The organism is Finegoldia sp. P2-F-LR, from assembly GCF_052932265.1.
Map to the genome: position 1 here is coordinate 1 of NZ_JBRFJF010000006.1, position 57,671 is coordinate 57,671.

A 57,671-nucleotide genomic window follows, 5' to 3' on the forward strand; every position below is an offset into this window, starting at 1 on the left:
TATTATTACAATAACGAAAGAATTCAGAAGAAAACAAAATGGATGCCACCTACAAAGTATAGGTTAGCATCCACTACAACTAATTAATTAAATATTGTGTCCAGTTTTATGGGTACACATCATTTAATTCATACCTTGTTTTTTTATGTTGTAATAAATTAAGAAATGGAGATTTAATTGAAAATGAAAAAGTTTTCAATATTTAAATATATTTTACCATCTCGATATAACGAATGCAAGTTTTTTTGTTACATTTTTTAAAATTTAATAAATTTGTAAATAGGCTCATGATTATCGTTACTTTATCACAATAAAGGAAATAAGTCAAGTGATTTTTATGCAAAAATTCATTTTATTTTCTTCTGAGAACGAATTTTGAAAATGAATAAAAATAATTTAAATTTATTTTCATAAAAAGCCTAAAATGTTTAATTTACAATATTAAATAGAAATCACAAATTTTATTTTTGTGAGCAAAAAGTGTAAATTAATCCGAAAAAGCATAGAAAAACTGTATTTTATACTGAAATTTTAAATTATAAAATAAATAATAATTGACAAATCCATTTTATGTCACTATAATGAGATAAAGTATTATTTATTAATCATACATAAATCATACTAAAAATAAACTGAAAGGAGAATAAGATGTCTGCTAATAAGAAAATATTGGAAGTTAATAATATGCATACAGCTTTTAGAATAAAAGACGATTATTATGACGCCGTAGACGATGTTTCATTTGAATTGTATGAAAATGAAGTATTAGCTATGGTTGGCGAATCTGGTTGTGGCAAATCTACACTTGCTACTACAATTATGGGTTTACATAATATGAATTACACTCAAATTAGCGGTGAAGTTATATATAACGGCGAAAATATTTTGAATTATACAGAAGCTCAATTCAATGAGTTGAGAGGTGGAGAAATTGGTATGATATTCCAAGATCCATTGGCATCTCTTAATCCATTAATGAGAATTGGCGAACAAATTGAAGAAGCTTTGTTGTATCACACTGATTTGGACAAAAAACAACGTCAAGCAAAAGCTATTGATCTTCTAAAAAAAGTAGGGATTGAAAATGCTGAAGTTATAGCAAGACAATTTCCTCATCAATTATCAGGAGGTATGAGACAAAGAGTAATCATTGCGATTGCTTTGAGTTGTAAACCTAGAGTTTTGATAGCTGATGAGCCAACTACTGCACTTGATGTTACAATTCAAGCACAAATTCTAGATTTACTAAAAGAATTACAAAATCAAATGAATTCAGGAATTATATTGATAACCCATGATTTAGGAGTTGTAGCACAAACCGCTGACAGAGTTTGCGTAATGTATGCAGGTCAAATCGTTGAGATTGCACCTGTGGATGAGTTGTTCAATAACCCACTTCATCCATATACGAGAAGTTTATTAAATTCCATTCCACAAGCAGATAATGAATCTGATCAGTTACATGTTATAGAAGGTATGGTTCCTTCGTTGAAAAATTTACCAAGACAAGGATGCAGATTTGCACCTCGTATTCCTTGGATAGACGATCATGAACACGAAGAAAATCCAGTACTACACGATGTTGGCAATGGACACATGGTTCGTTGTACTTGCTGGAAGAATTTCCATTTTAAAGACGAATAGGAGGAAGATATGGGATTTTTAGAAGTTAAAAATTTGAAAGTTCATTATCCAATTCGTGGTGGATTTTTTAATACAATTCAAGACTATATCAAAGCCGTAGACGGCGTAGATATGGATATTGAACAAGGAAAAACTTATGGTTTGATTGGAGAGTCAGGATCTGGGAAATCCACTATAGGAAAAGCTATAGTTGGACTTGAAAAGATTACAGATGGACAAATTTTGTACGAAGGAAAAGATGTTACAAGTAGATCTTACAGAAAAAAGATCAACTACAATCAAGACGTTCAAATGATATTCCAAGACTCAATGAGTTCACTTGATCCTAAAAAAAGAATTTTGGATATAATTGCTGAACCAATCAGAAATTTTGAAAAACTAACACCAAAAGAAGAAAAAGAAAAGGTATTTAAATTGTTGGATATAGTTGGACTTAATGAAAGTGCAATCTACAAATATCCATTTGAATTCTCAGGTGGTCAAAGACAAAGAATTGGTGTTGCAAGAGCTGTTGCATGTAACCCAAGATTGATTGTTGCAGACGAACCTGTTAGTGCACTTGACTTATCAGTTCAAGCGCAAGTATTAAACTACATGAAGTTGATTCAACAAGAGTTTAATCTAAGCTACATTTTCATCTCTCACGATTTGGGAGTTGTAAGACACATGTGTGATTACATCTACATCATGCACAACGGCAAATTCGTAGAAACTGGAAATCGTGATGATTTGTACTCTGATCCACAACACATTTACACAAAGAGACTTATCGCAGCGATTCCTCAAATAGAACCAAACAGAAGAAAAGAACTTAGAGATGCTAGACAAGCTATTGAAAAGAAATTTGATGAACAAAAAAATGTCTACTACGATGAAAATGGATCAGTGTACGATTTGACAAAATACAAAGATTCTCATTATGTAGCAGCTAGAAAGGGGGAAATATAAAATGACTAAAACAATAATCAGAAGATTTTTAATAATGATTCCTCAATTGATAGTGTTAAGTTTATTTATATTCTTTGTAGCTCAAAAGATGCCAGGTGACCCATTCACAGGGAAAATCACACCAAGTACTGGTAACTCAAAGGTTGAAGAAGAACTTAAAATAAAATCTGGATTTTACGATCCATGGTATGTGAAATATAAGAGATGGGTTGGCAATGCACTTCAAGGAGACTTTGGTGATTCTTATACTCAAAAGCTACCTGTAAAAGACGTTATAGGTCAAAGAGCTAAGAATACTTTCTCCTTATCATTGTTCTCATTAATAATAATGTATGCAATCGCAATTCCTCTAGGAATAAACGCAGGTAGGTACAGTGGGTCGGCATTCGATCAGGGGGTTAACTTGTACAACTTCCTGGCACTAGCTACCCCAGGGTTCGTATTTTATTTGATAATGCTTTTAATATTTGGATACAAACTAGGATGGTTCCCAACAAGTGGTATCATAAGCCTTGAAGCATCAGCAAAAGGCGGAATGGCAGCAATATTAAGTAGATTTTATCACATGCTACTTCCTGCAATATCCTATGCACTACTTACAACTATTGGTACTATTCAATATTTGAGAAATGAAGTTGTAGATGCAAAAAGTCAAGACTACGTAAGAACTGCAAGAGCAAAAGGGGTTCCTATTAAAAAAGTTTACAGTAAACACATTTTTAGAAACTCACTTTTACCAATAGCTGCATTCTTCGGATTCCAAATCACAGGTTTGTTAGCTGGTTCTATCATGATTGAAACAATTTTCGGATATCAAGGAATGGGTTCATTATTCGTTGACTGTATTAACCAAAGGGACTACTCAGTTATGACAGCTCTTGTAATGATTTATGGTTTCTTGACACTTTGCGGTTCATTATTAAGTGATATTATCATGAGTATAGTGGATCCTAGAATAAGGATAGATTAGGAGGTTTTTATGAAAGAAGTAAAAGCAACGGAAGAAAAGCTTGAAGAATATAAAGACCTTGCAAAAGATAATCCTACTGGATTTAAAGTAATTGTTAATGAATTCAAAAAAGACAAACTAGCAATTTTTTCTTTGGTAATATTGGCAGTTTTGTGGATAGGAATTTTCGTAGGAGCGATGTTACTTGATAAAGAACAAGTAATGAAAGTTGACATACTTAATTCATACGTAAGACCTGGAGAAGCTGGACACATACTAGGAACTGACCAAGGTGGTAGGGATTTATTTGGACAATTAATTATTGGTGCGAGAAACTCAATTGTAATAGGAATCGCCGTGACAATACTTACATCTGTAATAGGAATAGTTGTAGGTTTATTGATAGGATATTACGGAGGATGGTTGGACAATATTATAATGAGAATTATAGACTTCATCCAAATTCTTCCAACAATGATGATTATTATAGTTTTCGTAACAATTGTTCCAAAATATTCGATGTTTACATTCGTATTGATATTTACGGTGTTCTATTGGACAGGAATGGCAAGACTTGTCAGATCAAAGGCCCTTGCTGAAAGTAAAAAAGACTACGTAAATGCATCCAAAACAATGGGTACTAGCGATTTGAAGACTATGTTTACAGGAATTTTGCCTAACATTTCTTCAATATTAATTGTAGATATGACATTGAGTTTCGCAGGAAATATTGGTATTGAAACTGGACTTAGCTTTCTAGGTTTCGGGCTTCCACCATCAGATCCATCACTAGGAACGTTGGTATCATTAGCCAGAAAACCAGAAGTTATATCAGATAAGTTATATGTATGGCTACCTGCATCATTATTGATATTAGTAATGATGTTGTGTATAAATTATATCGGTCAAGCATTAAGAAGGGCTTCCGATGCAAAACAAAGGAAAGGATAAGGGGGAAAAATAATGAAAAAGAAATTTAAATCATTATTGGCAATCTTTTTAGTATTAGCATTTGTACTTACAGGATGTGGAAAATCTAATAAAGATAGCGGAAAATCATCAGATTCTGGTTCTAAACAAGAATCTAGCACTGGTAAAAAGGCAAACGAAGAAAATAAAGGTAACATAGTCGGAGAACAAATGGGCGGCGGTGTGATTATTGAAAATGAAGGCGAACCAATTAAAGGTGGTACATTTAGAGTAGGTATCCCTACAGATTCACCATTTAAAGGTATATTTAATGTTGCATTACAAGACGATAACTTCGACTGGACAATTATCGGACCTACAATGTACGGTTCAGCAAACGCTGGAGAAAGCATGGAATTGAGAGATTCTGGAGCTGAAAAATTCGAATGGGATGAAAAGGCAAAGACAGCTACAATCAAACTTTCAGATGCATTCAAATGGAATGACGGAAAGCCTGTAACAGCAAAAGACATTATAATAAACTACCTAATCATCGGTCACAAGGATTATCCTGGTGTACGTTATGATGATGATATGATGAACATCGTAGGTATGGAAGATTATCACGCTGGAAAAACAAAAGACATCGCAGGTGTTAAAGAAATCGATGAAAAAACAGTTCAAATTTCATTTAAAGAATGGAAACCTGCAATCAAATGGGGTGCTGGTATTTGGCACGAACCAACAAACTACGAACAAGTTAAAGACATAGCTATAAAAGATATTATATCTTCTGACCCAATCAGAAAAAATCCTAAATCAGCAGGACCTTTCTATATTTCTAATGTAGTACCAGGACAATCAGTTGAATTTAGTGCTAACGAACACTTCTGGGGCGGAAAACCTAAAATCGATAAAGTTGTAATGGAAGTAGTTCCTACTTCACAAATTTTAGCATCATTAAAATCTGGTAAATACGATTATATCGCAGGTGGAGCACCATCAGATACATTCAAAGAAATATCAGAATTAAAAGGATACAAAGTTGCAAGACAACAAGACATGGCTTACACTTACTTAGGATTCAAACTAGGTAAATGGGACAAAGAAAAAGGCGAAGTTGTTGTAGATCCTAACGCTAAGATGGCTGATCCTAACTTACGTAAAGCAATGGGTTATGCAATTGATAACAACGCAGTTGGTGAAAAATTCTATCAAGGATACAGATCACAAGCGACATCAGTTGTTCTTCCTATATTTAAAGATTACTTTAACACTGAATTAAAAGGATACAATTTTGACCAAGAAAAAGCTAAAAAATTGTTAGATGAAGCTGGATACAAAGACGTAGACAATGATGGAATAAGAGAAGACAAAAACGGTAAACCATTTGTAATTAAATTCGCATCAATGTCAGGTGGAGAAATCGCAGAACCATTGTCAGCATACTATATCCAATGCTGGAAAGAAATTGGATTGAATGTTGAGTTGACAGGCGGAAGATTGATAGAATTCAACGCATTCTACGACAAGCTTAAAAATGATGACCCTGAAGTTGACGTATTCCAAGGAGCTTGGGCTGTAGGTACTAACCCTGACCCATCAGGATTATTCAGTAAGAATGCATCATTTAACTACTACAGATATACTAATCCAGAAATGCAACAAGCATTGGATAAGATAGCTGATGGTAAATCATCTGATGAAGAAAGAGCACAAGCTTACAAAGATTTTGCAAAAGTTATGGAAGAAAATGTACCATTGATTCCAACACTTTACAGAGAATCATTGACTCCAATCAACAAGAGAGTTAAAAAGTTTGATACAAGATATGTTCAAGATCTTAACAAAGATGACTTCAGATGGAATCAACTTGAACTTACATCTGAACAACCAATTAAAGAATAATAGTTTTTAAATTAAGTGGGGTGTAATTTTACACTCCACTTTTTTATGTAAAATATGTAAAAATACGTAAAATATAACGTTTTCGTTTATTGACTTATTCTAGCTTATTCATTAGAATATTAGAGAGGTGTAATGAATGAAGCAGAAGAATATTATTGCTGTAGTTTTGATAACTGTAGTAATATTTGTTGGAACTTTTGTAGGATTAAATATTTTTAATTCATCAAAGACAGAAAAATTAGATAAATTGGCTCACCAATGTATAGTAGATGGTAATTACCAAAAAGCTGTAGATTATTATAGTGAATTATACGATAGAACAAACGATGGATCTTATATAGATAAAAAACGTGAAGCTGTGGAACTTTTATCTTCTAAAAATAATTACGATTATGGCGTAAATTATTTAAAGGAAATGAAGTATATCGATGCGGCGAAAAGTTTCTTGAAAGTAAGCAACAAAGATAGCGTCAATTATCAAAAAGCGCAACAAAGATTGCAAGAAAGCACACAAGCTGTGATAATTGCAAGTGATTCATTTGCAGAAGATGACAACTTTGATGCAAGTTTGAATATGTTAAACTCATACGCACGTGTAATGCCACACGAAACTATTGTCATCGACAAGATAAAAGAAGTTGAAAAAGCAAAAAATCAATACAATGAGAAAAAACAAGACGAAGAAAAACAACGTGCATTGTCTGAGAAAAAGGAAAAAGAAGCCAGAGAAAAAGCTGAAAAACTTGCCAATGAATCAGCAGAAGAATTAAAGAAAGAAAAAGAAAGCACAAAAAAACCAGATAAAAAAGATGAAAGTTATGAAACTGATGATAACAAAAGACTTATTGATTTGTGCATTCGTTTAGTTGGAAAAACTTACTTGGTAACTGCAGATAATGCCAAAATATACGAAGAACCAAGCAATAAATCAGAAGTGATTTCCTCAATTCCTATGGGAAGTGAAGTGTACATTTATGAAGCAAAACCAGATTCAGGTCAAAGAGTATGGTGCCATGCGATAATAAAAAGTGCAGATTCACTAAAATCATATGACGCATGGATATCATCAAACAACTTAGAAATTAACGATTAAGCTCTCAATAATGAGGGCTTTTTGCACATTGCAAACCTTCATGCACGAACATCGGACTCAAAAAATTTGTGATTTCTAAAATTCAATCTTCTAAAATTCGTAACTCGCATTCGCTCAAACAGACGGATTTTTCAACGAAGATTTTCAATTCGAAATCAATTAAATTTTTATCGTATGATGTTCTTAGCATTACGGTTTGCAAGTTATAATTGAAACTGCTCTCAATAATGAGGGCTTTTTTAGTAGAAAGGGGTGTGTTATGGATTTAAATTTTTTGCATTTTGATTTGGATGCTTTCTTTGCGTCTTGTGAAATTTTGGATAATCCAAAATTGAAACACGTCCCAATGGTTGTCGGTGGAAGAAGTCAGAGGGGAATAATTACTACTGCGAACTACGAAGCTAGAAAGTACGGATTGCATTCTGCAATGCCAATATTTCAAGCAAAAAAGATAGTTCCAAATCTTGTTATAGTACCTCCAGATTTTGAAAAATACAGAAGAAATAGCGAGAAAGTTTTCAAGGTTTTGTCGGCATTTTCGACTAAAATTCAAAAGATGAGTATAGATGAAGGTTGCATGGATATTTCTCATATCGATATGGATAGGTTGGAACTGGCAAATCTAGTCCAAGAAAATGTCAGGATAAAAACGGGATTGTCTATCTCTATAGGAATTAGCTACAATATGAGCCTTGCAAAGCTTGCATCAGATTGGAACAAGCCTCATGGAATCAAAATTATCACACAAGATGATATTCCAGATATATTGATGGATTTAAATGTTGGTAAGATTCAAGGAATTGGTAGAAAATCTGAGGAAAAACTAAATAATATTGGGATAAAAAAAGTATGCGATTTGTATGATTTATCCAGAAATAATTTGAGAGAATTATTTGGTAAATTCGGCGAAGTGATTTACGATAGAATTCGTGGTATTGACGATAGACAGTTGGATTTGTCAAGAATTAGAAAATCTATTGGAGTTGAGTACACTTTTGAACGAGATTTGAGAAATTACAATGAGTTACTAAAAAAAGCTGGTGAATTCAGCGAAGAATTGGCGGAAGATCTTCATAAGAAAAATATTAAAGCAAAAACAATTAGGATTAAAATAAAGCTTAGCGATTTTTCGGTGATTACAAAATCAATGACTCTTGATGAATACATTAGTGATGTCAAGGATATTTACAGGATTGTGAAGTATCTTGTGGTTAACACTAAAATTGAAAAGCCTGTCAGACTTTTTGGGATTACTGCTGCAAACCTTAGCGACACGACTTTTGAGCAGTTAAAATTTTTATAGTAAAAAACTTTGCATAATACCTTGCAATATTTACTACTGTGTATTATAATGTAATCAGGAGGTAAGGTATGAACACACAATTAAAAAAAGGGATTTTAGAATTATGTGTCTTATCGGTTATATCTAAACAAGACAGCTACGGATACGAAATTATAGATCAGATAAAAGATAAGATACCAATGAGCGAAGGAACAATTTATCCTATGCTTAGAAGATTGAAAAACGACAAATACTTGGAAGATTACACTGAACAATCAGAGTCAGGTCCATCTAGAAAATACTATAAGATAACAGACGAAGGAAAAACTTATTTGCACTCACAACTTGAAGATTATAAAAAATTGGTTGAAAGTGTTAAGACCTTGTTAGAGGAGGGTTTTTAAATGAATAAAGAACAATTTATGGAACTTTTAGATTATTATTTCAGAAATGTCGACGAAACAACTTACAGAGAAATAAAGAATGATTACGAAGAACATTTTAGAATCGGCGTTGAAAACGGAAAAACTGAAGAAGAGATTTCAACTGAATTAGGTAATCCAAGAGAGATATTCAACGAATGTAAAGAAGCTGGAATCATCAGAGAAAACAACTTATTTGGTATGTTTAACTTGGATAGCATTGGTGATTTCTTTAATTCTAAAATTTTTGACCAATCTAAAGACAAAGACTATGATTTGTCACAACAAACATTGGAATTTGACAATGATTTCCACAGAATTGAAGTTAAATCGAATGCGGACATAGATGTGTCAACTCACGAATTGGATAAAATAATCGTAACTTACACTACAACTGATGAAACACAAAAGTTAGATGTAGATTATATGAATCACGTGTTGAAGCTTGGTAAAGTTAAAATGGAAAAATTCTTCCAAAAAAGTTTTATAAAATCAATTTCTATCAAAATTCCACAAGACAGTGATTTGGGATTAAACATCGCCACAGCAAGTGGAGATGTAAATGTAGATGTTATTAGTAATGATGTTACTTGCAACACTTCAAGTGGTGATGTAAATATTACTACACAATCGAACAATGTAAATGTCAATACTGCAAGTGGAGATGTTCAAGTTTCCAAATGCAAAAAAGAAATTTACGTTAATACTGTAAGCGGTGATGTGAAGGTGAATTCTGAAAATCCAGAAATCACAGTGAACACTGTAAGTGGCGATATCGAAATCGATGTGAACGAAAACAAAGATTTGAATGTGAGAGGTGTATCTAGCGATATTAATATCCATATCAAAGAAAAGAAAGGTTCTATAGAACTTAGAACTGTTAGCGGTGAAATTCAAATTGATAGTTACTACAAAGATAGTTCGAAAAAAATCAGTAAATCTCACGACCAATCATTCTCAAATGATGAAATCGAAATAAGTGCTGCAACAGTTAGTGGAGATATTACTGTAGATTAGAATCTAAATAGACTGCAATGATTTTTCGTTGCAGTTTTTTTATTGTAAATTTACAGTTAAATATTATTATAACGTAAAAAAAACATTGAAAATATGATAAAATAGAAGGTAATATGGAGGAATAATAATTTTGAAAATAATAGTAACTTGCGCATTCGGTTTGGAGAGCTTGGTCAAAAGACAACTTTTGGATATGGGCTATGAGAATTTGAATGTAAACGACGGAAGAATAATGCTTGAAGGCGATGAAAAAGATATCGCAAAATTAAATATAAATTTGAGATGTGCAGACAGAGTTCTAATCGAATTGGGTAATTTTAAGGCTGTATCATTCGAACAACTTTTTAAGGGCGTTGAAAAAATAAATTGGTTAGATATTTTAGAAGCGGATTCCAATTTTATTGTAGAAGGCAGAAGTTACAAATCAAAATTATTTTCTATTAAAGACTGTCAATCGATTACAGAAAAGGCGATTATCAAATCTCTTCAGAAAAAATACAAGGTGGATTGGTTCTCAAAATCCAAGGGGAGATTTAGGATTGAAGTTAGTCTGGTAAAAGATATTTGTTCGATAACTTTGGATACCTCGGGAGATGGACTTCACAAAAGAGGCTACAGACAGGACTCAGTTCTTGCACCTATAAGAGAGAACTTAGCAGCAGGAATTATCGATTTGTCATTTGCAAACAGCAACAGACCTCTTGTGGATTTGTTCTATGGCAGTGGAACTTTTGCGATAGAAGCTGCGAGAAAATTCAGAAATATTGCACCTGGAATTGACAGAAAATTCGATTTTATTAACTTTAATGATAAATTCAACAATGCATACAAACAAGAGCGTACTAAAGCCTTGGAGAGCATTGATTACGATAAGAAAATAGATATTTTCGCTAGTGATGTGGACGGCTCAGCGATTGAAAAAGCGATAGCTAATGCCGAAAATGCTGGGGTCAGGGAGGATATTAGATTCGTGACGAGGGATTTCAGAAATGTTGTGTTAAAAGATAATTACTTCGTTCTAATATCTAACCCACCTTATGGAAAAAGGCTTGGCGAAAGACAAGAAGCCGAGAAGATTTATAAGGATTTGGGAATTAAAATGGCGAAATTCAAGACTGCATCACAATATATAATCACAGATTGCGAAGAGTTTGAGAAATTTTACGGGAAAAAAGCATCTAAAAATAGAAAGATGTACAACGGAAATATGAAGTGTTATTTGTATCAATATTTTGGTCCGAGACCTAAATAGGAGGAGATATCCTTGGAGAAGAAATCAAGTGAAGATGTTAGTGATTTCAAAGGATCTGATTACGAAGTTCTAAATTCTATGAAGGATTTGGTTAGAGTAATAGATAAGGATGGAGTTATAATATTTGCGAATACGAGCATGATAAAATCTATGCCTATCAATCCAATAGGAGTGAATTGCTATTTGGATTATAGTGAAGATTTCCCAAAATGTTTGGCAGATAGGAAATACCGTTTGAACAGCACAATTAAAGAAAAAAGAAAAATAAATGGTGTGGATTATTCCATAACTTCTTCTCCAGTTATGGATAAGGATGGAGAAGTTATCAGCACGGTCGAGGTTTTCAGGGATATTTCCAAAGAAGTGAAAACTCAGATTGATTTGATTAATGCGAACAAGGACATCAAGGATGAAATCAAATTCGCCAAGCACATTCAAAGCAAAACTTTGCCTAGTAAGGGTGAGCATGTCGGTTTGGATTTGGATTACAGCTATATTTCATCTAGGGATTTGTCAGGAGATATCATCGATTGCATAGATATTGACGAAAGATTTGTAGGAATTTACATCGCAGATGTTGTGGGACATGGGATTGCGGCATCTATTCTGACGATGTTTATTAGACAGACAATGAGGTATTTGGTAAGTAGAATTACAGATTCTAGACCGAAAAGAGTGCTGAAGGATTTGAATACCACATTTACTGAACTTAATTTATCGGTAGACAAATATTTTACGATTTTTTATGGGTTATACGATAGAAAACTCAAAATATTTTCATATGCAAATGCTGGGCACAATGGTATTCCATTTTTGATTTCCAATGATAAATTAGAAGAATTAAAGGTTACAGGTCATCCTATCTCTCCAATGTTTGAAGGAGTTGGGTTTGATCAGAGAGATATATTGGTTTCCAGTGGTGATGAATTAATTATGTACACTGATGGGATAACTGAAACTAGAGGATTTGACAACGAATTTTACGGCGAAGAAAGACTAAAAAGAGATTTAATGAAAGTTCCAGACAAAAGAATTGAATACGTGTTAAACGAGGTGAATTCTTTTAGGTTTTTGGAACAGGATGACGATATTGTTCTAGTGAATTTGAAGGTTCTATAGGAGGAAATATGTTCAAGCTAGATTTTTCAAATACGACAAGTCATAATTCTGTGGATACTTTAAGAACAGAATCCGTAAATGCTTTAGAAAAGCTTTTAAACAAATCCTGTGAAGGCAAGGAATTCACAGGATGGATTGATTTGCCCAAAAATTACGACAGAGAGGAATTCGAGAGAATTAAAAAATGTGCTAAGAAGATAAGAGAAACGTCTGATTGTTTAGTTGTCATTGGAATCGGTGGAAGTTATATGGGAGCTAAGGCGATTGATTATGCGATGAGCGATTATTTTGAGAAATCGGGCATAGAAATCATCTACGCTGGTTTCCAATTGTCTTCTACATATTTGGCTGAACTTTTGGAATATTTGAAGGACAAGGATTTTTGTGTAAATGTAATAAGCAAATCGGGAACTACTACAGAACCTGCAATCGCTTTTAGATTTATAAAGGAATTAATGGATGAAAAATACACAAAAGAAGAACAAAAGAGCAGAATTTTCGCCACTACTGATAAACAAAAAGGTGCATTGAAAGAATTGTCTGATATCAATGGTTATGAAACTTTTGTAGTGCCAGATGACATCGGTGGAAGATTTTCCGTTCTAACTTCTGTTGGCTTGTTGCCACTTTGCGTAAAAGGATTGGACATCGACAAATTGATGATTGGCGCAGCAAATGCAATGGAAGATTTTACAAAACTTGACTATGAGTCAAATTTTGCTTTGCAATACGCTTCATTCAGAAATAACATGTATCGCAATGGAAAAGACATCGAAATACTTATTAATTACGAAATGAGATTGAAATATTTTTCTGAATGGTTCAAGCAATTATTCGCAGAATCGGAAGGGAAAAACAACAAAGGAATATTCCCGATGATGTGTAATTTCACGACTGATTTGCATTCAGTAGGTCAAATGATTCAAGATGGACAAAAAAATGTATTTGAAACTGTGATTTCAGTAGAAAATCCACGCAAAGATTTGTATATAAAATCCGATGCTGATAATTTGGATAATCTGAATTATTTGAGCGGTAAATCAGTGGATTACGTGAATAAGATGGCTATGCAAGGAACGCTTAATGCGCACTTGTCGTCAAATGTTGAAAGTGTTGTCGTGAAAATTGATGAGATTAATGAAGAAAATCTAGGATATATGATTTATTTCTTTGAAATGAGTGTAGCAATTTCAGCACTTGTTTTAGGAGTGAATCCTTTTAATCAACCAGGAGTTGAAGAATACAAGAAGCAAATGTTTAAACTATTAGAAAAGCCAGGTTATTAATATGAAAGAGAATTTAAAAAAAATAGTTTTGTACGAGAAAAGTTATGAGGTTTCGAAAATAATGTTAGTTTTATTGACGTCTGTACTATTTTTGAAATGTGCGAAGGTTGACCATGTTTTTGTCAAATCGTTTTTTATAACGGTACTTTCATTTGTACCTATAATTGGAGCAGGAGTGTATTTTGTTCCAGCAATCATTCTTAATTTATTAGAATCAAATACACTCAATTTGGCGATTTATGTGTGGTTGTTATTGGCAGTAATATGTATTGACAGAATACTCTACAGTGTTTTTTATGATTTGCCGTTTGATTACAGCCCGATATCTTATGTGATTATGGGAATGATTTTATATTTGATATTTGGGAAATACATATTGTTGGTGTTCGCACTTTCAGTGTGTGCAGTTACAGTGTACAACAACTACAACAAGTATAAGAAAACAAAAGTTTTTTACAAAAAAGCAACGTTTAATTTTATTGATTTGAAACAAATTATACAAGAGAAATAGAAATACGGAGGAAATAGTGGAAAAATTATTGATTGCAAGAGGAAACGAAGATATCGAACTTCTTTCAAATAAAGTAAATCAACATGGGCTTATTGTAGGAGCGACTGGAAGCGGAAAGACAGTTACATTAAAAGTGTTGTGCGAATATTTCTCAGATTTGGGAGTGCCAACTATTTTGTCAGACGTTAAGGGAGATTTGTCAAACTTAGCATCGGTTGGTGAAATGAACGATAATCTTAAATCTAGACTAGATGAAATGAATATCACTGATTTTAATTTCAAAAACTATCCTGTAAATTTGTGGGATGTTTACGGAGAAGCTGGACTTCCATTGAGAGTTTCAGTTTCTGAAATGGGTCCGATTTTGTTATCGCAAATTTTGGATTTGAACGATACACAAGCTGGAATTTTGAATATTGCATTCAGGGTTTCAGATGAGGAAGGACTATTGTTGTTGGACATAAAAGATTTGCGTTCTATGCTTAATCATTTGTCAGACAACAGGGAAGTTTATTCAAAAAAATACGGAAATATCACAACTCAAAGTATCAGTGCAATCATGAGAAAATTATTGTACATCGAAGATATGGGTGCAGATAAATTCTTGGGAGAACCAAGTTTGGATATAAGAGATTTGATGAAGACAGATTCTGATGGACGCGGATTTGTGAATATAATTTCTGCGGCAAAACTTATCAACGATAAAAACTTGTATTCAATGTTTTTGTTGTGGCTATTATCAGAACTTTTCGAATCACTACCAGAAGTTGGCAATCCAGAAATCCCAAAACTTGTGTTCTTCTTTGACGAAGCACATTTGTTATTCGATAATGCAAACAAGATGATAATGGATAAAATCGAACAAGTTGTAAGACTCATTCGTTCAAAAGGTGTGGGAATATTCTTCATAACACAAAACCCACTAGACATTCCAGATTCGATTTCTTCGCAATTAGGAAATAGAATTGTGCATCAATTGAGAGCTTTCTCTCCAAAAGAATTGAAGGCTGTGCAAAAAGTTTCTGAAACTTTCAGAGCAAACTCAGATATGAATGTAAAAGATGAAATTGTAAACTTAAGAACAGGTGAAGCGTTGATTTCATTTTTGGATGAAAAAGGAGCACCAAGTATAACTAAAAAAGGACTTGTACTTCCACCACACTCATCGTTTACGCCACTTTCTCAATCAGACGTGGATTATATTGTGAAAAACTCTGATTTGCATCAAAAATATTCACAATCAATCGACAGAGAATCTGCTTATGAAATACTGCAAAAAAAATTGCAAAATCAAATCAAAGAAGAGCCGGAAAAACAAACTAAGAAATCCACAAAACAAGAAAAATCTCCGATAGAAGATTTCGCGTCTAAAAGCATCAACTCCATGCTTGGTAGTTTTACAAGACAAATCGGAAGAGACATCGCGCGTGGAATTTTCGGATCAATAAAAAAGAGCATAAAATTTTAATAAACCTCCCAGAAGGGAGGTTTTTAAATGTGCTAAATTATATTTTATAGTTTTTCAGCGGCTAATACTAACGGTCTAGAATTTTCCTTATCAAAGTCTGCTTTATTAAATCCTCCGTATATTTTTATATTCTCAAAACCATTTTGTTCTAAAAGTGTTACTAATTCATCGGATGTTATTGGAAATAAATTAACGTCGTTTTCAATGGATTTATCACCGGCTGTCATAACTGTGTTAAATCGTATAAAATCACCATTTCTGAAATATTTTCTTACAAATTCCACTTTTTCGTTTTTGATAGTAGGAAGATTTCCTAAGTAATCATCATCTACTTGTAAAAATGGATAAAAATTGATGACTTGAATTACAAGATTTCCTTTTGTGTCTAACTTGTCGTAGCATTTTTTCAAAAATTCATTTATTTTTTCTGTAGAATTCAAGTGTACCAAGGAATTTCCAATGCAATAAATCAAACCGAAATTATCTCTCAACTTGTCGATATCTAGCATATTCATACATTTAGCATCGATTTTATTTTCATTAATCGCCTTGTCGACAAATTTTTCTTCCAAATCAATCCCCATCACATCAAACCCATCATCTTGAAGTCTTTTCGCAACTTTTCCAGTGGCACATGCTAAATCCAAGATTTTACCGTGAGCAAGTTCTTCTAAGAAACTAATTTGCTTATCATTTGGCTGGAAAATATCTTCGTAATTATCTGAAATTGAATCGTAAAATTTACTCATATCATCACCTCTAATGTATTTATACCCAAAAGAATGTTACAATTTTATAAAGTTGTCATAATTTTGTAATAATTTCAAATCCTGTGATATAATTAGATAAATGAGGTGGAAACTTGATACGTAATAATCACGATAGATTTCTAGAAGAAAAAAGAAGACGCGCAGTAAAACGAAGGATTGTGTTTTCTGTATTTCTTCTAGTAATTCTATTTTCAATCATAAAAGTAAAAAACGATAGACAAGAGCATGCAGCTGAACAAAAACAAGCTGAGATAGCTCAGGAGAAAAAAACTTCCGTACAACAAGACTCCAAACCAGAAGAACCAGTGGAAAAAGAGAAAACTGATGAAGAAGTTTTTGAAGAAATCAAAAAAACTGAAAATATTTACCAAAACACATTTAAGAGAAATGAATTGTTGCACAATTTGGAAGTTTACGCTAAGTACAATCCTAATGCAAAATTAGTGATGAAAAACGCTGATGATATTCATCCATCCCTTTTAAAACTTGCTGGTAATAACTACACTGCGGTTAATTTTGTGGCGAAAACAATTGATTCTACAATAAAAAACGACTATTCATATCCAGAAAATGCAAATAATTCAAATGTGCCATTGTATTTGCAGTGGGACAAGAGATGGGGTTATGAAAAATACGGATACGGAATTATAGGTTTTACTGGATGTGGCCCTACAAGTTGCGCTATGGCGATGTCGTATTTGAAAAACGATCCTTCAATCACTCCTGCAAAAATAGCAGAAGAAAGTGATCGCAACGGATATTCGTCATCAGAAGGAACAAGCTGGGGATTTTATCCTTATATCGCAAGAAAATACGGATTGAAAGCTGTGCAAATGGATGCGAATTATAATGTTATAAAAGAGAATATAAAAAAAGGAAATCCGATCCTAATTTCTGTAAGACCTGGTGATTTCACACAAACAGGACATGTTATGGTGATTTCGGGAATAGATTCAAATGGCAATATTATAATTAACGATCCGAATAGTTTTACTAATTCGCAAAAATCATGGAAATATGACAGATTACAACCACAAATCAAAGCGATGTGGGTGTTTAGTAATGGAGTATAAATGAAAAAATACACAAAATACAAAAAAGATCTTGAATATTCTTATACAATGGGACCTTTTCCAACTTATGAACTTATTGAAAATAAGGCTGATATTGTTGAGGAGGTCTTAATTTCTGAGGATTTCAATGACACAGAAAAACTGATAAATATATTGAATGATAAGAAAATTCCTTATACGATTTCAAGTAAACAAATCAACAAAATTTCATTAAAAGATAAGGAATACGTGATTGGAGTTTTCAAAAAGCAAAAATCAAAATTACAAGAAAAAAACCACATAATTTTGGACGGAATAGACAACATGGGAAACTTAGGTACTATTATGAGAAGTATGCTTGCATTTGGATATAAGGATTTGGCTTTGATATCAAATACGTGTGATGTTTACAATCCTAAAGTTGTCCGTGCCAGTATGGGAGCTTTTTTTAAATTAAATATCCAAAGATTTGATAATCTACAAGATTACAAGAAAAATTTCCCAGAAAATAAGATTTATTCATTTTTGCTAGATGAAAGTTCAGATGAACTTGGCGATGTGAAGTTCGAACAACCATTTAGCTTGGCGTTTGGAAATGAAGGGGCAGGGCTTCCACAAGAATACTACAATGAAAATAAGATTTTCATCAATCAATCTAAGGATGTGGATTCCTTGAATTTACCGATAGCTTGTTCTATTGCAATGTATCAATCGAGGGTGATTTAATGAAGAGAGTATTTGTATTTGATTTGGACGGAACGTTGATAGATTCTATTGAGATGATAAATAATTGTTTCAATCATACTACTAAAAAATTTGGGCTTAAACCTGTAGAAAAGGAAAAATTTAATTATTTTCTTGGAGATGGACCTAAAATTTTGGTGGAAAAATCTCTGAATTATTTGATAGAACGAGATAATTTGGATGAAGCAAAAATTCATTCTCAATTTAATAAAATTTACGATAACTACATTGAATATTACAATGGATATGATGACAAGAAAACACAATTGTATCCACATATAAGAGAAAGTTTGGATAAATTAAAAGAAATTGGCGCACTTGTTTGCGTATGCACGAATAAAACTCTTCCAGCAGCGGAGAAAATTTTGAACAATTTATTTCCACAAGGCTATTTTGATTATGTGTCTGCATTGGAAGATGAAACCAAAAGAAAGCCTAATCCATACTTGCTAGAAAAAATCGTGGAAGATTTGAATATTAAAAAAGAAGAGATTGTATATTTTGGAGACACTGATACAGATATTGAGACGTGTAAAAATGCGAATGTAACAAGTGTCGGTGTTGAATGGGGATTTAGAGAAAGAGAAGAACTCGTAGAATCGGGAGCAGATTTTGTGATTTCTGATCAAAGAAGGATAGTTGATTTTTATGGAGAATTACCAAAAAATATTGGATAAAACAATTGAAAATCTAAATGGAGGAGAAACACTTCTTCTTCACAGTTGTTGTGGGCCTTGTTCTAGTTATGTTTTGGAATATTTGTCACAGTATTTTAAGATAACTATTTTGTTTTACAATCCGAATATAAGTCCACAATCTGAGTTTGATAAAAGAGTTGTGGAACAGAAAAAAGTAATCGCAAACACAAAAGCGAAGTATCCCATAGATATAATAGTCGACAAATACAATTCGGATGAATTCTACGAAAGAGTCGCTCCTTACAAGGATTTGGGCGAAAAATCAAGGCGCTGCTATGAGTGCTACGATTTGAGAATTTATAGAACTTTTGAGATTGCAGATGATATGGGTTTTGATTTTGTAACGACGACGTTATCGGTTAGTCCTCACAAAAACAGCCAATGGATTAATGAAATCGGAGAAAAATTAGAACAAACTCATAAAACTAAATTTTTGCATTCTGATTTCAAAAAGAAAAATGGTTACAAGAGATCAATCGAATTATCGAAGGAATTTGATTTGTATAGACAAGATTACTGCGGATGCGTTTACAGCAAAAAAGAAGCAGAACAACGACATAATAATGATTGATTGAATCGGTGATTTTTATCGCCGATTTTTTTTGTGAGAAATTCTCAAAACAAAATTGATAATGGTGTTAAGTATTTGTATCGGCTAAAGTTGTTTGATATAATAAAATAAAGGAGAGATTATGAAATTTGAAAAAAAAGTAATGCTTAAGAAATATAACGACGGAGTTATAGAAGAAGTTGAAGATGTTATTTTGAGAGAATTTTTGTTGGATATCAATATTAATTCCAAACCAATTGTTAAGCTTTTGTGTATTGAAAAGGATTTACAAGAACTTGTTACGGGATATCTTATAACAGAAAATATTGTAAGGCCAGAAGATATACAAAATGTAGATATTAAAATTGACGGGAATGTTTGTGATGTTACTTTAAAAGATATCGATAACACTCCAAGTCATGTGACTACTGAAAGTGGAGATTATAAAAACGTTCCGTACAATTTTACTAACAGAGATGAAAAAGTCACTCCGATTGATTGGGACGAAGAAACGTTGTTGAAGATTTCCAATTTTAACTTATCGGGATCGCAGTTATTCAAAGAAACTGGCAATGTGCATTCTGTTGTTTTGGCAAAAAATGGAGAAATAATCTGCCAATGTGATGATATTGGAAGATACAATGCTTTCGACAAGGCTGTGGGTACTGCAGTGTTAAATGGAGAAAAACTATCTGATTTAATTGCATTTACCTCTGGAAGAATTCCTTCATCAATTGTTCAAAAATGTGTCAATTCAGGTATTTCTGTTATAGTTTCTAGAAGTGCACCAACGGATATTTCTTTGGAATTAGCTAGCAAATATAACTTGTCCGTAATCGGCTTTTGCAAACAAAGTCGTTTAAATATTTATAAGGATTTTAGAAAGAAGGATTAATTATGAAAAAATTTGCGGATTTTTTGTATGCCATTATGGCAGGGGCATTTATTGCTATGGGTGGAGTTGCGTTTTTGAGCCTAAACAATAAAATAGTCGGGGCATTTATGTTCAGCTTGGGACTTTTTGCTGTGTGTACTTTAAAGTATAATTTATTTACAGGGAAAGTTGGATATCTGTTCTGTAATGATGTAAAAACTTATTTGCCATGGTGCTTAATGGTGTGGGTTGGAAATTTGGTCGGTAGTATTATCGTAGCGGAATTGGTTCGTCTTACGAGAGTCGCTCCTGGACTTATCGAAAAATCCACAAAATTGGTTCAAGTAAAAGCAGATGATACTTTGATTAGTTTGTTTGTTTTGGGAATTTTCTGTAATATTATGGTTGTTCACGCTGTGGATCAATACTTAAACAATCCTCACGAAATTGGAAAATATTTGGGAATTATAATGAGTATTATGGTATTTATTTTGGTCGGATTTGAACACAGTATTGCAGATATGTTTTACATTCAAATGGCGAGAATGTGGAATTCACAAACAATTATCGCTCTAATTGTCATTACTTTGGGTAATGTAGTGGGCGGAATTTTGATTCCAACAATGAGAAATATAAACACAAAATTAAAAAGCGAATAAGGTTGAATGAATGTTATTACAAGTAGAAAAAGCAAAGGAAATTCTTAGAAAAACACAAAAAAAAGCATCTGATATTGAAGAAATTGATATCGATGATGCTTATAACAGAGTTTTGGCGGAGGATGTGTTGGCGAAGTTCAACAATCCTCCTTATCCAAAAAGCGCAATGGATGGATATGCTGTAAGTAGCAAAGATTCTGACAAATTATCGAAAAAGAAAATTATTGGAACGAATTTTGCTGGAGATTGCAATGATTTTGATTACGAAGAAAATACTTGCGTGAGAATAATGACAGGCGCATTCGTACCACAAGGCTACGATGCAATTGTAAAACAAGAAGACTGCGAAGTGGTTGATGATTTTATTGAAATCAAAAAATCTTACAAGCCTTTTGATTATTACATCAAAGAAGGAGAAGATGTAAAAGAGAATGATTTGTTAATTCCTAAAAACACGAGGATTTCTTCAGTTGATTTGTCGATTTTGGCTTCAAATGGTTATGCAAAAGTTAAGGTTTACAGAAAATTAAAAGTAGCGCTATTGTCGACAGGATCTGAATTGTTGTATCCTGGAGATGATTATACTCCAGGTAAAATCTACAGTTCAACTACTTTTACATTAAAATCTATTTTAAAAAATTCAGGAGTAGAAGTTGTCGAACAAAAAAACTGCATGGATGATGAACAATCAATTATAAAAGAAATAAAAAATCTAACACAAAAATCAGATATCGTTATAACAACGGGCGGTGTTAGTGTTGGTGACAAAGATTTAATGGAAACCTGTATGAAACAAATTGGAGAAGTTTTGTTTCACGGAATCGCTATGAAGCCTGGAACTCCAGTGATGGCATCAAAAGTAGGTGACACAATTGTGTTGTCTTGTTCGGGAAGTCCATTTGCAGCTTTTTGTAATTTCGAAGTTTTATTTTGGGATTTGTACAATAAATATTATGGATTAAATGTAAAACAATTTGAAAAAGGAAAAGTTGTAAAAGGATCGATGAAACCATCGAAGCTTCAACGATATGTCAGATGTTTTGTAAAAGATTCTGAGATTACGATTTTTGATAAGCACAAGAATTCCATGCTACAAGATTTGACAAATTGCAATGCGCTTTTACTTCAAAAACAAAACGAAAGCTTGGATGTGGGTTCAAGCGTGGATTATATATATTTGGGTGAAATATGAGAGTTTCTGTAGGAATATTGGCTGGTGGAAAAAGTGTGAGAATGGGTCAAAATAAGTTTGATTTGAACTTTTACGGTCACACTTTTATAGAGGAATTAATAGATAGGTTCAAAGATTTTGATGTAATTGTTTCATCTAATACAGCCGATTATTCTCCGATTAAAACTGTGAAGGATACTTATATTGATGCGGGACCTTTGAGTGGAATATTGGAGATTTTGAAAAATTCTACAAATGAATATGTATTTATAACTTCTTGCGATATGATAAATGTAAAATCTGATTTGGTTGATTTTGCAGCATCTATCGCAAGTTTTTCAGATGAAGCTGTAATTTTTGAAACAGATGAGAGATGCTATCCTACTTGCGGGATTTTTTCGAAAGAAATAATTCCTATTTTGGAAGAAATGCTTGAAAGTAAAGATTATCGTGTGATGAATTTGGTTAAGAAAATCGATACGAAATTTGTTAATTTGAAATACACAATTTTTGAGGATGAATTTGTTAACATTAATTATCCAGAAGAACTGAAACAAAATACAACACCTTTGATTTGTATTTGTGGCAAAAAAAATAGCGGCAAGACTACTTTTATTAAAAAGCTTGTTTATGAATTGAAAAAAAGAGGTAAAACTTGCTCGGTAATTAAACACGATGGGCACGATTTTGAGCTTGATTTCAAAGATACTGACACTTTTTATTACAAAGAGTACGGCGCTTGTCAGACCTTGATTTTTAACGATAAATACTTTAAATTAGATGGTAGGAGTAAAAATATTTATGATTTGATAAAATTATTAGACGATGTTGATTTGATTATTATCGAAGGAATGAAGGATTCAGATTTCATTAAATACGAATGTACTCTTACAGATGATTTGGTATGTAGCGATGTAAATAAATACGGAATTATTAGCGACAGAAATTTTAGTGGGTTCGATAATTTCGATATCAATAATCCATCAGAGTTTGCAGACTACATTATCCAAAAATTTAAAATTTAGAAGGTATTTATGGAAAATATTTTGTGCAATATGATAAAAATCAATCGTGGAAATGATGTTTTGGTTTTAGATAAAGTAAAAAAATACGGTTGGGAAGGGTTAACTTTTCCAGGAGGTCATGTCGAAAAGGTAGAATCTATAACTGAATCTGTCATTAGAGAAGCGAAAGAAGAAACTAATTTGGATATAGAAAACATAAAATATGTTGGAATGATTAGCTGGTACGACATGGACAACAACGACAGAATTGTTGGATTTTTGTACGAAACTGATGATTTTTCTGGAGAATTGATAAAGGAAAATGTCGAAGGGACATTGGAATTTATCGATTACGAAGAATTAAAAAACATGGATGGACATAGCGATTCTATGGGTGAAATTTTCGCTATTTACGACGGTAAGTATTCTGAAATCGTGCTTTATTATGAAGATAATAAATGCGTAAAAAAGGAGTGTTATAGATAGTGAGAAAAGCTAAAGGAATGATGTTCGCCATAATCTCGGCGTTGATTTTTGGATTTACACCGATTATGGTCAGAGAAACTCTGAGCAATGGAAGTAACGTAATTATGACTTCTTTTTTGAGGGGATTTTTCGTAATTCCATTTTTGATTATTTCATTGAAAAGTAGAAATGTCAGCCTCAAAGTTACAAACCAAGAATTGAAAAAACTAATTTTGATGTGTAGCATTGGTGGTTGCATCACAATGACAATGCTTTATGCATCGTATCAATATATTTCCGTTGGGCTTGCAACTTCTATTCATTTTATTTTTCCGACGATTGTAACAGTGTATTCGGTTATGTTCTTAAATGAAAAGATGACAAAATACAAATTCATCTCACTAATCACATCTATAATCGGAGTTATTTTACTAGCAAATAATGTCGGTGGAAGCAGTAATTTTCCGTTGGGAATGTTCTTGGCAGTGGCATCTGGTTGTACTTATTCTTTTTATTTGATTTATATGGATGTATCAGGGCTAAAAAACATGGACAGTGTCAAAGTTACATTTTACAATTGCACAATTAACTCAACGATGCTTTTTGTATTTGGGCTTATTACTGGAGATTTTACATTGTCTTTATCAAGATATGCGTGGATTATCGCATTCGTTATTTCAATATTGGTTTCAGTATTTGGAACGCTATTCATTCAACTTTCCATTGTGAATGCTGGTGTTAGCACGTACACGATTTTTTCGACCTTGGAGCCAATTACATCTGTAATATTGGGGATTATTTTATTTAACGAAACTACAGATCCAAGAAGATTGCTTGGCTGTTTTATGATATTTTTGTCGGTGATGATACTAGCAGTTTCAACGAGATTTCAAGAAAGAAAAGCAAAGGGAAGTGTAAATAATGAATGATGTTGAAAAATTAAAACAAATTGTAGAACAAAGTGACAAAATCGTGTTTTTTGGTGGAGCAGGAGTGTCTACTGCATCTGGAATTCCAGATTTTAGATCAGCAACGGGACTTTACAACAAGAAAAACGACAGCGATTTTTCGCCAGAATATATGTTGAGCCACGAATTTTTCGTGACACGTCCCGATTTATTTCAGAATTATGTTTTGGAAAATTTAATTATCGATGGAGTAAAACCAAACAAAGCTCATTTGTCTTTGACAAAGTTAGAAAAAGCTAACAAATTACTGGGAGTAATCACACAAAATATCGACAGCTTAGACAAAATGGCTGGAACTAAAAATATCGCAGAAATTCACGGCAATTTGAGAGATTATTACTGTGTAAATTGTGGTGCAAAATACGATTTGGATTATTACAAACAACAAAGACCATGCAAATGTGAAAAATGTGGAGGTGTTGTTCGTCCAGATGTTACATTGTACGGAGAAGTTCCACCACAAAGTGAATTTGCAAAAGCTATCAGTTGGATTAACAAAGCAGACACGATGATTGTCGCGGGAAGTTCACTTGTCGTGTATCCTGCAAGTGGTCTTATCAATTATTTTAGAGGAAATAATTTGATACTAATTAATCTAGATCGTACAAGCTACGATAATATGGCAAATATCGTGATTCACGACGATATTGCAAAAACTTTAGAATATGTGACGAGGGATATTGATGAAAGATAAAATCAAAAATTATTTGCAAAAAGTGTACGGAGTTGATTTTTTGTCGAAGACTATGATAGTAGTCGCTCTGATACTTTCTTTGATTAATTTAAAATTTAAAAATAGAGTTATAGAGATCATTACGATGATTTTAATTGTGTATTTCGGAATTTTCAGAGTTTTTTCTGTTAACAAATATCAACGAATGATTGAGAATCAAAAATTCTCAAAGGCTGTAAAACCTATGACTGATTTTTTTGAAAAATACAAAATCAGAGCCGCAAATTCCAAGGACAAGAAGTACATTAAATGTCCTAACTGCAAAAAAGAAATGAAAATTCCAAGAAATAAAGGAAAAATCAAAGTAACTTGTCCTCATTGTGGGCATAAATTTGTGAAGAAAAGTTAATTATTTTGAAAAAATAAATATGATAATAATGCTACAAATCTACTACGGAAAAAGTAGTAGATTTTTTGTTGCTATAAATGAGGATTATAGTCTTATCAATTGCGACTTTATTTTAAAAAAACAATTTCACGAACGTTTCATAAAACTATCGTAATATAATATCAGATTACACGAATGCGTGTTATCTAAATATGAACTTAGATATTTTATGGAGGAAATTATGAGAAAAAATGTATTAAAAGGAACAACTTTGCTACTAGCATTGTGTTTTAGCGTTGGAGCGGTAGGTTGCCAAAAATCTAGTGGAAATACGGGAAAAGAAACTAAAGTGGTAAGCCCAAAAGAAGCGGGAATGAAAAACGATAAAAACCGTGAAAACGAAAAATTCAAACCTTCTGATTATTCATTACAACCAAAAGATGAATTTGTATATGAGTTTTTGGGATTGAAGTTCAAGCTTTCAGAACAAGTTAAAAAAGATATGAAAGACAAGAAGATTGCGATGTTGGATGAACAAAGTCCTATCGACAAGGAATTGAAATACGCTATGCTTACTTTCAGCAAATTAACTGAAGAACAAAAAAATGCAGTAGTGGATAAAATGGGTGATGGATACGAAAAATGGCAAAAAGAACTTGAAAGAGTGGGTTCTATTGGAATGTTTGACAAAAATATGCCTGAAGCTGAAATCGCCAAAATCACAAAATGCGACAATAACAAAAAAATCGGCGAATCAAAAGATGGTAAGTTCACTTACTTCATAAGTTCAAAAGGTAAAATGGATGAAGGTTTTGCAAAAGAATTTGCTAAAATTCAAATTGATATTATAGACAAAAAACCACGTCCTGAAAATGGATTTGTATTATCTGAAAAAACTGATTTGGAAAATACAGAAGCATTCGACAAAAAATCTGTTAAGGGTTTGAGCAATTTATCCACAAAAGATATCAATGGCAAAGATTTCTCAAGCAAAGATTTTTCAAAATACGACCTTACAATGGTAAATGTATTTGCCACTTGGTGTAGTGCTTGTGTGAATGAAATTCCTGATTTGAGTGAGGTTCAAAAAGAAATGAAGAACAAAGGTGTAAATATTGTAGGAGTTGTCACAGATACTGTGGACGATAATGGTACTAATAATGAAGCATTGCAAAAGGCAAAACTAATTCAAGAAAAAACAAAAGCTTCATATCCATTCTTAATGCCAGACAAATCAAACTTCAACGGCAGATTAAACGGAATTCAAGCAATGCCAGAAACTTTCTTTGTCGATAAAAATGGAAATATTATAGGAGAAACTTATTCTGGTGCAAAATCAAAAGAAGAATGGAAACAAGTTATCGAAAAAGAATTAGCTAATTTGAAAAATAAATAAAATTAGGTGATTTAAATGTACAAAAAATTTATTCATAGCCGTATATTTTCAGTTACGATTTTATTTCTGTCTGTTGGGATGATTTATTACGGTTACAACAACGGCGAAGTAAAAGTTGTGTTGGATAAGGCTATAAGAATTTGCATGGAGTGTATTGGAATTGGATAAGATTAAAGATTTACTAAGCTTTGGAACGAAGAAAAACAGATATAAAATAATGGATAATTTCAGACACGCTTTTCAATCGCTGTGGTTTTTGATTACAAATTCTTATGTAGAAGGTTTTAAAACCGGAAAGATTTACGGTGGAAACCTCAAGAAAATTTGCGTTCCGGGGATGAATTGTTATTCTTGCCCCGGAGCCAAAGGCTCTTGCCCGATTGGCTCATTACAAGCTGTAATTGGAAACTCTAATTTTAAGTTTAGCTATTACATAGTAGGATTTTTGTTTTTCATTGGAGCTTTGATGGGAAGATTTGTGTGTGGATGGTTGTGTCCGTTTGGATTGATTCAAGATTTGTTATATAAAATCCCTTTCTTCAAAAAGATAAAAACTTTTAAATACGATAAACATTTGAGAAAATTAAAATATTTTATTTTGGTAATTTTCGTAATAATTTTGCCGATGTTTGTGGTGGATATTTTGGGACAAGGCTCTCCGTATTTTTGCAAATTGATTTGCCCGATAGGAATGCTTGAAGGAGGAATTCCTCTCGTATTACTCAACAAAAGTATGAGAGGAGCGATTGGATTTTTGTATTATTGGAAGGGAACTATTCTGATACTTACGATTTTACTTTCAATAATGATTTACAGACCTTTCTGCAAATATATTTGTCCTTTGGGTGCGATTTATTCATTTTTCAATCCGATTTCTATTTTCAAATATAGATTGGACAAAAATAAATGTATTAGTTGTGGAAGATGCAAGAAAGTTTGCCAAATGAACGTGGATCCTACGAAAAACTGCAATCATAAGGAATGTATTAGATGTGCAAGATGCAAAAATGCCTGCCCTGTTGATGCGATAAGCTGTGGAATAAAAGAAAAGAAATAATACTCAAAATCATTTATAGAAAATTTCAATAAATGAATCTTGGAATTTGTTGTGTCTGTATGATACAATGTTATCGAAAAGATTTTTAGGAGGAATTTATAGTGAAAAAACTTTTATTAACATTAGCTTTAGTATCAGCTTTAACTGTTACTGGATGTTCAAATAATTCAGATAAACCAGCTGACAATAATACTAAAACAGAACAAAATGCTGAAAAACCAGCAGAAAAGACTGAAGAAAAAGCAGCCATAAAAGAAATGAAAGGCGCTGATCTTGAAGCAATCGAACAAGACAAGAAGAAAAAAGAAACTGTATTGGTTGTTGACGTTAGAAGCAAAGAAGAATACGACCAAGGTCATGTTAAATGGGCTATCAATATGCCAATCGACACTTTTGAACAAGAAGTTTCTAAGTTAGATGCTTACAAAGATAAAGCTGTAATCACAGTTTGCAACACAGGAAAGAAAAGCCAAAAAGCTGCTGAAATTTTAGTAAATAACGGATTCAAAGATGTTACAAACGCAGAAGGCGTTAAGAAATTTGAATACAAATTAGTTAAATTCGCTAACATTTTACCAGAAGATTTAGTAAAAGCATCTGAAGATACTAACAATGTTATAGTTGATGTTAGAGATAAAAAAGATTATGATGCAGGTCATATCAAAAATGCAATTAACATTCCATTAGATGAAGCAGATGCAAGATTATCAGAAATTCCTACAGATAAACCGGTTTACACTTATTGCTATTCTGGAAATAAATCTGGTCAATTAGCACAAAAACTAATCGACAGAGGAAACAAAGACGTATTCAACTCTTTGGATGGAACTAAAGAACACGACTACGAATTAGTAAAATAGTTTTTAAAATTAATGCGGCTCAGAATTTGGGCCGCTTTTTTTACAGGAGATTGAATGAACGCAGTAATTTTAATGACTAAAATTCCAAATAAAAATTCTAAAACAAGATTATCTACAATTTTATCTGAAAAACAAAGGATAACGATGAGTAATAATTTGATAGAAAAAAATATAAATGCTATCAAAAACTACAAAGTTTTTTTGTCTCTAACGCCAGATGAATTATTTGACGATTACACAAAAAATTCTCCTTATGATTGCATCAGACAAACGGGAGATGATATCGGTCAAAGGATGAATAATTCGATAAAAGAAGTTTTGTCATGTGGATATTCTAAGGTTATTTTAATTGGATCAGATATTATTGATTTTGATAGTGAGATTTTTAATGAAGCTTTTTACAAATTAGACACCAATGATGTAGTATTTAGTCCTACTGAAGACGGCGGTTATAGTCTCATTGGAATGAAAAAAGCGTACGACATGTTGTTTGAGAATAAAAAATATTCCAATCCAGATGTAGAAAATGATTTGGAAAATTGTCTGATTGAAAATGGCTTGTCCTATTTTAAATTGAGACAAACTCACGATGTAGACACTGATATTGATTTTATCAAATACATATCGCAATCAAAAAACGTCAAATTACTTGGCAAAGGTGAGTATAATTCTAATTATTTAATAGATGGGGATTATTTGATAAGAATTGCAAGAGGCTCACAAATGCATTTGAATAATCAGATAGAATACGAAAACAATGCTCTAAAATTCTTGGAACAATCAAAAGTTACACCGAAAGTATACGATTTGAAAAAAGATGAAATGTCCGGTATTTCTTATTTAACAGAAGAATACTTGATTGGTAGAGAACTTAATTATCACACAGATTTAAAAATTGCAGCGTATCTTTTATCAAAAATTCATTCTCTTGATGTAACTGGCAAAGATTTTATAAAAGCAGACAGTCCTTTTAATATGATGTTTGAAGAATTTACACAGATGTTTTCTCATTATCAAAACTGGGACAAAAAAATAAAATCTACAGAAGATAAAATTTCGGATATGCTACAATACATTAAAAATTTGGGGCTTGATTCTACTCTTGAAAATCCGTGTCTTATCAACACTGAATTAAATAACCAAAACTTCATAATAGGAGAAAAGTCTTATGTTATAGATTGGGAAAAACCAATAATTGGAGAGCGTGAGCAAGATTTGGCGCATTTTTTGGCACCAACGACGACTTTTTGGAAAACAGATGTAATATTTGATATGGACACAATAGATGATTTCTTAAATGAATACAACAAATTATCAAAAATAAAAGTCGATAGGAAAAAGTTCGTAAAATATTTGTTGTTCACATTTCTAAGAGGAATAACTTGGTGTTCAATGGCATATACTCAATACGTGGATGAGAATAGAGATAGTGGATTTACTTTTGAAAAGATAAAAGCATATTTGTCTGTTGAATTTTTGGATAATATATGGGAGTTTATAAAAGCGAATGATTTCAGTAATAGTGCCAGTGTATAATGAATCTGACAAAATCGATAGATTCATCGACCACCTGGATGTTTTTGATGATGAATTTGAAGTGATTTTCAGCGTGAGCGGCGATGACGACACGTTTGAAAAAATCAGAGACAGAGGATATAAACCAATTAGAAGCATCAAGGGTCGTGGCAATCAAATTATAAATGGAATTGCAAATTCAACAGGAGAAATAATTCTGATTCTTCACGCGGATACTTTCTTCAAAGAAAATCCAAAAGAAGAAATCAAATCAATTTTACAAAATTATAAAATGGGTTGTTTCAGCATTTCATTTGTACCAAAACAGTTCATAATGCAAATTGTCGCATTTAATTCCAATAATCGTGTCAAACACAGAAACATCGCATTTGGTGATCAGGGAATGTTTTTTACAAGAAAATTTTATTATGAGATGGGTGGATTCAAAAATATTGATTTAATGGAAGATTATGATTTTTCGATTAGGGTAAAGGAAAAAGGCCACATTATCTTCCAATCAAAGATGAGGATATATTCTTCATCGCGTAGATTTCAAAAAAATGGTCCTTTTAGGACTATGTGGACGATGCAGAAATGTCAACATATGTATCGCAAGGGGGAAAAAGTAGATGATATCAAACAAAAGTACAAATGATTACTTACAAGAAGTTAAGGACAAGTGTATTGAATGTGGTAAATGCACAAAATGTTGTCCTTTTTTGACGAAATACAAGATTAATTTAAAAGATTTTGCAGACAGACAAGACTTGGCATTTTCTTGTTTCTTGTGTCAAAAATGTAAAGCGGTGTGTCCGGTTGACTTGGATGGAAAAAAGATTTCTCTTATTTTAAGAAAACAAAATCCTAAATTCGAATCAGTAAAAAAACAAAAAGAAAATTATTTCTTCAAAAACAAATCTAAAAGAAAAACAAAAGATTTGCTGTATTTGGGCTGTAATTTTCCAGCATTTTATCCAGATACTACAAAATATTTAATGGAATTGTTCAACAAAGAAGGATTTGATTATTCAATTGATTGTTGCAATCTACCAAGTGATTATACTGGATTTGAAAATAATTATATGGAAAGATTTGAAAAAGAACTCAAAGACAAGGAAGTCGAAAGAATTGTGTGCGTGTGTCCAAACTGTTTCCACAAATTTTACAAAAATTTGTCGGTTGAAGTTATTACGATTTTCAAATGGCTTGAAGAAAGAGATATGATACAAGATATTGATGAGGAAGTAAATGTGTTCTTCCCATGCTCTGACAGATATAATCACATAATTTTTGAAGAAATCAAAAGACATATCAAAGGATTTAACAATAAATACATAAGTACAAACTGCTGTGGAGCAGGTGGAATTGCAGGAAAAAGCGAAAAAGACATCGCAACTCAAATGCAAAACTCCATTAAAAACGAAAAAATGTATACTTATTGTGCGACTTGTTCGTCCAAGTTTGTGGCAAATAATGAAGTGCACCACTTTGTAAGTACAATGGTTGGTATAGATGAAAAATGCGATCCAAGCTTTTTCAAAAATGCATTAAAAGGAAAATTTAGGGGGAGAAAATGAGATTCGAAGATAGAATTTCTGAAAAATATAAAACAACTGGCGATATCACAACACTACAATTAAACATTACTGAAAAATGTAATTTGCGTTGTAAACACTGCCACGTTATGAAGAACAGCGAAAACTTAGAAATGAGCAAAAAAACTATGGAAGATTGCTTGAAGTTTTTGGATAACCACAAGATGAAAACTGTGGATATTACAGGTGGAGAACCAACAACACATCCAGAAATTGTGTGGTTTATGAAGGAATGCTTGAAAAGAGTAGACGAGCTTATTATTAGAACGAACGCCACAGATATCGAAAAAAACAAGGAATTAATGGATTTGTTTGATAAAGAAAAAATCAAAATTGTCGTATCTCTTCCTTGCTACACACAAGATAACGTAGACAGCCAAAGAGGAGATGGCGTATACGACAAAGTCATTGCTAACTTAAAGAAACTTAATGAAATGGGCTATGGAACTGAAAAAGAATTGGACTTGGTTTACAATCCACTTGGTGGATTCTTACCACCAGAACAATCCAATCTTCAATCAGATTATGAACGCGAGTTGAAAAAGAAGGATGTTGTGTTTAATAATTTGTTCACTATTACAAATATGCCTATTGGATATTTCAAAGATTTTTTGATCGAAAAAGGCGAATACGAAGATTACATGAAATTGTTGGAAGATAATTACAATGAAGAAACTTGTGAAAATATAATGTGTAGATTCCAAATTTCTGTGGATAGCTTAGGAAATCTTCACGATTGCGACTTCCACTTAGCAGAAAAAGTCCCAATGAAAGACTACACAAACATCAAAGATTTAATTGATGTGAAGGATTTGTCCAGAGAAATCGTGTGGAAAGATTACTGCTACGGTTGTACTGCAGGAAGTGGATCAAGTTGTGGAGGTGCATTGGATGAGTAAATTAACTAACGAAGAAATTTGGCAACAATTTACAGAAGGAATAGATTGTGCGCAAGTAGTTTTGAGATATTTCGCAGATGATTTGGGCGTAGATAAGGAACTTGTTACAAAAATCGCATCACCATTTACAGGTGGAATGTACAAGGGAATGACTTGTGGAGCAGTAACTGGTGCCTACATGGTTTTGGGAATCAAATACGGCCATTCAAAGCCAAATGAAGGCGAAAAGAAAGTCGAACTAGTGAAAAAAATGTTCGAATTCGATACCAAATTCAAAGAAAAACAATCTACGATAATTTGTGAAGAAATATTGGGAGATAATATAGCAGAAAATCTTGAAAAAATCGAACAAGAAAACACTATGCAAAGAAAATGTCCACAAGCTGTGAATGATGCAATAGATATATTAGAGGAAATGTTTGAAGAAAAATAAAATGAGAGCTGTCTACTTTGGTAGGCAGCTTTTTAGGTGTGTATTTAAAAATCCTAATGCTAAGAATATCATACGGAAAAAATTGGCTTGATTTCAAATCGAAAAAATCCAGCTAAAATCGCACTGTTTGAGCGAAGGCGAGTTTGCGATTTTAGGATTTTGAGATTTAGAAATCTACATTTTTTGTAGTCTAGATATTCGTGCATTAGATTTTTAAAAATCATTATGATTTGCTAATAAATATTTCTATTTAAATAATGATATAATACAAGTAACAAAGGAAAGAGAGAAAATTATGATTATTATTAGAAATATAAAATTAAAAAATGACGACGAAAACGAATTGAAGAAAAAAATCTCTAAAATGATTGGAATGAAAAACTTCAATTATGAAATCTACAGGAAATCAATTGATGCTAGAAGGGGAATTCTGTTCAACTATCAAGTTATCGTCGATGTCGATTTGCCCGACAAAAAGATAAAATCAATTAAAAATTGCGAGAAATATTTTGAGGAAGATTTTAACTTAGAAGATGTCGATAATTCGAAAAGCGTCACAGTTGTTGGAAGTGGTCCTGCGGGATTATTCTGCGCGTATTTATTAGCGAAAAACGGAGCTAAGGTGAAAGTTATTGAACGAGGAAGCGAGGTATCCAAAAGAGTTGACGATATCAACAAATTCCTGGATACTGGTAAGCTTAACACAAACAGTAACGTTCAATTTGGAGAAGGTGGAGCTGGAACTTTTTCTGACGGGAAATTAACTGCACGCTCTAAAGACAAAAGAGTCAGAGAAGTTTTGAAGACTTTTGTGGACTACGGCGCTCCTAGTGAAATTATGTATGACTCCAAGCCGCACATTGGAACCGATGAATTGCAAAAAGTAATTGTGAACATGAGAAATGACCTTATCAAAATGGGTTGTGAATTTGAATTCGATACATTGATCGACGATGTCGAAATTGAAAATGAAAAATGTGAGGGAATAAAATCACATAATAGAAAATTTCAATCTGACTGTTACGTTTTTGCTCTTGGAAATAGTTCGAGAGATACGGTGATGATGTTAGCCGACAAAATTAAAATGACGAACAAACCTTTTGCGGTTGGTTTTAGAATTGAGCATCCACAAAAAATGATTGATTTTGCACAATATAAATGCGACAGAGATCTTCCGAGTGCGACTTATCAGCTTTCTTATTCTGAGGAAAACAAAAGGGGAGTGTACACTTTTTGCATGTGTCCAGGTGGATATGTAATCAATGCTTCCAGTGAAGAAAATGAATTGTGCGTCAATGGTATGAGTTTTCACAAAAGAGACGGCAAAAACGCAAATAGTGCGATTGTGTGTGGTATAGATGAAGATACTTATGGACATAATTTATTAGACGGGATTAGATTTCAACAAGAAATCGAACGCAAAGCTTTTGAATTGGGAGGAGCGAACTACAATGCTCCAGTTCAGTTGGTAAAAGATTTTATGGATGATAAAAAATCTGAAAAAATCGGAGAAGTTGAACCTACTGTGAAACCTGGATATGTTTTGAGCAATTTGAATGATATTTATCCAGAACATGTTACAAATTACATTAAAACTGCGATTAAAATGATGGACAACAAGCTTCACGGATTTTCAATGGATGATGCTATACTCACAGGAGTTGAAACGAGAACATCGTGTGCAGTGAGAATGGATCGAGATGATTTGTTAAGAAGCGAAAATGTTGATAATTTGTATGTGATTGGCGAAGGTAGTGGATATTCTGGAGGAATCGTGTCAAGTGCGATTGACGGATTGAAGGCTGCTGAAGTTATTCTTACATCAAAGTTATCTAAATAATTTAAAAAGCTATATTATTGGGTATATTTATTAAAGATAAATTTTTAATTAATTTGAAGAGGGGAATAAAATGATACTTTGTATAACTGCGAATCCTGCTATAGATGTGATTTACGAAATGGATGAGCTGGATACTAATGGAGTAAATGTAGTTGATGATGCGTACAAAACGCCTGGAGGAAAAGGGATAAATGTGTCCAAAGTTTTGGATTTGTTGAGGGCAGATTTCATGGTTACAGGCTTTATCGGAGGAAGTAATGGAGATTATGTAATCGACAAGTTAGACGATGTGAATATTAAGCACGATTTTATTTTTACAAATGTCGACACAAGAAACTGCATTAGAGTGATTCATGGCGATAAGCAATTTGAAATCTTTGAAAAAACTAACAAAATTGATTCTAGATTTGAAAGAACTTTTATGTCACTTATTAAAGAAATCGGGAAAAATTACAATATAGCAGTAATCAGTGGAAGTTTGATGAACGGTTTATCCGAAGATTTTGTCGAAGAAACTATGGATATTCTAAAAGCTAACAGCAAGATTATTTTGGATACAAATGGACAAGTGACTAAAAAAGTTTTGGAAAATAATTATAAACCATACGCAATCAAGCCTAATTTCTATGAATTTAAGGAAATTATTGGTTTAACAGAAGATGTTTCTTCAGAAGATTTCGTCAACAAAGATTCTGAGTATTTGAAGGAAATTTTCAGCAATAAATTGTTGGATGATATTGAAATTGTTTTGGTTACCAATGGAAAATACGGAGCGATTTTAAAATACAAAGATAATTTGTACAAGATTTCTGTTCCTCAATATAAAATACAAAGAACTGTCGGAAGTGGAGATGCTACTGTGGCAGGCCTCGCGAAATTCTTGGATGATGGAGAAGGCGTAATGGAAACTGTTTTGAAGGCTTTATCTCTTGGCGTATTAAATGCGAGAGTTTCAGAAGTTGAAAAGCTGGACGCAGATAAAATAAACGAAGTAGCAGAACAAATAAATGTTGAATTATTATAGAAGATATACGCACCAAAAGTTTTTTTGGTGCTTTTTTCTTGCTCAAAAATTTGTATTTCTGATATAATAGCTGTAAAGAAATAAAAGGAATAAATTTGCTTGACTTGTGATCATTTGTATGGTAAATTTATTCTCAACATTAAAAATTTTTAACAAAGTTTTTATTTATTTTATGAGGAGGGTATTATGCAATTTATCGGCGAAGGATTAACATTTGATGACGTACTTCTAGTACCAGGTCCATCAGAAGTGTTACCTAATGAAACTATCTTGAAAACAAGATTAACTAAAAAAATTGAATTGAACATTCCTATGATGTCAGCAGGAATGGACACTGTAACTGAGTCAAAAATGGCTATCGCTATGGCGAGACAAGGCGGGATCGGAATTATTCACAAGAACATGACTATTGAAGAACAAGCAAGAGAAGTAGATAGAGTTAAACGTTCAGAAAATGGAATAATTACTGATCCTTTTTACTTATCTGCAGATGACAAAATCGTTGATGCTTTGAAATTGATGAGTCATTACAGAATTAGCGGTGTACCTATAGTTAATGATGATATGACTTTAGTCGGAATCCTAACTAACAGAGATGTTAGATTCGTAAAGGACGAACAACTTCCAATTGGAGATGTTATGACTAAGGACAATTTAATAACAGGTCACGAAAACATATCAATGGATGAAGCCTTGGAAAAAATGATGAATGCTAAGATTGAAAAACTTCCAATTGTAGATGAAAACTTCAAATTAAAAGGTCTTATCACTACAAAAGATGTTGAAAAAACAATCCAATATCCAAATTCAGCAAGAGATTCACAAGGAAGATTATTAGTTGGTGCAGCTGTTGGTATCACTAATGATATGATTGAAAGATGTCAAGCTTTAGTAGATGCAAAAGTTGATGTCGTAACTATTGATACAGCTCACGGTCATTCAAGAGGAGTTTTGAATGCTGTCAGAAAATTAAAAGAAGCTTTCCCAGATCTTCAAATTATCGCAGGTAATGTTGCAACAGCAGATGCTACAAGGGATTTGATAGAAGCTGGGGCAGATTGTGTTAAAGTTGGTATCGGACCTGGATCTATTTGTACGACAAGAGTTGTAACAGGTATAGGTGTTCCTCAAATGACAGCTATAATCGAATGTGCAAAAGAAGCTGATAAACACGGTATTCCAATCATCGCCGATGGTGGTATTAAATACTCAGGAGATATTACAAAAGCATTAGCAGCAGGTGCATCTGTTATCATGGCAGGTAGCTTGTTCGCTGGTACTGAAGAAAGTCCTGGAGAATTAGTTGTATTAGAAGGTAGACAATACAAAGAATACAGAGGAATGGGTTCGCTTGGAGCTATGAAAGCTGGAAGTGGAGACAGATATTTCCAAAATAACACTAAAAAATACGTTCCAGAAGGAGTAGAAGGTAGAGTTGCTTACAAAGGATCTGTTGCAGAAGTTGTTTATCAATTAGTTGGTGGACTTCGTTCAGGTATGGGTTATGTAGGAAGCAAAGACTTAGTTGAATTAAAAGAAAAATCAAAATTCGTGAAGATTTCTCCAGCAACACTTGTAGAAAATCATCCACATGATATTACAATTACTAGAGAATCTCCAAACTATACAAAAAAATAGGAGCAAACAATGGATATTAGATTAATAATGGGAAGCAGTTCAGATATTGAAGTTGCAAAAAAAGTTACTAAAATGTTGAAAAAATTTGATCTATCTTATGAAGTATCAGTTATTTCAGCACACAGAGCATTGGATGTTTTAAAAGAAACTGTTGAAAAAGACGACTGCAAAGTTTACATCACAATCGCTGGCAAAGCAGCACACTTAGGTGGAGTAACAGCAGGAATGACAACAAAACCAGTTATAGGAATTCCTGTAAAAGGATCTGCACTTGCTGGAATGGATGCTTTGTTTTCAATAGTTCAAATGCCTAAAGGAGTTCCAGTTGCAACTGTAGCAATCGATGGTGGAGAAAATGCAGCTATCTTAGCAGCTCAAATGATTGCTTTGTCTGACGAAAAACTAGCTCAAAAATTAAAAGATTACAAAGAAGAAATGAAACAAGGTGTCATTGATTCTGACAGGGAGTTAGAAGAAATATAATGGGATTAACTTACAAAGATTCTGGTGTAGATAAAGAAAAAGGCTACGAAGAAGTTCAAATTATAAAAGAAATCGTAAAGAAAACTCATGGAAAAGAAGTTCTAACAGGTATCGGTGGATTTGCTGGTTTATTTAAACCAGAAATCTCCGATATGAAAGAACCTGTATTGGTTAGTGGAACTGATGGCGTTGGAACAAAAATCAAATTAGCCATGGAACTAGACAAACACGATACAGTTGGTATTGATTTGGTTGCAATGTGTGTTAATGATGTTTTGTGCCAAGGGGCAAAGCCATTGTTTTTCTTGGATTACATCGCTACTGGAAGTTTAAAACCAGAAAAAATGGCGGATTTGGTTCGTGGTGTAGCGGAAGGTTGCACTCAATCAGAATGTGCATTAATTGGCGGAGAAACTGCTGAAATGCCAGGATTGTACAAAGAAAATGATTATGATTTGGCGGGATTTGCAGTTGGAATCGTAGACCGCGAAAAAATAATTGACGGAAGCAGCATCAAAGAAGGAGACGTTGCAATATCTTTGTCTTCAAGCGGAGTTCACAGCAATGGATTTTCACTTGTAAGAGCGGCATTGGATATGGCAAATGTGAAATTATCCGACAAATTTGAAGATACTACAGTTGGAGAAAGACTTTTGGTTCCTACGAGAATTTACGAAAAAGAAATCTCAGCTTTATTAAAAGAAGTTCAAATCAAAGGAATTGCTCACATCACAGGTGGTGGATTGTACGAAAACGTGCCTAGAATGTTGCCTGAAAATATAGGAATAGAATTTGACTTAAAAGAATCAGAAATTGATCCTGTGTTCAAAGCTATTCAAGAATGGGGAAATGTCGAAACAAAAGAAATGTTCTCCACATTTAATATGGGAATTGGAATGGTAGTTGTAGTAGATGCAAAAGATGTGGATAAATCTCTTGAAATATTACAAAAAATAGATCCAAAAGCAAAAAAATGCGGAGTTTGCAAACAAACAGAAACAAAAGTTGCGATTAATCTAGACTAATGTAGGAATTAATCAAAATTTTCAAAAATAATTGTGGGTCAATAAAGTGAGGGAGAATATGTCGAAAAAATTTATTTCATTTGTTGATGAAGGTCTTTTGAATATGACTTATACTTCCAGGTTACAATCATATTTGGAAGGAAATGTCGTGGATGTAAATCCTTTCGATCTTTTTGATGTGGAGACTCCACTGACTATCAACTCCGGATATTCCAAAAAAGATATTTTAAATGATTTTGGGTTGTACACTGATATGGTTCATTTGAAAAAATCATTGTATGGAATTGATTATATGTATATAGGAATGGATCAAAAAGGAATTGGAAGCATTTTGGGAAGTGAAACCAAGATGACTGAAAAAGGCGATTCATTGACATCAGTGTATGCGCTTGATGATTACAAAGATTTTTCCAAAATGGAAAATATCGATATAAAATCTAGCGAAACTGTTGTAAATTTTATCGAAAAAGCTAAGAAAACAAAAGAAGCAATGAGAGGAATCACCATATTTGGTGCTGTGACAGGACCTCTTACGACAGCATCAGGAGTTAGACCTGTGGAAAAACTTCTTCGTGACACTCGAAAAAACAAGGAAGATATCAAAAGACTGTTGGAAATGTGCACAGATTATACTATAGAATTTGTAAAGATTTTTACAGAAGAAATAGGTGGATGTTTTTTCAAAATTGCTGATCCAGTTTCCTCGTTGAATGTCATAAGCAAGAAACAATACGATGAATTTACTCAACCTTACATGGAAAAATTATCAGATAGTGTGTACGAAATCACTGGAATTAAGCCTATGGTTCATATCTGCGGCAAAACAGATAAAGTGTGGGAAAATTTCAGGGACAGTAGTTTTTCAAGATTTTCTGTGGACAATATCGAAGATATCGGAGAATTGAAAAATAGTTTGGGCGACAATATGATAATCGAAGGAAATATTGCGCCTATGGATATACTATTGAATTCAGATCCAGAGACTGTGAGAAACGAAGTCAAAACACTTTTGCAAAAGGCGTCAGACAGTCCAAAAGGTTTCATCCTAAATGCAGGATGTACTGTTTGTGATAACACTCCAATTGAAAACATTGAAAGCTACATCAGAGCTGTGTGTGAATTCGGAAAAGATGCTTCGATTGGAAATTTGCCAAAAGGATTGACCAATATATAAATTTATAAAATTAACAACCATTTATTTTTCAAAATTAAATGGTTGTTTTTGAATTGAAAAATGTATCCCAATATTGTGTTATCAAGACTTGATAATACTTTTATGGTATAATATGTGAGTATTGGAGGGATTTAGATGTTAACAGTTAACAATTTAAGTGTCATATTCCCCGATAAAAAATTATTTGAGGATGTTAACCTAATTTTTAATCCAGGTAACTGTTACGGAGTTATTGGTGCGAATGGTGCTGGGAAATCTACATTCCTCAAAATTTTATCCGGAGAAAAAGAGCCTACAAAAGGCAATGTCACGATAGATAAGAACACAAGATTATCGAAACTTAATCAAGATCACTACGCTTTTGAAGAAAACAGCGTAATGGATACAGTTTTGATGGGAAACAAAAAGCTTTACGATATCCAAAAAGAAAAAGATGCTATATACATGAAGCCAGATTTCAGCGATGAAGATGGAATGATAGCAGCGGAATTAGAAGCAGAATTCCAAGAACTTGGAGGATATGAAGCAGAAGCGGAAAGTTCATCTTTGCTGCAGGGTTTGGGAATAACGACACAACAACATTTTATGTTGATGAAAGATTTGAAAGAATCTGACAAGGTAAAGGTGTTATTAGCACAAGCTTTGTTCGGAAATCCAGGAATATTGCTACTAGACGAACCTACAAATGGTTTGGATTTAAAAGCAATATTGTGGCTACAAGATTTTCTGATGGATTTTCCAGGAATTGTAATCATAGTATCTCACGATAGATATTTCTTAAACGAAGTGTGCACTCATATGGTCGATGTCGACTACGGAAAGATTAATATGTTCGTTGGTAACTACGATTTCTGGTATGAATCAAGCCAACTTGCACTTAGAATGCAAAAAGAACAAAACAAGAAAAAAGAAGACAAAATCAAAGAACTTCAAGATTTCATTCAAAGATTTTCTGCAAATAAATCAAAATCCAAGCAAGCTACAAGTAGGAAGAAACTTTTAGACAAAATCACATTAGATGACATTAAACCATCTAGTAGACGTTATCCATTCGTTGGATTTGAACTTTCAAGAGAAGTTGGAAATGAAATTTTGAATGTAGAAAACTTGACTGTAGAACAAAATGGCAACAAGCTTATCGATAATTTGAGCTTCAGAGTAAACAAAGGAGATAAGATTGGATTCATCGGAAACGAAATCGCCATCACGAAATTCTTCGAAATAATCAACGGAAACGATGATGATTATACAGGAGAATACAAATGGGGACAAACTATAACTCACACGTATTTTCCAAAAGATAATACTAGGTTCTTCGAAGATTGCGATTTGAATTTGATTGATTGGTTGAGACAATTCAGCGAAGAAAAATCTGAAATTCACATCAGAGGATTTTTGGGAAAGATGCTATTTTCAGGAGACGAAGCTTTGAAGAAAGCCAACGTTCTTAGCGGGGGCGAAAAAGTCAGAATGATGTTTTCCAAAATGATGGTAACACCAGCCAACGTTTTGGTGTTCGACCAACCTACAAACCATTTGGATTTGGAAAGTATCGAAGCTGTAAATAACGGTTTGATTACATTCAAATCAAACATTTTGTTCACATCACTCGATCACCAATTTGTATCTTCTGTTGCAAATAGAATTATTGAAATATTTGATGACGGAACTTATCGTGACGTATCAATGAATTACGAAGACTATATAGAAAAATATTTAACTAATAATTAGGAGTAGAAATGAAACATCAATTAGTTATTGTAGTAGATTTTGGAGGACAATATAATCAACTAATCGCTCGCCGCGTTAGAGATTTGAACGTGTACTGCGAAGTTGTTCCTTACAAAAAAGCATTGGATGTTATCAAAGAAAAACAACCAATAGGGATAATTTTTACAGGTGGACCAAACAGCGTTTACGAAGAAAATTCTCCACAAATCGACAAAGAAATTTTTGAATTAAATATTCCTATTTTGGGAATGTGCTACGGAATGCAACTTATCTCCAAAGATTTTGGTGGAGTTGTTGAAAAGGCAAAAAATCGTGAATTTGGTAAAACTAATGCCAAAATTGCAAATCAAAGTTCTATCTTAAAAGATATGAGCGACGAAAGCATCGTGTGGATGAGTCACACTGATTTCGTATCAGAAAAACCAGAAGGATTTGACATCATTCAAATAACGGATTCTTGCCCAGTAGCAGCAATTGCAAATGAAGACAAGAAAATCTACGCTGTTCAATATCACCCAGAAGTTAACCATACAGTTGAAGGTAAAATACTTATCAAAAACTTCCTTTATGAAATCTGTAAAGCTGATGGAGATTGGACAATGGAAAACTTCTTGGAAGAACAAATCCAAAAAATCAGAAAAACTGTCGGAGACAAAAAAGTTTTGTTGGCATTATCAGGTGGGGTAGACAGTTCCGTATGTGCATCACTTCTATCAAAAGCTATCGGCAAAAACTTGACATGTGTATTCGTTGATCACGGTTTGATGAGAAAAAATGAAGGCGACGAAGTTGAAGCCGCATTCAAAAATGACGAATTGAACTTCGTAAGAGTAGATGCAAAAGACAGATTCCTAGATAAATTAAAAGGAGTATCAGATCCAGAACAAAAGAGAAAAATCATCGGAGAAGAATTCATCAGAGTATTTGAAGATGAAGCTAAGAAAATCGGATCTGTGGATTTCTTAGCACAAGGAACAATTTATCCTGATGTTATAGAATCTGGACAAGGCGATGCATCAGTTATCAAATCTCACCACAACGTTGGAGGACTTCCTGATGTAGTTGATTTCAAAGATTTAATTGAACCACTTCGCGATTTATTCAAAGATGAAGTTAGAAGATTGGGATTAGAATTAGAAATGCCAGAATATTTGGTATATCGTCAACCATTCCCAGGACCAGGACTAGGAATCAGAGTAATGGGAGAAATCACTGAAGAAAAATTAGAAGTGTTGCGTGAAGCAGACTATATATTCAGAGACGAAGTTGCAAAAGCAGGAATCGACAAAGACATCAACCAATACTTCGCAGTAATCACTAACAATAGAACAGTCGGAGTGATGGGAGATTTCAGAACTTACGACTACACATTAGCACTAAGAGCCGTAACAACAACAGACTTCATGACAGCCGATTGGGCAAGAATCCCATACGAAGTATTAGACAAAACTTCAGTAAGAATAATCAACGAAGTAGACCATATCAATAGAATAGTTTACGACATAACAAGTAAACCACCAGCAACAATTGAATGGGAGTAGTATCTACTTCTAAGGGTGACCGATGCTAAAGCATCGGTCATTTTCGATATGAAACAAATCTGAGTCCGAAACACTAAGCGAGAAAATCGCCAGTGAATTTTCAATGACAAGTATATAAATATATAAATTCATATTGTACAAAAATCAAGTATATGATAATATAGTTTAATAATTACAATATTTAAACAGGAGGATTGATATATGTTGTCCAAAATTAAATTGTGGTTTTTTAATCATAAGAATTTTTTAAGGATGTCAAGATTTTTAATTTTAACAGTGTCGCTTCTTTTAGTTACCTGGATTTTTGATTATCAATATATTGCAATTAAATCTTATATTCCCAAACAACTATTGCTGTCGGTTGAAGTTTCGGTAGATTTCCTTTCTAATATATCTGGAATATTTTTGACTATAAGTACTTTTTGTTTTACAATTATTGTCACTGTACTTAATAAATATAGCAGTAGCATATCACCTAGGATGCTTCAGAGTTTCATAGATAGGACCGGAGTTCTTGGTTTATATGGTATATTTGTCAGTGGCTTTTTCTATTCAGTAATCAGTATCCTATTATTGCAAGATATTGCTCCAGACCAACGTGTTATCGCTGGAAGTCTTGGAATTGCTTATTCCATAATTGCGATGCTAAGTTTTATCGCTTTCTCAAGACAGGTTCTTGATAATCTAAAAGTATCAAATATTATAGAAAATATTTTTAATGATTGCGAGAAACTTATTGATAAAGAGGTAGAATTAAGAAAAAAAGCTAAGCATTATGAAGAAGGCGACGAATCTACAAAGTTATCAATTGTAGCTGAGAGTTCAGGTTATTTATTTGAAATAAAATCAGATGAGATTTTTAAAGAGCTTAATGGTATAAAAACAAAACTTGTTATAAACAAGAGAATTGGTGAATACACAACCAAAGGCGAAACCTTAGGAGAATTAAATATATTCCAATGTGAGTTAGATGATAATGATAAAAAAGAATTAAGAGAAAAATTAAGTCCATTGTTTATAATAAATGCTTACAATAATAGAGAAGAAGATTATCACCGTGGAATTGTAAACTTAACCGAAATCGCGAATATGGCCCTAAGCCCTGGAACAAATGATCCAAATACTGCAATAATGTGTATAAATAAAATGTCATCATTGCTAGGGAAACTATTATCTGCAGGCAATCATTTTATAATCATGAAAGAGGACGAAAATGTAAAAATAATTTATCAAAGTTATTCTGTGGAGGATGAACTATATCTTGGTTTCAGCCAGATAATTTCCTATTCAGCAGGTGATCCATTGGTTACCAAAGAGATTTTACAAGGAATTTTTATAATATACACAATGGCAGACATAAGTGCTAAAAAAAGCATAAAAGAATTTTTTGATGATAGTTATGAAATTTTAATAGAAAATTTTACTCACGAAATTCATTTGGATATTTTTAAAAGAATAAGAAACAAAATGGAAGAGCACGTAAGCTTATATGAAAATGAGACAATGTTTTTAAAAAAATAGAAAATGATTCCAAACTAAAAAATCTACATGATAGATTTAATAATTATAGATCTACAAATTATAATTCTAAGGTACTGGGACTGGACCAAAAATTTGAAAATGTCCTATAATTAGATGGATTTAGTGATACTCTAAAGAATAAAATCTAGTATTTTGAATGGTTTGGGATATGTCGGACATTTGGATAAGAAGAATTATTGATTAAAGGATAAGCGTAGGCTTGTCCTTTTTACGTGGGAAAAATGTTGTACTAGGAATGAAATAAACTCATTAAAATAGTCGCGGTGAATATTTATGATATAATATTTTGAAGCTAATAATTATTTATCATTTATATCACGAATACGCAAGTTATATTAACTTAGTGATTAACGCTGAGAATCATAGAATTATGTTATGTTAATTTTAGTTTCTTGAGGCAACGGCAGGAATTATTGTATTATTGTGGCATAGAAAGAAGAGATAAAAATGTTGAATGAAAATATTAAATCACTAAGAAAACAAAATGGATTGTCACAGGAACAGTTAGCTAATGAAATGCATGTTGTCAGACAGACAGTTTCAAAATGGGAGAGAGGATTGTCCGTTCCCGATTCTGATTCTTTGATAAATTTATCGGAAATCTTACACACATCTGTAAGCGTTCTATTAGGTGAAAATATAGAAGAAACACAACAAACAGAATTAGATAAAATATCGGAGAAACTCGAAGAAATAAATATGCAATTTTTCGAAAATAAACAAAAGAAAATTACGATTTACAGAAATATCTTTATCGTAGTTGATGTTTTAATTGTTTTTGTATTCTTAGTGTTGTTTTTCATGAAAAGCAGCTATTTACAATGGGACACGACAGACTCAAACACAGCAGTAATGAAATTCATATTGCAAAGTTTCGAATGGGGATTTGTCAGAATAGCACCACTAATTTTTGTGATTTGCACAATTTGTTCTTATATTTTTAATAAGAAATTAAAAACAATGGTAGTGTGATATAATTAGCATAAAATTAGAGTGAGAGTATAATATTAATTAAAATAAAATTATCATAACGGAGGAGATTATGTTAGCTGACAATTTTTGGGCAAAGAAGTCCGAATCGATGTCTGGATTATACAAATGGCTGCCATTAACTCAGCATTTACTGGATACACAATTTGTAATGCTTATGCTGTGGAGAAGATGGCTGAGTGATAAACAGAAGAAAATTATTGAGGAAAGTTTAAGTAACGGGGATTTGGATTCAGAAAAACTTATTAAATTTGTCGCCTTGACGCATGATTTAGGAAAGGGAATTCCTGCATTTCAACTAAAATCAGTTAATAGCAATTTGAAGGATTTAGATGATATTTTACGTGAAAAGCTTGAACTAATAGGATTTGAAAAATTAGAAGACTTAAAGTTACCTGACATGTCAAAGACAAAACATGCTATGGCATCAGAAGTTCTTTTAGAAAGTTATGGTGTTTCAGAAGATGTTGCATCTATTGTTGGAGCACACCACGGGATTCCACTTTCTAGTAATGATCATCATAAGTCTCAAATGAAAACATATGGAGAGAATTATAATCAAATAGGATCTACAAATTCTAAATTGTGGGATAAATCCCAGGTAGAAATCTTAAATTGGGCTCTTGAAAAATCTGGGTATTATAGTATAAAAAATATTCCTAATATAACTCAACCTGCGGCTGTTATTGTTTCAGGCCTTTTGATTATGGCGGATTGGATTTCCAGTAATGAAAAGTATTTTCCATTGATTGATATTGAGCAAGACTCTATTACAAGTTTAGAGGAAAGATTACATAATGGCTGGATGAATTGGGAGAAGTCCGATTTATGGAGAGTTTCAAATGAAATTAATGTAGATACTATATATGATAAAAGATTTGGATTTAAAAATCCTCGCTCAGCTCAGAAAGTTCTAACAGAAACGATTGATGAAACTTCAAATCCTGGGATTATTATTTTCGAAGCTCCTATGGGAATTGGTAAAACGGAAGCTGCTTTGGTAGCGACTGAGCAACTTGCTTACAAGAATCAATGCAGTGGTATGTTTTTCGGTTTACCTACACAGGCTACATCAAATGGAATGTTTCCTCGTGTTAATGATTGGCTACATGAAATGTTACAAGCAAGTGACATGAAAGCGTCGATCCGTTTAAAACATGGCAAGGCAGAATTAAATGATGTTTTCAACGATATTGCAAAGTGTGTAAATATAGATGATAATATAAATGAAAGCGTTATTGTAAATGAATGGTTTAGTGGAAGAAAAACTGCCGTTTTGGATGATTTTGTTGTAGGGACTGTGGATCAATTCTTAATGGTAGCGCTGAAACAAAAACATTTAGCGTTAAGACACTTAGGTTTCAGCAAAAAGGTTGTCGTATTAGATGAAGTACATGCCTATGATAGCTATATGTCCCAGTTTTTATATATGGCTGTAAAATGGATGGGGGCATACAATATTCCTGTTGTAATTTTATCTGCAACATTGCCATCTGAAAAGAGAAAAGATTTAATCCGAAATTACATGGAAGGAGCGGGTTATCGTTGGAAGAAGTTAAATAAGCCAGAAAGCTTATATACTGATGCTTATCCGCTAATAACTTACAATGATGGTGACGAGATAAAACAAGAACTAAATTTTCCAAAAGATAAAAATGAAACAAAAACTGTTACAATTATAAAACAAAACAGTGACAATATTACAGAATTAGTTGATAAATTAATTGCAAATGGTGGAATAATAGGAATTATTGTAAATACAGTCAAAAAATCTCAGGAGTTATACTCGGAATTTGAAAAAATTTACGGAGATGATTTGGTAGAGGTTCTCCATTCAGCATTCATAGCTACGGATAGAATAAAAAAAGAGGATAATCTAGTAAAAATGATAGGGAAAGATGCTGTAAGACCACACAAAAAAATTATTATCGGGACACAGGTGATTGAACAATCATTAGATATTGACTTTGATGTTTTGATTACAGAAATTGCTCCAATGGATTTATTAATTCAAAGAATAGGAAGATTATGGAGACATGATATTAAAAGACCAACTAATTACTCTACACCGGTGTGTTACGTGACGGGACTTAGCGATAATTTAGATTTCGATTCTGGAGCTGGATTTATTTATGATAATTATATTCTGGCAAGAACTCAGTATTTTCTTCAAGATTCATTGAAAGTACCAGACGACATATCTAAATTAGTCCAAAATGTCTATTCAGATAAAGAAATTGACTTTAACAGCAATGATTTAAACTCTACATTTAATAATTTGAAGATAAAACACGATGAATTTTTGAAACTGAAAAAACTAAAGGCGAATACTTTTAGATTAAAGGAGCCATTATACGAATCTAGTATTTTTGATTCTTCTACACTAATAGATTGGTCAAACGGAGTTTGTACTAATTTGTCGGAAGAAACAGCCTATGCACAAGTTCGTGATACAAATGAAACTATAGAAGTTATAGCTTTACAAAAAACGGGAAATGGATATGGATTATTTGGAAGTGGTGAAGATTTATCTAATAAAATTTCAGATTTCAAAGTCGCAAAGGAAATAGCAAAACAAACAATAACATTACCGGTGGCTTTGACGAAAAATTACAATATTGACAGAACAATAAGAAAATTAGAAGAATTTAAAATAAAAAATTTGTCAGATTGGCAAAAATCTCAATGGCTCAAATCAAGCTTGGCAATTATATTTGATGAGAATGGTTATGTAGACTTACAGAATGGATTTATTCTGCATTATTCAAAAGAATGTGGATTATCATATACAAAAAGAAAGGATGTGAAAAATGGGACAATTTAATTTGATTGATGAAGGTTGGATTCCTGTAATTTATAAGAATAGTGGAGAAAATAAGACGCTATCTATAAGAGAAATATTTCAAGATGCTGACAAAATCAAATCATTATCAACAGATTCACCGACTCAAGATTTTGTCGTACTCAGAATTCTATTAGCAATCTTACAGACGGTTTATTCAAGGTATGATTATGAATCTGAAATTTATCCCGAAATACAACTAGATGAAAAATTTAGGCAAAAAGAGGATATAGAAGATTCCGAAGAACTTAGAGATTACAAAAATAATTTAATAATCACATGGAAAAAAATGTGGGAAAACGAAACATTTACTCAATGCTTGTATGATTATTTAGATAATTGGCATGATAGATTTTTCTTATTCGATACAGATTATCCGTTTTTTCAAGTAAAAGCTAGTGATATTGCTGAAGATAAAATTAATAAAGCTAATGCGAGTTCTATATCTGGAAAGAATATTAATAGGTTAATATCAGAAAGTGGAAATAAAGTTGCTTTATTTTCACCAAAATATGAGTCAAATAATAACAAAGCTATTTTATCAGAAGATGAAATTGCTAGATGGCTTATAACATTCCATGGATACTGCGGATTATCTGATAAGGTGATTTTTGGTAAAGAAAAATATAAATCATCTAAAGGTTGGATATTTGATTTGGGAGGAATATATCTTGAAGGTAATAATTTGTTCGAGACTTTGATGTTGAATATGCTGATAGTTCACCCCGAAGAAGAATTTAATGGCAAAATTCAAAAACCATGCTGGGAGTATGAATCTGAAGAGTTATTGGAAAAGTATATGACTTTTGTAAACATGAATACAAATGTAAGTGTAGACAATATAGCAGAACTTTACACATTATGGGCGAGAGCGATTCACATAGATCCGAATACAAATATTAATGAGCCTTTTTACTTTAGTATCGTGAAATTGCCGGATTTAAATCATCAAAATCAATTTTTAGAGCCAATGACAACATGGAGATACAATAAAGATGGGGAAAATAAAGGAACTTTTACACCGCGTAAACATCAGATTGGGAAATCTTTGTGGCGAAATTTTGGGTTAATTTCATTGAAAGCTGATGATGAAGATAATTCTAAAGCTCCTGGGATAATTCAATGGTTTGAATTAATTAAAAAACTAATAGGAGAAGATTATAGAGTATCTGTTAAGGCCATAAGTATGCAAGATGATGGAAACGCTACATCCTGGGTTCCGGTTAACGAAATATATGATACTTTAAATGTAAAAGAAGATATATTAACCGATTTGGATGATGATGGTGCAGTTATAAGAATTGAAAATATTGTCGAACAGACGAAAAAAGCAGTTGGAACTTATCGAACATTTATCAATAATATAAAAGAAATTAGAAATTTAGAATCTAGAAAATTTGTAGATGATAAAGTTGAAGAAATGTATTTCTTAATCGATCAACCATTTAAAGACTGGATATCTTCAATAGATTCTAATGAACAAATTCCAGATAAAATTATTGAATGGAGAAAAGAACTAAAAACTCTGATATTAAAACAAGCAGATATAATTCTAAAACAGGCAGGAAATAGAGATTATATGGGAATTGAAAAGAACGATAAAATACTGAATATAGCTACAGCGTACAGTAGTTTTAGACATTTTTTATTAAAAACTTTAAATATAAAGGAAGGAGCATAAATGGAAGTTGATAACAATAAAAAAAATCCGTCAAGAATTGACAGAGTATATTCATCCACATCTAAATTAATACAAAAGTTATCTAACAACTTGGAATTATCATCTACAAAAGCTAAACTTGCAAGTCTAAGGAAAGCAACGTCAACTAATTCAAGTAATAGCATTGAAGCTTGGAGTTTTGTATTTGAAGATATTGATGAAGAGTTCTTGGGAAAAAGCAGTAAACTAACTTACGAAGAAAGAGCGATTGTATCTGCACTTGAATTATACGCAATTCATCAACAAGGCCAACACGAATCTGTAGATTATCAGGATGGAGAATATTGGGAAAACATAGGATATTCCTTGGCAAGTTTAAGAAATTCTGAAAACAAAAATTCTATTGATCGAAGGTTTAATGCGATGATAACTTCATCTACATTTGAAGAGCTATTACATCACCTAAGACAAATGATAAAATTATTAAAATCTAATTCAAAAAAAACAAAAATAAATTACTCAAGACTAGCAAAAGATTTATATAAGTTTTTACTAGGATATCAAGACGATATAAGATTAACTTGGGCAAGAACTTATTATGGAAGAAATATAAAAGTTGAAGACGACAATATAGAACAAAATTAAAAGGAGATCAAAAATGAACAGATTATACTTAGATTTGCATGCAATACAAACACTACCACCATCAAATATTAATAGAGACGATACTGGAAGTCCTAAAACAGCACAATACGGTGGTGTAAGAAGAGCTAGAGTAAGTTCACAAAGTTGGAAAAAATCTATAAGAGAATATTTCAATGAAAATGGAGATAAATCAAATGTAGGGATAAGAACTAAGCATATAGTTTCTTATGTAGCAAGAAAAATCAGAGAAATGGATCAAGAAATAGACCTTGAAAAATCTATGGATATGGCAGATAAAGTTATAAATGCAGCTGGAGTTAAAACATCAGATCAAAAAGCTAAGGCACTTTTCTTCTTAGGTGATGAGCAAGCAAAATCACTGGCAAAAGCTGCGATTGATGGACAAAAGGACAAAAAGACATTGCAAGCTTTATTAAAACAAAATCCAGCAATAGATATAGCATTATTTGGAAGAATGGTAGCAGATGATCCTTCACTAAATGAAGATGCATCTTCTCAATTTGCTCACTCAATATCTACACATGCAGTGCAAACTGAATTTGACTTCTATACAGCAGTTGATGATTCTGCACCAGAAGATAATGCAGGAGCAGGAATGCTAGGAACTATTGAGTTTAACTCATCTACACTTTATAGATACGCAAATGTTTCCGTTCATCAACTATTAAATCAATTAAAAGATAAACAAGCTACAATAAATGCTATAAAATTATTAATAGAAGCATTTACTAACTCCCTTCCAACTGGGAAGGTAAATACATTTGCCAATCAAACATTACCACAAGCAATCTTGGTAACATTAAGAACAGATAGACCAGTTAACCTTGTTAGTGCTTTTGAAGTTCCCGTTAAATCAAATGATGGTTACGTAGATAAATCTATTAATAAGCTATTAGAAGAGTTTGAAAAAGTAGAAACATTTGTAGAAAAACCTGTTAAATCATTATATTTAAGTACTGAAAATGTAGATATTAAAGATACAATAACAAAAGAAAACTCACTTAGAAGTTTGATTGAAGATATTGGAGAAATTATCGCAGAAAAGGTAGAAGATTTAGAAATAGAAGAAAAGTAGGTGTGATGTGAAGACTATTTTATTAAAATTTGCAGGACCTCTTCAATCATGGGGTACAAATTCGCATTTTGAAAGTAGATTCACAGATTTCCATCCATCAAAAAGTGCCGTAATAGGATTAATAGCAGCAAGTCTAGGAATAAACAGAGAGGATGATGAAAACCTTAGACAACTTGATGGGTTGAGTTTTGCTACAAGAGTTGATCAAAAAGGTAGTTTGCTGCAAGATTATCATATTGCACAGAAATACAAGAAAAATGGAGATTTAGATAGAAATTATGTCACTAATCGCTATTATTTGGAAGATTCAGTATCAGTTGTGGCTATTGGAAGTGAAGACGATGAATTAATGAGAAAAATTGATAATGCATTAAAAAAACCGTATTACGCTTACTTTATGGGAAGAAGATCATGCCCAGTTGCATATGATTTTTATATTAAAAATACTGATGAAGATGTTATATCTTCAATAATTAAATTAGAATGGCAAGCTGCTAAATGGTACAAAAAAACTTTTAGACACAAAGATGTAATAAATCTCAATGGATATTGTGACTATAATTTATTGGAAAATAAAAATATCAAACAAAGACGAGATAATGTAAAATCTTTTTCTCAAAAAAATAGGAAATTTGATTATAGATTTGAAAATAGATTTGATATCAAAATAAAAAATGATGAATATGTAGCTCAATCAATTTCTACAGAACACGACGTATTTATGGAAATCGGAGGCGAAGATGTATCTATCTAGAGTTGAAATTGACTTTGATAATAGAATGAAAACAAGAAAACTAACGCATCTAGGGGCATATCATGATTGGGTTGAACGAAGCTTTCCCGAAGACTTCGAATTAGGAAATCGCACAAGAAAACTTTGGAGAATTGATCGATTGAATGACAAATATTATCTCCTAATCGTGAGTGAAAACAAACCAGTTATTGTAAGCGAAGATAATCCTGAAAAAGAAGGCTTGGAACGATATGGAGTATCAGGAACAGGTCAAGTAAAAGACTATGATAAGTTTCTAAATTCAATCAAAACTGGCGGGAAAATGAGATTTCGCGTAAAACTTAACACTGTTAAATCAGATTCACAAGAAGGTAAAAAGGCGGGTCTTAAAAGAGGAAGATTATTTCCAATTGTAAATCAAGAAGAGTTGGTTAGTTTTCTCATAGATCGTTCTGAAAAAAATGGATTTAAAGTTGAAGAAGATGATTTTGTAGTTGTAGAAAAAGGATTTGAAAAGTTACAAAAGAAGAACATGAAACCATTAGATTTGGCGATGGCTACTTATGAAGGAAATCTAGTTGTAACTGATGAAGAAAAATTTATCAATACATTAACAGAAGGAATTGGGAAGAAAAAAGCTTATGGCTTTGGAATGATGACTGTAATTCCCATAGGATAATACTATACAATGATGGAAAAAAATGGTGCAAGGAAAACAAAGCTTATTGAACTACCAAAAATATCAGATCGAGTTAGTTTCATTTATGTAGAGCATGCTAAAATAAATAGACATGATAGTGCAATTACTGTCGTCGATAGCAGGGGAACTATCAAGATACCGGCTGCAATGGTCGGTGTTTTGATACTTGGCCCTGGAACTGATATATCTCACAGAGCGGTTGAATTAATTGGTGATACAGGAACTAGCATGATTTGGGTTGGAGAAAGAGGAGTACGACAATACGCTCATGGCAGATCACTCGCTCATTCTACAAAATTTTTGGAACAGCAAGCAAAACTTGTAACAAATACTAGAACAAGAGTTGCGGTGGCTAGGAAAATGTATCAAATGAGGTTTGAAAATGAAGATGTTTCAAAACTTTCGATGCAGCAACTTAGGGGACGAGAAGGAGCGAGAGTTAGAAAAATTTATCGTGATAATTCAAAACGAACAGGAGTTGTGTGGGATAAGAGAGAATACAATCCTGACGATTTTGAAAATAGTAATGTAGTGAACAAAGCTTTATCAGCGGCTAATGTAGCATTATATGGAGTGGTACACAGCGTCATAGTTGCAATAGGTATGTCACCAGGACTTGGATTTGTTCATACAGGACACGATTTATCTTTTGTATATGACATTGCAGATCTGTATAAATCTGAGCTAACTATTCCAATAGCATTTGACATTGCAAAAGAATGCAAAGCAGATGAAGATATAGGTGGAATAGCAAGAAAAAAAGTCAGAGATTACATGGTAGATGGTAAATTGATGCAAAGAATAGTTCATGATTTACAGTACTTGATGGATGTAAAATCAGATGAGCAAATGCTTATTGATACCATAAATTTGTGGGATGACAAAGAAAAACTTGCTAGGTATGGAGTAAATTATGAGGAGAGAGAATAATGCCTTTCACGGTTATTACACTTCAAACAGTACCATTATCGCTTAAAGGAGATCTCACAAAATGGATGCAAGAAATTGCAACAGGTGTTTATGTAGGCAACTTCAATTCTAAAGTAAGAGAACAACTTTGGAAAAGGGTAGTTGAAAATGTAGATTGTGGACAAGCTACTTTGAGTTATTCATACAGAAATGAAATAGGATATGATTTTCAAACGTATAATACTCAAAGACAAGTTATTGATTCAGATGGGATTCCGTTAGTTTTAATACAAGAAAAATTAGAAAATGAAATAGATTATGGATTTAGCAAAGCGTCAAACTATCGTAAGTCAAAGAAATTTCATTCTGAAAAATCAAAAAAATATACATCACAACTAAAACCATTCGTAGTGCTTGATATTGAGACGACTGGATTAGATGAAAATGAGAATGAAATAATAGAAATAGGTGCAATAAAATATTTTGAATCTAAAACAGATACATTCCACAGGCTAATAAAACTTAATGGCAAATTGTCTAAAGAAATCACAAATATAACAGGAATTACAGAAAAAATGCTTGATAAAGGAAAAGACATCGAAATGTCCATTATAGAGCTAAAAGAATTTATTGGACAAGTCCCGATAGTTGGTTATGTTATTGATTTCGATATGAGATTTATCAATCAAACGTGTAAAAAAATTGGAATTGAAAAAATCACAAATGAAGCAATAGATTTGCTATCGTACGTAAAAAAAGAAAAACAGTTTTTAGACAACTATAAACTTCAATCGGTTATTAAGCAATACAAAATCGAGAAAAAAGTTCCTCATAGAGCATTAGAGGATGCAAAATTAGAACTAGAATTAGCTTTGAAAATTAAAAAATTTGTAGACAGGATGAAAAAGTAATCAGGATGATATATAATTAAAAATAAAATCAAATTGATTGAAAAACAGAATCGATAAAGAATTGAATCGCTAAATTTATGGGGTTTTTTACTGTTGTACCCGCACACGCGGGGATGATCCCGTATTGAATTACAATCATTTTTCCATTATCTTGTTGTACCCGCACACGCGGGGATGATCCTGAATTGTTCATAATCTCTCCTCTCGTATACTTGTTGTACCCGCACACGCGGGGATGATCCTTGTATCCATTAGCATCTTATAACCTTTAACATGTTGTACCCGCACACGCGGGGATGATCCCGGCTAAGGCAAAATGGGAATCCGACTACAAGGGTTGTACCCGCACACGCGGGGATGATCCCAGAGTTATAAGAGCTGGATTTCCAAATGCAAAGTTGTACCCGCACACGCGGGGATGATCCCAACTAGGGCAGTAATGCTGCGTAGGTTCGATTGTTGTACCCGCACACGCGGGGATGATCCCGACGTATTCGTAATCGCTTGTGTTTTCTGCTGGTTGTACCCGCACACGCGGGGATGATCCCCGTCCTCAACCTTGCAATTATTCTTTTTAGCTGTTGTACCCGCACACGCGGGGATGATCCCAAGTCCCTCAGCCCAATCAATCGGCTCACTCAGTTGTACCCGCACACGCGGGGATGATCCTCGGTTTATGAGCAGTTAAAAGAGGCAGTTGATGTTGTACCCGCACACGCGGGGATGATCCCATTTCTACGATAGTTATGTTCAAGATTTAGTCGTTGTACCCGCACACGCGGGGATGATCCTGCTACTTCCCAAATTATTCATAGAATTTTGAAGTTGTACCCGCACACGCGGGGATGATCCTGGGAGAATTTAAACCTATTACAACTCAAGAAGGTTGTACCCGCACACGCGGGGATGATCCTAGCCAATATATGATTAATTAAGTTTTTCTGCCGTTGTACCCGCACACGCGGGGATGATCCCGAACACTTGCAAATGCAATTGAAAATACAAAAGTTGTACCCGCACACGCGGGGATGATCCCAAAACTGATAAAGATACAACAGAAACATTTTAGTTGTACCCGCACACGCGGGGATGATCCTATGAACTAATGCAATCAACAGGATTAGTTGACGTTGTACCCGCACACGCGGGGATGATCCTAATTTTTGAAATACCCTCGTCTCTCCAGCTCAGTTGTACCCGCACACGCGGGGATGATCCTAATTTTTGAAATACCCTCGTCTCTCCAGCTCAGTTGTACCCGCACACGCGGGGATGATCCCCATTCTTTTCTTTGTTCCAAATATTTTGAGTAGTTGTACCCGCACACGCGGGGATGATCCTAGGATTAGGAAAAACATTAATTCAAGATTGTAGTTGTACCCGCACACGCGGGGATGATCCTGCAAATGATGGTTTTATATTTCGTTTATTACAGTTGTACCCGCACACTCGGGGATGATCCTGAGTGAGGGAGAAGGCAGAAATCAAGCATTGTGTTGTACCCGCACACGCGGGGATGATCCCCATTAACACCACAACTGAATCCATTTCCACTAGTTGTACCCGCACACGCGGGGATGATCCTAAGAGAAAGTATAATCAAAAATG

The 57,671-nt window shown here is 33.0% G+C and carries 54 protein-coding genes and 1 CRISPR repeat array (1 of these 55 running past the window's edge); of the genes, 53 read left to right on the forward strand and 1 reads right to left on the reverse strand.

What is annotated here, in order from left to right; all coding sequences use genetic code 11:
• The first annotated feature begins 648 nt into the window (after positions 1–648).
• From ACU68W_RS04610 to ACU68W_RS04675, 14 genes are all read left to right on the forward strand, one after another.
• On the forward strand, positions 649–1,644 hold the full coding sequence (locus ACU68W_RS04610; RefSeq protein WP_094223120.1) for an ABC transporter ATP-binding protein: 996 nt from the start codon (positions 649–651) through the stop codon (positions 1,642–1,644).
• A 9-nt stretch (positions 1,645–1,653) separates the two neighbouring features.
• Entirely contained in the window at positions 1,654–2,592 is a 939-nt protein-coding gene (locus ACU68W_RS04615; protein ID WP_094204124.1) for an ATP-binding cassette domain-containing protein, read from the forward strand.
• A gap of 1 nt (position 2,593) precedes the next feature.
• On the forward strand, positions 2,594–3,562 hold the full coding sequence (locus tag ACU68W_RS04620; RefSeq protein WP_446756180.1) for an ABC transporter permease: 969 nt from the start codon (positions 2,594–2,596) through the stop codon (positions 3,560–3,562).
• Positions 3,563–3,571: 9 nt separating this feature from the next.
• Positions 3,572–4,492, forward strand: coding sequence for an ABC transporter permease (locus tag ACU68W_RS04625; protein ID WP_446756181.1), 921 nt, complete (start codon positions 3,572–3,574; stop codon positions 4,490–4,492).
• Between the two features lie 12 nt (positions 4,493–4,504).
• Positions 4,505–6,358: an oligopeptide ABC transporter substrate-binding protein gene (locus ACU68W_RS04630; RefSeq protein WP_102164226.1), complete on the forward strand. Its 1,854-nt coding sequence runs from the start codon at positions 4,505–4,507 to the stop codon at positions 6,356–6,358.
• 136 nt (positions 6,359–6,494) lie between these two features.
• Positions 6,495–7,451, forward strand: a complete 957-nt coding sequence (locus ACU68W_RS04635) for an SH3 domain-containing protein (RefSeq protein ID WP_446756182.1) — start codon at positions 6,495–6,497, stop codon at positions 7,449–7,451.
• A gap of 259 nt (positions 7,452–7,710) precedes the next feature.
• Positions 7,711–8,754, forward strand: a complete 1,044-nt coding sequence (locus ACU68W_RS04640) for a DNA polymerase IV (RefSeq protein WP_306478953.1) — start codon at positions 7,711–7,713, stop codon at positions 8,752–8,754.
• A gap of 68 nt (positions 8,755–8,822) precedes the next feature.
• Positions 8,823–9,137: a PadR family transcriptional regulator gene (locus ACU68W_RS04645; protein WP_094205238.1), complete on the forward strand. Its 315-nt coding sequence runs from the start codon at positions 8,823–8,825 to the stop codon at positions 9,135–9,137.
• Positions 9,138–10,172, forward strand: a complete 1,035-nt coding sequence (locus ACU68W_RS04650; RefSeq protein ID WP_002835631.1) for a DUF4097 family beta strand repeat-containing protein — start codon at positions 9,138–9,140, stop codon at positions 10,170–10,172.
• 130 nt (positions 10,173–10,302) lie between these two features.
• On the forward strand, positions 10,303–11,424 hold the full coding sequence (locus ACU68W_RS04655; RefSeq protein ID WP_094223125.1) for a THUMP domain-containing class I SAM-dependent RNA methyltransferase: 1,122 nt from the start codon (positions 10,303–10,305) through the stop codon (positions 11,422–11,424).
• Between the two features lie 12 nt (positions 11,425–11,436).
• Positions 11,437–12,543: a PP2C family protein-serine/threonine phosphatase gene (locus ACU68W_RS04660; RefSeq protein WP_094223126.1), complete on the forward strand. Its 1,107-nt coding sequence runs from the start codon at positions 11,437–11,439 to the stop codon at positions 12,541–12,543.
• A gap of 8 nt (positions 12,544–12,551) precedes the next feature.
• A complete protein-coding gene (locus tag ACU68W_RS04665) occupies positions 12,552–13,829 on the forward strand; it encodes a glucose-6-phosphate isomerase (RefSeq protein ID WP_094223127.1) in 1,278 nt (425 codons plus the stop codon).
• Between the two features lies 1 nt (position 13,830).
• Entirely contained in the window at positions 13,831–14,340 is a 510-nt protein-coding gene (locus tag ACU68W_RS04670) for a hypothetical protein (protein WP_094223128.1), read from the forward strand.
• 16 nt (positions 14,341–14,356) lie between these two features.
• Entirely contained in the window at positions 14,357–15,808 is a 1,452-nt protein-coding gene (locus ACU68W_RS04675) for a helicase HerA-like domain-containing protein (RefSeq protein WP_446756183.1), read from the forward strand.
• Positions 15,809–15,852: 44 nt separating this feature from the next.
• On the opposite strand, the gene ACU68W_RS04680 is transcribed toward ACU68W_RS04675, so the two are convergent.
• Positions 15,853–16,557, reverse strand: a complete 705-nt coding sequence (locus ACU68W_RS04680) for a class I SAM-dependent methyltransferase (protein WP_311437227.1) — start codon at positions 16,555–16,557, stop codon at positions 15,853–15,855.
• Positions 16,558–16,670: 113 nt separating this feature from the next.
• On the opposite strand from ACU68W_RS04680, the gene ACU68W_RS04685 reads away from it, so the two are divergent.
• The 39 genes from ACU68W_RS04685 (at position 16,671) to cas2e (ending at position 56,063) form a co-directional block, all read left to right on the forward strand.
• Positions 16,671–17,651 carry a C39 family peptidase gene (locus ACU68W_RS04685; RefSeq protein ID WP_094205246.1) on the forward strand — a complete coding sequence of 327 codons (981 nt, stop codon included), beginning with the start codon at positions 16,671–16,673 and terminating at the stop codon, positions 17,649–17,651.
• The gene (locus ACU68W_RS04690; protein ID WP_094223131.1) at positions 17,652–18,356 is read left to right on the forward strand and encodes a TrmH family RNA methyltransferase; all 705 of its coding nucleotides are present in this window, start codon (positions 17,652–17,654) and stop codon (positions 18,354–18,356) included.
• Positions 18,356–19,051, forward strand: a complete 696-nt coding sequence (locus ACU68W_RS04695) for an HAD family hydrolase (RefSeq protein WP_094223132.1) — start codon at positions 18,356–18,358, stop codon at positions 19,049–19,051. The genes ACU68W_RS04690 and ACU68W_RS04695 overlap by 1 nt, the downstream gene beginning before the upstream one ends.
• A complete protein-coding gene (locus ACU68W_RS04700) occupies positions 19,023–19,643 on the forward strand; it encodes an epoxyqueuosine reductase QueH (protein ID WP_094223183.1) in 621 nt (206 codons plus the stop codon). Before ACU68W_RS04695 ends, ACU68W_RS04700 begins: the two co-directional genes overlap by 29 nt.
• A 121-nt stretch (positions 19,644–19,764) precedes the next feature.
• Complete coding sequence (gene fdhD / locus ACU68W_RS04705) at positions 19,765–20,517, forward strand: formate dehydrogenase accessory sulfurtransferase FdhD (protein WP_094223133.1); 753 nt, start codon at positions 19,765–19,767, stop codon at positions 20,515–20,517.
• A gap of 2 nt (positions 20,518–20,519) precedes the next feature.
• Positions 20,520–21,155 carry a formate/nitrite transporter family protein gene (locus tag ACU68W_RS04710; RefSeq protein ID WP_094204106.1) on the forward strand — a complete coding sequence of 212 codons (636 nt, stop codon included), beginning with the start codon at positions 20,520–20,522 and terminating at the stop codon, positions 21,153–21,155.
• 10 nt (positions 21,156–21,165) lie between these two features.
• Positions 21,166–22,347, forward strand: a complete 1,182-nt coding sequence (locus ACU68W_RS04715) for a molybdopterin molybdotransferase MoeA (RefSeq protein ID WP_094223134.1) — start codon at positions 21,166–21,168, stop codon at positions 22,345–22,347.
• Complete coding sequence (gene mobB, locus ACU68W_RS04720; RefSeq protein ID WP_094223135.1) at positions 22,344–23,351, forward strand: molybdopterin-guanine dinucleotide biosynthesis protein B; 1,008 nt, start codon at positions 22,344–22,346, stop codon at positions 23,349–23,351. The genes ACU68W_RS04715 and mobB overlap by 4 nt, the downstream gene beginning before the upstream one ends.
• Positions 23,352–23,360: 9 nt before the next feature.
• A complete protein-coding gene (locus tag ACU68W_RS04725; RefSeq protein ID WP_094223136.1) occupies positions 23,361–23,816 on the forward strand; it encodes an 8-oxo-dGTP diphosphatase in 456 nt (151 codons plus the stop codon).
• The gene (locus ACU68W_RS04730; RefSeq protein WP_094223137.1) at positions 23,816–24,724 is read left to right on the forward strand and encodes a DMT family transporter; all 909 of its coding nucleotides are present in this window, start codon (positions 23,816–23,818) and stop codon (positions 24,722–24,724) included. Before ACU68W_RS04725 ends, ACU68W_RS04730 begins: the two co-directional genes overlap by 1 nt.
• Positions 24,717–25,457, forward strand: a complete 741-nt coding sequence (locus ACU68W_RS04735) for an NAD-dependent protein deacylase (RefSeq protein ID WP_094223138.1) — start codon at positions 24,717–24,719, stop codon at positions 25,455–25,457. Before ACU68W_RS04730 ends, ACU68W_RS04735 begins: the two co-directional genes overlap by 8 nt.
• Positions 25,447–25,845 (forward strand): hypothetical protein, encoded by a 399-nt coding sequence (locus tag ACU68W_RS04740; protein ID WP_094207552.1) that lies wholly within the window; start codon positions 25,447–25,449, stop codon positions 25,843–25,845. The genes ACU68W_RS04735 and ACU68W_RS04740 overlap by 11 nt, the downstream gene beginning before the upstream one ends.
• A gap of 220 nt (positions 25,846–26,065) precedes the next feature.
• A complete protein-coding gene (locus tag ACU68W_RS04745; RefSeq protein WP_094223139.1) occupies positions 26,066–27,220 on the forward strand; it encodes a TlpA family protein disulfide reductase in 1,155 nt (384 codons plus the stop codon).
• 15 nt (positions 27,221–27,235) lie between these two features.
• Positions 27,236–27,388 (forward strand): CD1871A family CXXC motif-containing protein, encoded by a 153-nt coding sequence (locus ACU68W_RS04750; RefSeq protein WP_002835608.1) that lies wholly within the window; start codon positions 27,236–27,238, stop codon positions 27,386–27,388.
• The gene (locus ACU68W_RS04755; protein ID WP_094223184.1) at positions 27,381–28,277 is read left to right on the forward strand and encodes a 4Fe-4S binding protein; all 897 of its coding nucleotides are present in this window, start codon (positions 27,381–27,383) and stop codon (positions 28,275–28,277) included. Before ACU68W_RS04750 ends, ACU68W_RS04755 begins: the two co-directional genes overlap by 8 nt.
• A 101-nt stretch (positions 28,278–28,378) precedes the next feature.
• The gene (locus ACU68W_RS04760; protein WP_094208213.1) at positions 28,379–29,137 is read left to right on the forward strand and encodes a rhodanese-like domain-containing protein; all 759 of its coding nucleotides are present in this window, start codon (positions 28,379–28,381) and stop codon (positions 29,135–29,137) included.
• A 54-nt stretch (positions 29,138–29,191) separates the two neighbouring features.
• Entirely contained in the window at positions 29,192–30,673 is a 1,482-nt protein-coding gene (locus tag ACU68W_RS04765; protein WP_446756184.1) for a TIGR04282 family arsenosugar biosynthesis glycosyltransferase, read from the forward strand.
• Positions 30,645–31,307, forward strand: coding sequence for a TIGR04283 family arsenosugar biosynthesis glycosyltransferase (locus tag ACU68W_RS04770; protein ID WP_094223141.1), 663 nt, complete (start codon positions 30,645–30,647; stop codon positions 31,305–31,307). Before ACU68W_RS04765 ends, ACU68W_RS04770 begins: the two co-directional genes overlap by 29 nt.
• Positions 31,282–32,229, forward strand: a complete 948-nt coding sequence (locus ACU68W_RS04775; RefSeq protein WP_094223142.1) for a (Fe-S)-binding protein — start codon at positions 31,282–31,284, stop codon at positions 32,227–32,229. The genes ACU68W_RS04770 and ACU68W_RS04775 overlap by 26 nt, the downstream gene beginning before the upstream one ends.
• Positions 32,226–33,146 carry an arsenosugar biosynthesis radical SAM (seleno)protein ArsS gene (arsS, locus tag ACU68W_RS04780; protein ID WP_094223143.1) on the forward strand — a complete coding sequence of 307 codons (921 nt, stop codon included), beginning with the start codon at positions 32,226–32,228 and terminating at the stop codon, positions 33,144–33,146. The genes ACU68W_RS04775 and arsS overlap by 4 nt, the downstream gene beginning before the upstream one ends.
• On the forward strand, positions 33,139–33,579 hold the full coding sequence (locus ACU68W_RS04785; protein WP_094204092.1) for a C-GCAxxG-C-C family protein: 441 nt from the start codon (positions 33,139–33,141) through the stop codon (positions 33,577–33,579). The genes arsS and ACU68W_RS04785 overlap by 8 nt, the downstream gene beginning before the upstream one ends.
• A 295-nt stretch (positions 33,580–33,874) precedes the next feature.
• Positions 33,875–35,419 (forward strand): NAD(P)/FAD-dependent oxidoreductase, encoded by a 1,545-nt coding sequence (locus ACU68W_RS04790; RefSeq protein ID WP_094223144.1) that lies wholly within the window; start codon positions 33,875–33,877, stop codon positions 35,417–35,419.
• Positions 35,420–35,489: 70 nt separating this feature from the next.
• Positions 35,490–36,443, forward strand: coding sequence for a 1-phosphofructokinase family hexose kinase (locus tag ACU68W_RS04795; protein WP_094223145.1), 954 nt, complete (start codon positions 35,490–35,492; stop codon positions 36,441–36,443).
• Between the two features lie 186 nt (positions 36,444–36,629).
• Positions 36,630–38,081 (forward strand): IMP dehydrogenase, encoded by a 1,452-nt coding sequence (gene guaB / locus ACU68W_RS04800; protein ID WP_094223146.1) that lies wholly within the window; start codon positions 36,630–36,632, stop codon positions 38,079–38,081.
• A gap of 9 nt (positions 38,082–38,090) precedes the next feature.
• Positions 38,091–38,564 (forward strand): 5-(carboxyamino)imidazole ribonucleotide mutase, encoded by a 474-nt coding sequence (purE, locus tag ACU68W_RS04805; RefSeq protein ID WP_094223147.1) that lies wholly within the window; start codon positions 38,091–38,093, stop codon positions 38,562–38,564.
• Positions 38,564–39,589, forward strand: a complete 1,026-nt coding sequence (gene purM, locus ACU68W_RS04810; protein WP_094208221.1) for a phosphoribosylformylglycinamidine cyclo-ligase — start codon at positions 38,564–38,566, stop codon at positions 39,587–39,589. The genes purE and purM overlap by 1 nt, the downstream gene beginning before the upstream one ends.
• 58 nt (positions 39,590–39,647) lie before the next feature.
• A complete protein-coding gene (locus ACU68W_RS04815) occupies positions 39,648–40,763 on the forward strand; it encodes a uroporphyrinogen decarboxylase family protein (protein ID WP_094223148.1) in 1,116 nt (371 codons plus the stop codon).
• A 135-nt stretch (positions 40,764–40,898) separates the two neighbouring features.
• Complete coding sequence (locus tag ACU68W_RS04820; protein WP_446756185.1) at positions 40,899–42,494, forward strand: ABC-F family ATP-binding cassette domain-containing protein; 1,596 nt, start codon at positions 40,899–40,901, stop codon at positions 42,492–42,494.
• 8 nt (positions 42,495–42,502) lie between these two features.
• Positions 42,503–44,035 carry a glutamine-hydrolyzing GMP synthase gene (guaA, locus tag ACU68W_RS04825; protein WP_154253836.1) on the forward strand — a complete coding sequence of 511 codons (1,533 nt, stop codon included), beginning with the start codon at positions 42,503–42,505 and terminating at the stop codon, positions 44,033–44,035.
• Between the two features lie 201 nt (positions 44,036–44,236).
• Entirely contained in the window at positions 44,237–45,556 is a 1,320-nt protein-coding gene (locus tag ACU68W_RS04830) for a DUF2254 domain-containing protein (RefSeq protein ID WP_446756186.1), read from the forward strand.
• A gap of 468 nt (positions 45,557–46,024) precedes the next feature.
• Positions 46,025–46,549: a helix-turn-helix domain-containing protein gene (locus ACU68W_RS04835; protein WP_446756187.1), complete on the forward strand. Its 525-nt coding sequence runs from the start codon at positions 46,025–46,027 to the stop codon at positions 46,547–46,549.
• A gap of 70 nt (positions 46,550–46,619) precedes the next feature.
• A complete protein-coding gene (gene cas3, locus ACU68W_RS04840; RefSeq protein ID WP_446756188.1) occupies positions 46,620–49,391 on the forward strand; it encodes a CRISPR-associated helicase Cas3' in 2,772 nt (923 codons plus the stop codon).
• Entirely contained in the window at positions 49,378–51,090 is a 1,713-nt protein-coding gene (locus tag ACU68W_RS04845; protein ID WP_446756189.1) for a type I-E CRISPR-associated protein Cse1/CasA, read from the forward strand. Before cas3 ends, ACU68W_RS04845 begins: the two co-directional genes overlap by 14 nt.
• Positions 51,091–51,714, forward strand: coding sequence for a type I-E CRISPR-associated protein Cse2/CasB (casB, locus tag ACU68W_RS04850; RefSeq protein ID WP_316512512.1), 624 nt, complete (start codon positions 51,091–51,093; stop codon positions 51,712–51,714).
• Between the two features lie 13 nt (positions 51,715–51,727).
• On the forward strand, positions 51,728–52,810 hold the full coding sequence (gene cas7e, locus ACU68W_RS04855) for a type I-E CRISPR-associated protein Cas7/Cse4/CasC (RefSeq protein ID WP_446756190.1): 1,083 nt from the start codon (positions 51,728–51,730) through the stop codon (positions 52,808–52,810).
• Positions 52,811–52,817: 7 nt separating this feature from the next.
• Positions 52,818–53,564 (forward strand): type I-E CRISPR-associated protein Cas5/CasD, encoded by a 747-nt coding sequence (cas5e, locus tag ACU68W_RS04860; protein ID WP_227904782.1) that lies wholly within the window; start codon positions 52,818–52,820, stop codon positions 53,562–53,564.
• A complete protein-coding gene (gene cas6e, locus ACU68W_RS04865; protein WP_446756191.1) occupies positions 53,551–54,222 on the forward strand; it encodes a type I-E CRISPR-associated protein Cas6/Cse3/CasE in 672 nt (223 codons plus the stop codon). Before cas5e ends, cas6e begins: the two co-directional genes overlap by 14 nt.
• A 9-nt stretch (positions 54,223–54,231) precedes the next feature.
• Positions 54,232–55,173, forward strand: a complete 942-nt coding sequence (cas1e, locus tag ACU68W_RS04870) for a type I-E CRISPR-associated endonuclease Cas1e (protein WP_446756192.1) — start codon at positions 54,232–54,234, stop codon at positions 55,171–55,173.
• Positions 55,173–56,063 (forward strand): type I-E CRISPR-associated endoribonuclease Cas2e, encoded by an 891-nt coding sequence (cas2e, locus tag ACU68W_RS04875; RefSeq protein ID WP_316512523.1) that lies wholly within the window; start codon positions 55,173–55,175, stop codon positions 56,061–56,063. Before cas1e ends, cas2e begins: the two co-directional genes overlap by 1 nt.
• A 92-nt stretch (positions 56,064–56,155) precedes the next feature.
• Positions 56,156–57,671: direct repeats of the CRISPR family, unit length 28 nt; unit sequence GTTGTACCCGCACACGCGGGGATGATCC; it runs 708 nt beyond the window's last position.

Bases quoted from the DNA above. Each gene is read 5' to 3' on its own strand.
- ACU68W_RS04710 (WP_094204106.1), top strand. From the start codon at position 20,520: ATGAAAAAATTTGCGGATTTTTTGTATGCCATTATGGCAGGGGCATTT.
- ACU68W_RS04650 (WP_002835631.1), top strand. From the start codon at position 9,138: ATGAATAAAGAACAATTTATGGAACTTTTAGATTATTATTTCAGAAAT.
- purE (WP_094223147.1), top strand. From the start codon at position 38,091: ATGGATATTAGATTAATAATGGGAAGCAGTTCAGATATTGAAGTTGCA.
- ACU68W_RS04830 (WP_446756186.1), top strand. From the start codon at position 44,237: ATGTTGTCCAAAATTAAATTGTGGTTTTTTAATCATAAGAATTTTTTA.
- cas1e (WP_446756192.1), top strand. From the start codon at position 54,232: ATGATGGAAAAAAATGGTGCAAGGAAAACAAAGCTTATTGAACTACCA.
- ACU68W_RS04820 (WP_446756185.1), top strand. From the start codon at position 40,899: ATGTTAACAGTTAACAATTTAAGTGTCATATTCCCCGATAAAAAATTA.
- ACU68W_RS04765 (WP_446756184.1), top strand. From the start codon at position 29,192: ATGAACGCAGTAATTTTAATGACTAAAATTCCAAATAAAAATTCTAAA.
- ACU68W_RS04615 (WP_094204124.1), top strand. From the start codon at position 1,654: ATGGGATTTTTAGAAGTTAAAAATTTGAAAGTTCATTATCCAATTCGT.
- ACU68W_RS04815 (WP_094223148.1), top strand. From the start codon at position 39,648: ATGTCGAAAAAATTTATTTCATTTGTTGATGAAGGTCTTTTGAATATG.
- guaB (WP_094223146.1), top strand. From the start codon at position 36,630: ATGCAATTTATCGGCGAAGGATTAACATTTGATGACGTACTTCTAGTA.
- cas2e (WP_316512523.1), top strand. From the start codon at position 55,173: ATGCCTTTCACGGTTATTACACTTCAAACAGTACCATTATCGCTTAAA.
- ACU68W_RS04795 (WP_094223145.1), top strand. From the start codon at position 35,490: ATGATACTTTGTATAACTGCGAATCCTGCTATAGATGTGATTTACGAA.
- ACU68W_RS04635 (WP_446756182.1), top strand. From the start codon at position 6,495: ATGAAGCAGAAGAATATTATTGCTGTAGTTTTGATAACTGTAGTAATA.
- ACU68W_RS04770 (WP_094223141.1), top strand. From the start codon at position 30,645: ATGATTTCAGTAATAGTGCCAGTGTATAATGAATCTGACAAAATCGAT.
- cas6e (WP_446756191.1), top strand. From the start codon at position 53,551: ATGTATCTATCTAGAGTTGAAATTGACTTTGATAATAGAATGAAAACA.
- ACU68W_RS04610 (WP_094223120.1), top strand. From the start codon at position 649: ATGTCTGCTAATAAGAAAATATTGGAAGTTAATAATATGCATACAGCT.
- ACU68W_RS04680 (WP_311437227.1), bottom strand. From the start codon at position 16,557: ATGAGTAAATTTTACGATTCAATTTCAGATAATTACGAAGATATTTTC.
- ACU68W_RS04625 (WP_446756181.1), top strand. From the start codon at position 3,572: ATGAAAGAAGTAAAAGCAACGGAAGAAAAGCTTGAAGAATATAAAGAC.
- casB (WP_316512512.1), top strand. From the start codon at position 51,091: ATGGAAGTTGATAACAATAAAAAAAATCCGTCAAGAATTGACAGAGTA.
- ACU68W_RS04630 (WP_102164226.1), top strand. From the start codon at position 4,505: ATGAAAAAGAAATTTAAATCATTATTGGCAATCTTTTTAGTATTAGCA.
- ACU68W_RS04665 (WP_094223127.1), top strand. From the start codon at position 12,552: ATGTTCAAGCTAGATTTTTCAAATACGACAAGTCATAATTCTGTGGAT.
- ACU68W_RS04620 (WP_446756180.1), top strand. From the start codon at position 2,594: ATGACTAAAACAATAATCAGAAGATTTTTAATAATGATTCCTCAATTG.
- ACU68W_RS04745 (WP_094223139.1), top strand. From the start codon at position 26,066: ATGAGAAAAAATGTATTAAAAGGAACAACTTTGCTACTAGCATTGTGT.
- mobB (WP_094223135.1), top strand. From the start codon at position 22,344: ATGAGAGTTTCTGTAGGAATATTGGCTGGTGGAAAAAGTGTGAGAATG.
- guaA (WP_154253836.1), top strand. From the start codon at position 42,503: ATGAAACATCAATTAGTTATTGTAGTAGATTTTGGAGGACAATATAAT.
- ACU68W_RS04845 (WP_446756189.1), top strand. From the start codon at position 49,378: ATGGGACAATTTAATTTGATTGATGAAGGTTGGATTCCTGTAATTTAT.
- ACU68W_RS04695 (WP_094223132.1), top strand. From the start codon at position 18,356: ATGAAGAGAGTATTTGTATTTGATTTGGACGGAACGTTGATAGATTCT.
- cas3 (WP_446756188.1), top strand. From the start codon at position 46,620: ATGTTAGCTGACAATTTTTGGGCAAAGAAGTCCGAATCGATGTCTGGA.
- ACU68W_RS04790 (WP_094223144.1), top strand. From the start codon at position 33,875: ATGATTATTATTAGAAATATAAAATTAAAAAATGACGACGAAAACGAA.
- purM (WP_094208221.1), top strand. From the start codon at position 38,564: ATGGGATTAACTTACAAAGATTCTGGTGTAGATAAAGAAAAAGGCTAC.
- ACU68W_RS04725 (WP_094223136.1), top strand. From the start codon at position 23,361: ATGGAAAATATTTTGTGCAATATGATAAAAATCAATCGTGGAAATGAT.
- ACU68W_RS04715 (WP_094223134.1), top strand. From the start codon at position 21,166: ATGTTATTACAAGTAGAAAAAGCAAAGGAAATTCTTAGAAAAACACAA.
- ACU68W_RS04775 (WP_094223142.1), top strand. From the start codon at position 31,282: ATGATATCAAACAAAAGTACAAATGATTACTTACAAGAAGTTAAGGAC.
- ACU68W_RS04750 (WP_002835608.1), top strand. From the start codon at position 27,236: ATGTACAAAAAATTTATTCATAGCCGTATATTTTCAGTTACGATTTTA.
- ACU68W_RS04740 (WP_094207552.1), top strand. From the start codon at position 25,447: ATGAAAGATAAAATCAAAAATTATTTGCAAAAAGTGTACGGAGTTGAT.
- ACU68W_RS04785 (WP_094204092.1), top strand. From the start codon at position 33,139: ATGAGTAAATTAACTAACGAAGAAATTTGGCAACAATTTACAGAAGGA.
- ACU68W_RS04645 (WP_094205238.1), top strand. From the start codon at position 8,823: ATGAACACACAATTAAAAAAAGGGATTTTAGAATTATGTGTCTTATCG.
- arsS (WP_094223143.1), top strand. From the start codon at position 32,226: ATGAGATTCGAAGATAGAATTTCTGAAAAATATAAAACAACTGGCGAT.
- cas7e (WP_446756190.1), top strand. From the start codon at position 51,728: ATGAACAGATTATACTTAGATTTGCATGCAATACAAACACTACCACCA.
- ACU68W_RS04835 (WP_446756187.1), top strand. From the start codon at position 46,025: ATGTTGAATGAAAATATTAAATCACTAAGAAAACAAAATGGATTGTCA.
- ACU68W_RS04690 (WP_094223131.1), top strand. From the start codon at position 17,652: ATGAAAAAATACACAAAATACAAAAAAGATCTTGAATATTCTTATACA.
- ACU68W_RS04670 (WP_094223128.1), top strand. From the start codon at position 13,831: ATGAAAGAGAATTTAAAAAAAATAGTTTTGTACGAGAAAAGTTATGAG.
- ACU68W_RS04700 (WP_094223183.1), top strand. From the start codon at position 19,023: ATGGAGAATTACCAAAAAATATTGGATAAAACAATTGAAAATCTAAAT.
- fdhD (WP_094223133.1), top strand. From the start codon at position 19,765: ATGAAATTTGAAAAAAAAGTAATGCTTAAGAAATATAACGACGGAGTT.
- ACU68W_RS04640 (WP_306478953.1), top strand. From the start codon at position 7,711: ATGGATTTAAATTTTTTGCATTTTGATTTGGATGCTTTCTTTGCGTCT.
- ACU68W_RS04735 (WP_094223138.1), top strand. From the start codon at position 24,717: ATGAATGATGTTGAAAAATTAAAACAAATTGTAGAACAAAGTGACAAA.